The sequence below is a fragment of the Streptococcus sp. CP1998 genome (assembly GCF_041026655.1).
Taxonomy (GTDB): domain Bacteria; phylum Bacillota; class Bacilli; order Lactobacillales; family Streptococcaceae; genus Streptococcus; species Streptococcus dentalis.
Map to the genome: position 1 here is coordinate 1,499,459 of NZ_CP163380.1, position 57,079 is coordinate 1,556,537.

Genomic DNA, 57,079 nt, shown 5'->3' on the forward strand with positions numbered 1-57,079 from the left:
CCAAATCATCTGCTAGGTTGGAGATACGGTTGACCCGTACACCCACAGCTGGCTTGACTTCATACTTGGTAACAGAAGGACCGATTTCCGCCCGTTCCACTGTCGCCTTGATGTTAAAGCTTGCAAAGGTCTCTTCCAAAATGCGGATGTTCTGGCGAACGATGTTTTTCTCTTTGGATTGGTTTTTGGGCTTGTCAGGTGCGAAAAGATCAATGGTTGGAAGCTTGTACTGAAGCAATTCCTTAGGTGTGAAATCCACTTGAACTTCTTCCCCATCATCCTCGAATTCTTCGGCTACTGGAAGCTCTTCGTATGCTTCAGGCTCTTCAGGCCACTCTTCATCTGGCAGGTAGATCTCTGGTGTTGTTGGTGCGACAATTTCGGCTTCTGGGAAGGGCTCTGTGAACGGCTCCTCCGCCAACACTTCTCCTGTTTCAGGATCTACAGGATGCCCTTCCATTGAAAGGGGAGTTGGAAGAACTGCACTTGCTTCTTCTTGCTCTCTTTCAGTCGCAGACTTCCTCAGCAACTCTCGCTTCCTTTTCAAGGAACTTCTGCTCGCGACGTTCTTTGCGTTTTTCCATAGAAGCGTGGAAGGCTTCCGATCCCTTTTCAAACAAATCATAGATGGAGTAAGGACTCATCAAGAGGATCCCCAATCCGATAAAGAGAAGGCCAATAAAATAAGAACCAATATTTGAAAACAGGAAGGAAATCGGAGCATAAAGTAGAGCACCGATCATACCACCACCAGCAAAACTCTCCACCCGCAGATGAATCAAGTCTGCCATGATTCTTGAAAAAGTGACCTTGATTCCATTATTATCTAAATGAAGGGAGGATACAAAGAAGGCCTGAAACATCAAGAGAAGCCCAGCAAAAAAGCTTAGGAATCCTGAAATCACCCCTTCGTGTTTGTCCAGCCATTTAAAGGCATAGAGGTAGAAAAAGGTCGCTAAAATAGCCAAATAGGCTAAACTTCCAACAAAGAGTCGGATCAAGTTGTAGGCCAAGACCCCTACTGCTCCCAATTTCAAGGACGCAAAGACTAAAACCAGACTAATCAGAATGGTCACAATCATGCGGTGAATCGCTTTTTTTCTTTCTAATTCTGCTTTGGACAGTCGTCTCGTCGACCGTGTTTTTTTCGATTGATTATTGTTTGCCATAACCTTTATTATATCACATTTCCAAGCTAGTTCTCTAGTAAAATCATTTCCAAACACGTGCAGAGTAAAACTGAAAAAAATAAAGCTAGAAACCGGTCCTAGCCCCATTTTGATCGGTAGGTATTGTAAGCGAAGATCGGGAAAGTTTTTAATGAAGCAAATAGACCCAGAATGATTTCCAAAAGATAAACATCCCTAGCTGTTTGAAAAACGCTTATGGTAAGTCTACGAACGTCTTTTAAACCGAATGACGAGCAAGAAAATAAAGACTATCGTGAGGAAGCTCTGCCAATTCCCCAGTATCTGATTGATCTATAAAAACTTTACTTTGTTTAGCTGATGATTCATTCTTCCGATGGAACTTTATCCACGCTACAAACTCGTCATAAGAATAAATTTGTGTTTTATCCCCTCTTGTTTCGTCTGTAACATAAAGTTCCATATTTTCTTGACCTTTCAGCGCAAACTAATGAGTGATTTTATCACACCATTTGCGTTCATTGTATTGTTTGGACGGAAACAAATTTGATTTAAATAGTTTATATCTTTTCTACTTCAGGATATAATTTAGCAACCTTAGAATCAGAAATATTTATTTGAAACGGCTTCTAATTCATTAGAACAATTAAATTTTCGCTTCTTGAAAGATTATGCTTTTATTCATATCTGGTTCATCATCCTTGATTCTTGCTGATTGATAAAGTGTCAACCTTCTCCCCTTTAACAAGTAAAACTAAATCTTTCCCACTCTTTAATTCATATGAAGTCAGCACATCTTAAGTACAAATCTGGTCCTTATCTACGCAATTGTTTTGTTAGCTCTTTAAAGATCTTCATCTGAGATAGAATATGGGATTGACCTAAGCAGAGATAGACTCCATAGAACATCATCAGACTCATACCATAGCTTCCTGGAAGATTGGTCATGATGTAATGAACTGCATGAAAGATGCTGGCATACAGAAAGACCAGTCCAATCCACAGTTTACGATAAAGCTTTGATTTCATTCTTAAAAGAAACTCCGCTCGCTTGTCCAGCGTCTCAATATGAAACTCTTCAAAATTTGGATCTTGCTCCATGGTCATCATACGTCTAATCAGTGTAGCAACCAACAACCAGCCCACTCCAAGCAAGATAGTTTTGTAAACTACAGAAATGGAATGGACCCAATGGGGAACTAGAATGAAAAAGCCAATGATAGCTCCTAGACCAAAAGTCCACCGATCAAATCGGAAAGGCTTTTTTTGATGGTTCACACAAAGTCTCATTCTTATCTTATCTAGGTAATACTCTTTACCAGCAAAACGCATCATATAGATCAAACTCTTATTTCTATCCATTTTATACCTCTCTTAATGTTCATCTGGGGCTCCCCATTCATGATACGGTTTTTGAGGGAATTCATTCATTTTCCAACAAATTAACATATCTCCCATCATACCGAATTTTCCATCTATACGCAACTTCCTTCTTAATTAGTGATTTAATCCAAAAAGAAAACACCCTCGTGGTTGTTAGCTTTGATAGACTGAACCGCTTTAAAGTTCTACTCTTCTACCACTATCTATTCTGAAGAAGTCATCAGACTATTTCCTACTATACCGACGATCACAATGAAGACCCCTAAAAATCCGAGTGGGGTTGGGATCTGATCTCCTAGAAAAAGACAGCCTCCAAATAGGGTGAAGAGAACCTCACCGGCCTGGGTAGCTTCAACAACAGCTAACTGCTGATGATTGTGTTTCACTAAGTTGGTTGCTTCAAAGAAGAGCATGGTCGCGATAACTCCTGAAAATACTGCTACGATCAAGGATTGGAGCATTTGCCCACCTGATGGCAAGCCTGCATCAAGTCCTGCAAAGACGGATAAGAGCAACCAAAAAGGAACACTCATTAAGGTCATCCCAAAGACCCGTTGGGTCGTTGACAATTGCTCTTCTTTACAATGAACCAGCATCTTACGATTTCCCAATGGATAGGAAAAAGCAGCGATCAAAATTAAGATACTAGCTCTCACCACACCTTCTCTCAGACCTCGTCCAAAATATGGAATTTGTATCAATACGATCCCTAACAAAATCAGCAAAGTCATTCCTAACTGTTTTCCTGGAATCTTTTGGCCAAAAAGTGGTGTCAAGAGGAGACCTGCTAAAATCGTGATCTGCCAGGTCGCAGCCACAAACCATGATTCTCCATAGATAGAAGCCATCGATAAGGGTGCATAAAAGAGACCAAAGCCAACCGTACTCCAGAGCAACCACGTCCACGGGGCTCGTGCAATTGCTGATAAGACACCCTTCAACTCACCTTTCTGCCAGACTAAAACAGCCATCATAGGCAAACTAAAAAGGTAACGCAAACTAGCACTCCACATCCAGGAACCACCTGCCAGGTTCATGCTTCGATTAAAAATAAAGGTAAATGCAAAAAAGAGAGCACCTAGGATACCAAACCAAAGGGCTCTCGCAAAATGTAATGATTTCATTTTTTGATGATCGTTCTCCTGTAGTCATCCTATTATACAGGAATTCAGAAATACTTTCATCTGTTTTCTGCAAATTTTCAAAACAGTGTTTTCGCCTTAAATTTTATCAAGATTTGAAAGTATCGCAAAATTAAGGTACAATAGAGAAAGACAACTATGTTGGAAAGGAAGAATATGAAAAAATTAATCGCACTACTATTATTTTCCGGCTTGGCTTTGACAGCTTGTTCGTCCAATCAGAAAGACTCTAGCTCTTCAAGCGCAAGCAAAGAAAAGACAGAGCAGACAGCAACTTCTAGCTCTAGTGAAAAAGATCAAAAGAAAATTGAAGAAGAACAAAAGAAATTAGAACAACTGCGCAAAGATTTTAACGACGCCATGACCAATGAAAATGCCGTCTTCCCACAACTCTCAAATGAAGTGGCTGAAGATGAAGCAGAGGTTAAAATCACGACAACTGAAGGCGACATCACTGTGAAGCTCTTCTCTAAATATGCCCCACTTGCAGTTGAAAACTTCTTGACCCACGCAAAAGAAGGCTATTACAATGGCTTGCTTTTCCACCGTGTTATTAACAACTTTATGATCCAAACTGGGGATCCTAAAGGAGACGGTACGGGTGGCGAATCCATCTGGAAGGGCAAAGACAAATCCAAAGATTCAGGTACTGGTTTTGAGAATGAGTATTCTCCATACCTTTACAACCTTCGTGGAGCCCTTGCCATGGCCAATTCTGGTCCAAATACCAATGGTAGTCAATTCTATATTAACCAAAATAAGGAAGATATTTCTAGCAAGCTCCCAACTGACCGCTTCCCAGCTAAGATCATCGATGCTTATAAAAATGGTGGAAATCCAACCCTCGATGGTGGTAACTACACTGTCTTTGGCCAAGTGATCGATGGCATGGATGTGGTCGATAAAATCGCCTCTGCCGAAACCAATGATAAGGACAAACCAAAAACAGACATCAAGATTGAAAAAATCGAGATTTTAAAAGACTATAATTTCAAGAAATAATGAAAAGAGAACCAAACGGTTCTCTTTTTAAGATATTGATAAACATTTTACATAAAATTAGCTAATAAATTCATTGGTAAAAAAAATGAATTCTAATTATTTAAGTCATTCATCTACTGAAACTTTTTGCCATGAGAAAAGTGCCTGAAACAGATTTATTTCAGGCACACGGAATTATTGAGACCTTAGGCTCAATAATTAGTCATGGAACTTCCTGGATTGCTGAAATCATCCACTGGATAATTTCACCTAACGTCCGTACTCACCTAAGGAAAGTTTCTAAGAAGAATCTGAAAAGAGAACCATGCGGTTCTCTTTTTGTCTTTACGTCAATTCATTAAAGTCCCAGATTTGGTCCATCCAGCCTTCATAGAAGTCTGGCTCGTGGCAAACCATGAGAATCGATCCCTTGTACTCTTTCAGAGCCCGTTTCAATTCTTCTTTGGCATCCACATCCAAGTGGTTGGTCGGCTCGTCTAGTACCAAGACATTGTTTTCGCGGTTCATCAAGAGACAGAAGCGTACCTTGGCTTGCTCCCCACCGGATAGCACCTGAATTTGGCTCTCAATATGCTTGGTGGTCAAACCACAGCGGGCAAGAGCGGCACGGACTTCTGCTTGGTTGAGAGCTGGAAAGGTATTCCAGACTGCCTCAAGCGGTGTCTGACGATTGCCCCCTTCGACCTCTTGCTCAAAGTAGCCAAGTTCGAGGTAATCTCCCCGCTCGACTTCTCCAGCAATCGGTGGGATGATTCCTAGCAAGCTCTTCAAGAGAGTGGTTTTCCCGATCCCGTTAGCTCCGATGATGGCTACCTTTTGATTGCGTTCAAACGTTAGGTTCAAAGGCTTAGTCAAAGGACGATCATACCCGATTTGAAGATCCTTGGCCTGGAAGATAAAGCGGCCAGGAGTACGGGCATTTTTAAATTCAAAGGATGGCTTTGGTTTCTCACTTTGCAACTCAATGAGTTCCATCTTGTCCAGCTTCTTCTGACGAGACATGGCCATATTCCGTGTAGCCACACGCGCCTTATTGCGGGCTACGAAATCTTTCAAATCAGCAATCTCTTTTTGCTGGCGCTCATAAGCCGCTTCCAATTGCGATTTCTTCATTTCATAGACTTCAAGGAATTGGTAGTAGTCTCCTGAATAGCGGGTTAACTGCTGATTTTCCACATGGTAGACGATATTGATCACATCATTCAAGAAAGGAATGTCGTGGGAAATGAGGACAAAGGCATTTTCATAATTCTGCAAATAGCGTTTGAGCCAATCGATGTGCTCTGCATCCAAGTAGTTGGTCGGCTCGTCCAAGAGAAGGATATCTGGTTTTTCAAGGAGCAATTTAGCCAAAAGGACCTTGGTCCGCTGCCCACCTGACAAGGAGGTCACATCCGTGTCCATGCCAAAGTCCATGACACCAAGAGCACGCGCCACTTCATCGATCTTGGCATCCAAGGTATAAAAATCACGACTTTCTAGACGCTCTTGGAGTTCTCCTACTTCTTCCATCAGAGCATCGACATCGGCTCCCTCTTCCGCCATGGCCATATAGAGGTCATTGATGCGAGCTTCAGCTGTGAACAACTCATCAAAAGCGGTCCGTAAGACATCGCGAACTGTTTGTCCTTCTTCTAAGACCGAATGCTGATCCAGGTAACCTGCCGTCACATACTTAGACCACTCCACCTTTCCTTCATCAGGTTGCATTTTACCTGTCACGATACTCATGAAGGTCGATTTCCCTTCACCATTGGCCCCGACAAGACCGATATGCTCTCCCTTTAACAAACGGAAAGACACATCCTCAAAAATCGCACGGTCCCCAAAACCGTGGCTTAAATTTTTCACTTCTAAAATACTCATGCTTGACTCTCTTTCATTGAATTCACTCGTATGATTATATCATCTTCACTGCAAAATGAAAAGGGAGCCCAACTCCCTTTTCTTTTACAAACCTAAGTCTGCGTACGGTTTCCGGTAGCCCACTTGAACAACTTTTCCGTCTTTGACAAGCAGAGGCCGCTTGATCAGCATACCGTCTGAAGCAAGGAGATCTGCCGCTTCTTTCACTGTCAGTTGATCCACCTTATCTTTCAAACCGAGTTCCCGGTATTTCATCCCGCTAGTATTAAAGAAAGACTTGATCGGTAGGCCAGACGCTGCCATCCAGTCTTGCAATTCTTGGCTAGTCGGTGTTTCTGTGACAATATTTTGGCTTTGGAACTCACATTGGAGACCATCCAATTCTGATTTAGCCTTTCGACAAGTCGAACATTTTGGGTATTCAATAAAGGTATACATCGATTTTATTTCTCCTTCCAGGTAATTCCTTCATGGTGTAAGAGCCAGCGTTTGCGATCAAGTCCAGACGCATAGCCCGTCAGTTGTCCATCTTTTCCCATCACACGGTGGCAAGGGACTAAGATCGTCAAGGGATTGCGTCCAACAGCCTGTCCTACGGCTTGGGCTGAACCACAAGAAAGATCCTGGGACAGCTGGCCATAGGTCTTGGTCTCACCATATGGGATCTCTTGCAATAACTGCCACACCCGCTCTTGAAAGGCTGTCCCTTGCGGTGCTAGTGGAAAGCTGATAGCGATTGGCTCCCCAGCAAAATAGTGATCCAACCACTCCTTCACCTTCTCATGGTAGGGATGGACCTGCTCCAGCGCCCCATAGGAATCAGGCGCCTCCTCTTTCGGATCATAAAAATCAAGTTCTACAAGGCCTTCCTCACTGACAATGATCGAAAGAAGCCCCATAGGGCTTTCATAAAATTGTTTAAGATAGAGAGTCATTGTAGGCCGCTTCTGCTCTTTGATCCCAGCGATCTTCTTCTGAGACCACTTGGAATAAACTGGTTTCTGCTTTTCGCTTGATCTTTTGATAAGCCAGGCGGACGCCATCAATAGGGACCTTTCCACAATAATGGTAGCCCAATTTTTCAAGCAGATGTTGCATGACTAGATTATCCGGGTGCGTATCGCAACGGAAATCCGGTCCTTTTTCCCCTTCGATTAAACCTTGAAGGAAGGTCTGAGCCACCCCTTTGCCAGCAGCTTCTTTGGCTACAGCGACACGGTGAAAAGTGACATACATATAGTTGTCATGCTCCCACTTGCCATCGTAAATCTCATTATAGGCCGCTTCATTTCCCTTGTGGACGGCTGCATAGGCGACAACTTCCTGATCTTCAACGGCCACATAGCCACGACTTTCTAGAATATCCTCAAAAATGATCTCTTCATTTGGATAACCATCCTGCCACTGGTCGACCTGTCTTTGAGCCAGGCTTTCCTTGGCATCTTGGATGATTTCCATAATTCGCTTGATCTCATTGGGATAAGCCATTCTAATTTCCATCCTGCTTCCAACCTTTCCTAGTCTTGATGGTAACGAGCATAGAGCTCACTCTTTTGCAGGCCGTATTGTTTGGCGACCTGTTTAATTGCTTGATTTTTCTTCATACCCTCTTGGACCAAGGTGTCGATCTCTTGGATCAAGTCGACCTCTTCTAGGTCTAGCTCTTCTTCCTTGGCTCCTTCGACAATCAAGAGGCATTCCCCTTTGAGAGGATTTTCTTCAAGAAATGCGACTAACTCAGAAATACTGCCACGAGTATATTCCTCGTAGATCTTGGTCAATTCACGAACCAGGACGACAGGACGATCCCCATAGACAGCCAACATATTCTCTAAGGTTGCCTTCACTCGATGGGGCGATTCATAAAAGATCTGGGTCTCAGGATAGGCCACTTTTTCTTGGAAAAAGGCCTTCTGTTGCCCCTCTTTGCGAGGCAGAAATCCATAAAAAATATGAGGTTGAGGGGCTAGGCCACTGGCAATCAAACCCGTTATACCCGCACTAGGACCAGGCACAGCTACGACAGGAATCTCGCGTTCAATCGCTGCCTTGACCAAATCATGACCGGGGTCAGAGATACTAGGAAGTCCTGCATCTGAGACTTGCGCCACATCCTTTCCAGATTCTAAATGGGCGATCAGATCAGGAATTTTCTCCATGGCATTGTGCTCATGAAAGCTAGTCTGGGGAGTGGTAATCTCAAAATGCTTGAGCAAGAGGCCTGTATTTCTAGTATCCTCAGCTGCGATCAAGTCCACATCCTTTAAGGTCTGGACCATGCGGTAACTCATATCCTCCCGATTGCCGATCGGTGTTGGGACCAGGTAAAGCACCCCTGTTTTCTTTTCCCCTTTAAAACTTCGTTGGATCTGCATGCTTACTCCCTAAATAACAACTCGTCACAAAACATACACTCTTCATCATTCTCACGGCGTTGACCATAGGAATAAGTGCAAATATGAAAACCGTCGTTATAAATGCGTTGCAAATTTTCACGGCCATGGTGTTGGGACTTTGCGGATGAAGTCTTCTCCACTTCCCCCAAACGTTCTCTCAATTTATCATTTTCTAAGCGAAGAGCTGTATTTTCTTCGATGACTTGTTTCAAATTTTTCTTAATGGCTTCGACTTCAGCCAAGGTGACCAACAAATTCTGAGAAAAGCCGTCTAAAGCATCAAATAATTCTTTTTTATTCATTCTGACTCCTTAACTTTCTAAGCTCAAAACCATATATTCTAGAGCATTTTGAAAAGAAACATTGGCCTTCCACATGGTGCGAGCAAGACTCAATTTCTCAAGCAACTGCTGGGATCTACTCAAGCGCAACTGCTCTTCTAAAGCCAACTCCATCAAACGAAAGGCCTGGCTTTGTTTTTCCTTATCATCTGCTAGGCTCACTAAACGGGTCACTTCCAAATAAGCACGATTCAAATTGGATTGACAACGTTCGATGAACTGATCACAAACTTTTGCCAGTTCAAAAAACGTTGCATTCTTTTTTTGTTGCTCTGCCTCTTCGAGACTAAAACTAAATCGAGCTACTAAATTTGCCTGAGATTTGATCAAGCCTTCTTTTTCTAACAGTTCGGTTAGGTAGGCTTGCTTTTTAGGAAAATGGACCTGCTGGGCCCGACTCTTGATGGTCGGTAAGATCAAGTTTTCATCGGAAGTCAACAAGAAGAGATAGATCTCACTCTGGGGCTCTTCCATGACTTTTAAGAGAGAGTTGGCCGCATTGGTATGCATCTTATCCGCATCTTGGACGATAAAGACCTGCCGACTTCCTTCAAACCCTGATTGAGAAAAGTCTTGAACGAGCGAGCGAATGCGGTCAGTCTTAATGATCTGGTTGACTGGACGCACGATTTTCACGTCTGAGAATTCTTCTTCTTCAATCAAGCGGCAGGAACGGCATTTGCCACAAGGCCAGACTCCCTGCAAATCTTCGCAAAATTGACTTTGAGCTAGCAAGAGGGCCATCTCAAAACTGGCAAAAGAACCCGTAAAGAGATAAGCATGACTGAGCTGTTTGTGTTCTAAGATCTGGGTGAAACGCTCCACCAATTCTGGCTGGAGCTGTTGGATCTCTTCTAGCTTCATTTCAATATCCCCAAGCGATTTTCTAAAACAGCCAAGACATCCGCAAAGACTGCTTCAAAGGATTGACTGGCATCGATTTTCACGATGCGCTCTGGCTCCTTTTCATACAAGGCCAAATAACCTTGTCTGACTTTTTGGTGAAGCTCCAAACCTTCCAAATCCAAACGATTGACTTCCCGCTCTTGGTTTTTCGCAATTCGAGCGAGCCCTTCTTCGACATCCAGATCAAAGTAAAGGGTGAGATCTGGTTTAAGACCATCTGTCGCGAATTGATTGAGCCATTCGATATCTTCCACACTCAGACCGCGACCATACCCTTGATAAGCCACCGAGCTATCAATAAAGCGGTCCATCAAGACGATTTTCCCAGCTGCAAGGGCCGGCAAGACGCGTTCCACCAAATGCTGCCGGCGACTGGCAATATAAAGTAACAACTCGGTCTTAGCATCCATACGAGTATGGTCTGGATCTAAAATGACTTGGCGGATCTTTTCTGCGATGTCTACACCGCCTGGTTCACGGGTTGTAATAAAAGGAATTCCTTTTTCTTCAAGTAGAGGCAAAACGGCTTCTAGGACCGATGATTTCCCCGCTCCTTCTGGACCTTCAAATGAAATTAATGTACCGTTTACCATAGTATCCTCTTTCTGTTTTTCTTCTTTTTATTTTACCAAAAATAAGGGTAAAAATCTTGTATTTTAGGAGAGAAAATTTTTCAAAGTCATTTTCATTTTTTCACTTTTTTGTTACAATGTTCTTATAAAGTTTTAGGAGACAACCTATCATGTTTAAATTTAAAGATATTCTGGCTATCATCTTGGGGGCCGGCATTTTTTCGTTTGGGATCTATTTTTTAGTCATTCCCTTTCACTTCTATGAAGGAGGAGCGACAGGGATTACCTTGATCACCTTTTACCTCTTCAAAATCCCCGTATCCATCATGAACTTGCTGATCAATATCCCTCTCTTCGTTCTGGCTTGGAAACTGCTGGGCAAGAAATCTCTTTATCTGAGCTTACTGGGGACTTTCTCGGTTTCGGCATGGATGGCGATTTTTGAAGCCATGCCTCTAAGCCACCACTACCATCACTTTATTTTTACAGCCTTTAAAGGAGATATTCTGCTTGCCTGTATCGCCTCAGGGGTTGTCCTTGGTTTAGGTCTAGGGATCATCTTCAATGCCGGTGGAACTACTGGAGGAACTGATATCCTCGCTCGCATCTTTAATAAATACACTTCCCTCAGCATGGGAAAGCTCATGTTGATTGTAGATGCCATTGTTCTGACAACTGTGGTCATTGTCTTCCAAGATGTCCGTACAGCGATGTACACCCTCTTCTTTATCCTGATTGACACCCTTGTGATCGACTTGATTGGAGAAGGTGGTTTTGCTGGAAAAGGCTTCCTTATCGTTACATCTAAACCAGAAGAAATTGCCCAAAAAGTATCTGACGATCTGGGTCGCGGGATTACCTTTATCCGCGGGATGGGCTATTACAGCCGTAAGGACCTGGATATCGTCTACTGTGTCGTTTCACGGAATGAGATGAAACAAATGAAAGACATCATCAATCAGATCGATCCATTCGCCTTCATCACCATTTCTGAAGCCCATGAAATTCTCGGCGAAGGCTTTACTTTAGATAAAGAAAAACAACCCATTAACCGTTAATAGAAATAAGGCTAGATTTTCATCTAGCTTTTTTTCTATTTACTATTTTCCTTAGGTGAGTACGGACGTCAGCGAACTTTCACAAAGTTCCATGACTAATTTTTGAGCCTAATGTCTCAAAAATTCCGAGAGCATGAAACAAGTATGTTTCATGCTCTTTTCTCACGGCGGAAAGTCTTAGAATACACGTCATGATTAATAAAATCATAATTATTTTTATAGAATTTATTAGGTTACCTTATACAAAAATCAGACTGGATTGTCATCCAGCCTGATTTTTTATTAAATTGCTTTTGCGGTTGTTCGAGTGATCTCGTCGACTTTCAAACCGTTGGCTTCAAATTTACTACGGATTCCTTCTAGATCTGTCACCCCATCAATTTGGACTTCGATAACCACACGGTCGTCTTTGGTTGGAATATTGACTGTATTGGCGATGTTATACCCTTCTTCTACAATCAAGTGAATGATTTGTTCTAGAACACCAACCTTATCTTCTGTAACAAAGCGAACACGAACTCCTTCTTCTCCATAACCGGATACTTCAAGGAAGGCACGGAAAATATCACGGTCTGTGATGACACCAGATACCTGCTCATTGTCCACGACTGGAAGAATTCCCACCTTGTTCTTATACATGAGGTAGGTCGCATCTTCTAAGCTAGCAAATTTAGAGACAGTGATGACATCGCGAAGCATGACATCTTTAACCTTGGTCTTGTTCAACAGATAGTTCATCTCGAAAATAGACAAGCTTGTTGCTTTAGATGGACTTGCTTCTGCAATCGTACCTTCTGTCACCAAACCAACCAATTTATCATTTTCAATGACTGGCAAACGGTGCAAACCTTGTTCGCGCATCAAATCTGCCGCATGGGCAATTGTAGTATCTGGACTAATGTAAACCACTTTACGTGTCATAAAATCTTTAACAGCCATAACAAGTTCTCCTATGCTTTTATTAGTTTTATTATACTTGATTTTAAGAATGATTTCAAACGCTTTCAGCAGTTTTCTCTTGTTTTCAAAATTTAGAAAAATCAAACAAGAGGGATGAAAAAAGAAAGGTCTTCAGGACCTTTCTTTTTAATATTCTAGTGAACTTTAGAAATCTTATCCACCAAGGTAGGCCTTGCGGACTTCTTCTGAGGCTAAGAGTTCTTTTCCTGTTCCGGTAAGAACGACTTTCCCTGTTTCCAAAACATAACCGCGGTCTGCGATAGCAAGGGCCTTATTGGCATTTTGCTCGATCAAGAGAACAGTTGTTCCTTGTTTTTGGATATCTTGGATGATATCAAAGATTTCTTGGATAAAGATTGGAGCCAATCCCATAGAAGGTTCATCCAGAAGCAAGAGTTTTGGCGTTGACATAAGTGCACGACCCATTGCTAGCATTTGTTGTTCCCCACCAGATAGGGTTGCTGCATCTTGGTTCTTCCGTTCTTCCAAACGTGGGAAACGGGAGAAGACTTTCTTCAAGTTAGCTTGATTTTCTTCTCGATCTTTCTTCAAGAAAGCTCCCATCTCCAAGTTTTCCATAACAGTTAAGCCTGGAAAGACGTGGCGGCCTTCTGGAACTTGAGAGAGTCCGGCTGCTACAATCTTTTGAGCAGGAACCTTTTGAATCTCCTGTCCCAAAAACTCGATTTTCCCAGCACTTGGACGCACCAAACCTGAAATGGTACGAAGAATAGATGTTTTCCCAGCACCGTTAGCACCGATAAGAGAAACAACTTCCCCTTCGTTTACCTCGAAACTGACATCACGGACAGCCTGGATCATGCCATAGTGTACAGAAAGATTTTCAACTTTTAACATAGACATTAGGCTTCACCTCCTAGATAGGCTTCGATTACGCGTTTGTTGGTCTTGATTTCATCTGGCGTCCCATGGGCAATCAAGCGACCATATTCCAATACATAAATCCGTTCTGTTACTTCCATAACCAAGCTCATATCGTGCTCGATCAGCATGATCGTAATATTAAATTCTTTTTGAATGCGACGGATCAATTGGGTCAATTCTGCTGTTTCTTGAGGGTTCATCCCTGCAGCAGGCTCATCCAAGAAGAGGATTTTTGGCTCTGTAGCAAGGGCACGAACGATCTCCAAGTGACGTTGTTGTCCGTAAGCTAAGTTTTTGGCCAAGGTATCTGCTTCTTTTTCCAAACCAAAAATCGCTAACAATTCAAGGGCTTTCGCTTTCAAAGCTTCTTCATTCTTGTAATAGCTTGGCAAGCGGAAAAGACTCGCAAAGACATGTGGTTTGTGGTGATTGGCAAAGGCAATCAAGACATTATCCAAAACGCTCAAATCTTTAAAGAGACGAATATTTTGGAAAGTCCGTCCCAGACCACCTGCAGCGATTTTATAAGGTGCTTTACCATTTAGGAGCTGACCATCTAAGGTAATGGTCCCTTCACTTGGTTCATATACCCCTGTTAGGAGGTTGAAGAGGGTTGTTTTACCGGCACCGTTGGGTCCGATCAACCCAACCAATTCCCCTTCATTGAGTTCCATGGTCACATCCCCAACGGCTGTCAAACCACCAAAGTTTTTTGTTAAATTTTTTACTTCAAGAAGTGCCATTAGTTAGCCTCCTTTTTTGAGAGTAGTTTTTTCAAGCTGAATTCCCTTGTTCCAAGAAGACCACCTGGACGGAAGATCATCACGAGAATCAAAGCCAATGAGTAAATGATCATACGGACACTTGAGAAGTCTTGAAGCACCATGTTCAAGATACCCAAGACGATGGCTGCTACAACTGTTCCTGACATTGATCCTAAACCACCAAACACGACAATGATCAAGACATTAATGGTATTGGTGAAAGAGTAATCTTTAGGAACAACAGAGCCAATAAAGCCGGCTTGGAGAGATCCAGCAATCGCCGCTGTGATCGCACCAAATACAAAGGCGATGACTTTGACCTTGGTCGTATTGATCCCAACAGATTCTGCCGCGATTTCATCTTCACGAACAGAAAGGGTAGAGCGTCCAATTGGACTGCGTAAGAAGTTAATCGTAAAGATCGTTGTAATTACAACAAAGAGGTAAACCAATTGCCAAGTTGTAAAGGCCGGCAAACCAAGGATCCCAGCGGCACCATTTGTTAGAGTACCACCATTGACGATCAAGATCCGGATGATTTCAGAAACCCCAAGTGTCGCAATCGCGAGGTAGTCCCCTTTCAAACGAAGGGTTGGAACCCCAACGATCAAGGCAACGACACCAGCAATCAAAGCACCTAAAACCATCGCACCAAAGAAGGCCCCGTAGGTTGGTGATTTGGAACCGAGAATGGCTGCAGAATAGGCACCAATCGCCATAAATCCGGCATGCCCAAGTGAGAATTGACCTGAGAAACCAACGATGAGGTTCAAGCCAACTGCAAGGATAATATTAATTCCGATTTGTTCTAAAATTTGGATATAGAAGAGATTGAGCACACCCGCTGCAACCAAGACTTGGATCAAGGCAAAACCTGCGACCAAAAGACCAAGCCAGACTAAATTCACTTTTAAATTTTGTTTCATGGCTTACACCTTCTCTTTCACATTTTTACCGAGGATACCTGCTGGACGGATGAGCAAGATCACAATCAAGATGGCATACACAATGGCATCACGGAAGTCTGAAAGACCGATCGCTGTAGCGAAGGTTTCCAACAAACCGATGACAAATCCACCTAGGGCAAGACCTGGAATGATTCCGATCCCTCCAAGAACGGTCGCGACAAAGGCTTTGATCCCTGGTGTCATCCCCATCAAAGGCTCGATCGAGTTGTAATACAAACCGATCAAAACACCACCAGCACCTGCCAAGGCTGATCCCAAAGCAAAGGTAAAGCTGATCGTACGGTTTACGTTAATCCCCATCAATTGAGCGGCATCACTATCGACAGATACAGCCCGCATGGCTTTCCCCATCTTTGTCTTTTGAATAATAAATTGAAGAGCGACCATCAAGAAAACAGACACTCCCAAGATCATCAACTGAATATTGGAGATTGAAATCGGACCGAAGTTGTAACGAACCGTTTTAATCACTTGCGGGAAGGACCGGGTATTGGCACCTACGAAGAAGACCATCCCATATTCGAGTAAGAAAGAAACCCCAATCGCTGTGATCAAGGCTGCAATCCGAGTCGAATGACGAAGCGGACGATAAGCCAGGTATTCAATTACAACCCCTAAAATAGCTGTTCCAACCATGGCTAGAAGCAAAGCTACAAAGAAGTTCACTTTCCATGAGTTCAATAAGAAATATCCCATAAAGGCACCTACCATGTAGATATCCCCATGGGCAAAGTTGATCAATTTGATAATTCCATACACCATGGTATAACCGAGGGCCAAGAGTGCATAGACGCTTCCCAAGATTAGACCGTTCACTAATTGCTGGAGCATTTGAACCATCCTTTCTAACAATAAAGAGCGAGGCCAGGAATTTTCATTCTCCCAGCCTCTTGTACAAACAACAAATGATAATTATGGTTTAACAGACTCTACAGATTTGACTTTACCTTCTTTCAAGCCAATCATAAGAGCTGATTTAACCGGGTTGTGGTTCTTGTCGATTGACATTGTACCAGTCACACCTTCCAAGTCTTTCAACTTCGCAAGGTTATCTTTCAATTCGACAGAGTTCTTAGCACCTTTAGATGCTTCAGCAACCATGTAAACTGAATCATACGCCAAAGCTGCGAACATTGAAGGTTCTTCGTTGTATTTCGCTTTGTATGCTTCTACGAATTTCTTAGCTTTATCAGTCATTTCACCTTCAGTAGAGAATCCAGCTACGTAGTAGATATCAGTAGCTGCAGCAGGTGTTGCTTGTTCAACGAATTTAGCATCGCTAAATCCATCCCCACCAATGATTGGTTGTTTGATTCCCATACCACGCGCTTGGTTTACGATCTTACCAGTTTCAGTGTAGTAACCTGGAAGAACAATCGCATCGAAGTCTTTATCTTTGATTTTTGTAAGAGCAGCTTGGAAGTCTGTATCCTTAGATTGGAATGTTTCTGTTGCTACGATTTCACCTTTGTAAGATTTCTTGAAGGCTTCAGCAATCCCTTTCGCATAGTCAGATGAGTTATCGTAGTAAAGAACGACTTTCTTCGCTTTCAAGTTATCCGTTGTATATTTAGCAATGATTTTTCCTTGGAAACTATCGATGAAGGTTGCACGGAAGAGGTAATCTTGACCTTTTGTCAAATCATCTTGAGTTGCAGATGGTGTAACCAATGGAACACCTGCTTTACCAGCATTGGCAACGGCTGCTGCAGTAGCACCTGAAGTTGCAGGTCCTACAAGAGCGTTCACTTTTGATTGAGTGACAAGGTTTGTAGTGACTGTAGCTGCTTCAGCTGTTTCAGATTTGTTATCTTTATCTGTGACAACAATCTTCTTACCGTCAGCTCCACCCTTAGCGTTAATTTCATCAACGGCCAATTGAGCACCTTTTTGTTCAGCACTACCGTAGGCTGCTACTTCACCAGTTTTTTCAAAGTTAAAACCGACTTTTAGTTCCTTGCCGATTTCGTTACCAGTTGTGTTTGAACCTGAAGTAGAAACTTCACCACAAGCAGCAAGAAGAGCGACACTTGCAATGGTTAAAAATGAAAGAGCAAATTTTTTCTTCATTAGTAATGATCTCCTTAAATGAATCTTAAAATAAATACATTAAGAATATACCGAATTATCTGACAATTGTCAATAAAAAAAGCGCAATCCATCAAATGATTGCGTTTTCTAACCTTCTGTGACCAAAGATGGGATCTCCAATCGTTGCAAACTCCCCACAAAATCTGTATCTAAATCTTTAAGATGGCAAGGCAAGACCTTTTTGACATAACGTTCTTTCTTTAAGTCTTCCATGACTTGATCGGCCTTGTCACTGTCCACATACAATTGGACATAACGGCATTTCTTAGAATGGTACAAAACATCTCCGACAGATTGTAATTTTTTCCCGTCTCGATTGTAATACAATTTAACAATTAAGCCTGTTCTTTCTTGTTTCTCAAACATAGTCAATCCCTTTCTCGTTCTGTTACTAGTATATCAAATTTCAAGAAAAAGAACTACTCTTTTATGAGAGCAAAAAAGAGAGTGGGACAGAAATCGGTAATTCGTTAGAATTCGATTTCGTCGTCCCACCTCCGCACAGTTGAGTAGGGCTGTAAAAGCTGATGAAATCAGCGTAGTAGAGCCCACTCAACCACTGCGTTTTGCTCGACAATCCAAAAATAATTGAGAGGCTAGGACTTTTGTCCCAGCCTCTTGACGGACCTTCCCACAGGATGGTTTAGCCCAATTTATTATTGGCCATGATTTCATCAATAAAGCCATATTCAAGTGTTTCTTGTGCGCTCATCCAATTGTCACGCTCCGCATCAGCATGCACTTTTTTAATAGATTGACCTGAATTTTCCGCAAGGATTTTTTCCAAGTTATTCCGTGTTTTGAGCAAGTGTTCTGCTGCAATCGCCATATCGGTTTGTTGGGTACCACCACCAGTACCACCCATTGGTTGGTGAATCATATACTCGGCGTTTGGCAACATGAAGCGTTTGCCCTTCGCACCGCTTGAAGCGATAATAGTTCCCATAGAAGCAGCCATCCCCATAACAATGGTTTGGACATCTGACTTGATAAAGTTCATAGTATCTACAATGGCAAGACCTGCTGAGACAGAGCCCCCTGGGGTATTGATATACATATAGATATCTTTTGTATTATCTTGGGCATCCAAGAAGAGCAATTGAGCGATAATGGAGTTAGCCATTTGGTCCTCAACTGGTCCTGTTACCATGATAATTCGATCTTTCAACAGACGGGAATAAATATCGTAAGAACGTTCTCCACGACTGGTTTGTTCAATAACTACTGGAATCATCTATTCTTCTCCTTTAGTATCCATTCATTCTCACAATTCGTGAGGTTCAAAGTATATGTGCTATTATAAACCAATGGTCAAAAAAGGTCAAATCTTAAGCACCTTTCGGACGAATCATGAATGGTTTCTTATTTGGTACCGAATAAACGGTCACCTGCATCCCCAAGACCAGGAACAATATAGCCATGTTCATTCAAATGATCATCGAGGGCTGCTGTAAAGATATCAACATCTGGGTGAGCTTCTTGAAGAGCTTTCACCCCTTCTGGCGCTGATACCAAGCAGACAAATTTGATATGGCTAGCACCACGTTTTTTCAAGGAATCAATCGCCAGAATAGCGGATCCACCCGTAGCAAGCATAGGGTCTACTACAAAGATACGACGTTGATCAATATCTTCTGGCAATTTCACCAAGTATTCAACTGGTTTCAAGGTTTCTTCATCACGGTACATCCCGATATGGCCAACCTTAGCAGCTGGTACCAAACTCAAGAGACCATCAACCATCCCAATCCCTGCACGAAGAATTGGGACAATAGCCAATTTCTTACCCGCGATTTGTTTTTGAACGGTTTTGGTAATAGGAGTTTCAATTTCAACATCCTCAAGAGGCAATTCACGCAACACTTCGTAGCCCATCAACATAGCAATCTCATCTACCAATTCACGAAAGGCCTTCGTAGAGGTATCTGTACGACGAAGAATAGATAATTTGTGTTGAATCAGTGGATGTGTAATAACTTCTAGTTTTCCCATTTTTGAGATCCTTCTTTCTAAGCTGTTATTATTCAAAAAAGAGCTATGATAAAAGTGGAGTCAAGCTCTACTCTTTCTTTCAGTCCCTCTTTAATACTCACAGCACATGGAAATCTTCATTTCCAACTTTACATTCGTCTTATTATACCAAATTTTACAAAAAAAAGAGAGCCCTTACACTTAATTTTTTAAGTTCGGACTCACTCTTTCTATCAATCAATTATAACCATTCTTTGTATTTCTTAATATAGATACGTTTGACAACCGTCACACTCAGCATATAGAGGACGATAATCGCAAACAATAGAACAAAGTACAATCCATTTAGTTGGCTCAACTTCAAGATAGAAGCCAAAGGACTATATGGAAGGGAGGTTACAAAGAAGGCCGCTGCTAGAGTCGTCACCACGACTGAGAAGGCTGGACGACTTTGGATAAATGGCAGTTTTGGTGAACGCAACATATGGATAACCATGGTTTGAGACCACATAGATTCGATAAACCATCCAGTTTGGAACACCATGATAAAGGCTGCTGCATCTGCTGCTCCATGGTTGTAGCCATGACCTAAAATCATAGGAACAACAAGGAAGTAAAGAAGCATGTAGGTAATAATATCAAATACTGATGAAATTGGACCGATCCAGGCCATAAAACGCATGATAGAGTTTGCTTCCCAGATACGAGGTTTCTTGAGGAATTCCTTGTCGACATTGTCAAAAGGAAGGGCGATACAAGAAAGATCATAGATAAGATTGAGCACAATTAAATGAACAGGAGCCATCGGAAGGAAAGGCAAAAAGATGCTGGCAAAGAGAAGAGAAAAGATGTTCCCGAAGTTAGAAGAGACCGTCATCTTGATGTACTTGGTCATATTGGCATAGACCTTGCGGCCTTCAACCAAACCTTTTTCAAGGACCATCAAGTCCTTATCTAGAAGGATGACATCTGCCGTTTCTTTGGCAATATCAACAGCTGTATCCACGGAGATCCCAACGTCTGAGACCTTCATAGATGGAGCATCGTTAATCCCATCTCCCATGTAACCAACCTTGTGGCCATTGTTCTTGAGGCTGAGGATGATCCGCGCTTTTTGATCTGGTGATAATTTGGCAAAGACCGTTGTTGTTTCCACAACTTGTGCTAACTCTTGGTCAGTCATCGTATCGATTTCGCTTCCCAAAAGAATCCGCTCGACATCTAGTCCTACTTTTTCACAGACAGCTTGGGTGACCTTTTCATTGTCCCCAGTTAAGATCTTGGTGGTTACGCCATATTCTGCAAGAGCTTTGATAGCGGGAGCTGCAGAAGGTTTTGGTGGATCAAGAAAGGCAAGGTAACCGGTTAGGATCATGTCTCGTTCATCTTCAACACTAAAGATGTCATTTTCGTCCAAGTCAGTTTTGTAGCTGACTCCCAAAACACGAAGACCTTGTTCATTTAATTGAGCAACTTCAGCGAGGACCTCTTGACGGACTTCATCTGTCAGTCGTTTAATCTCTCCCTTGTACTCAACATAAGTCGATACAGAAAGCATTTCTTCCAAGGCACCCTTGGTCACCATGCTGACCACACCGTCTTCGTCTTTGACAATGACACTCATGCGACGACGTTCAAAATCAAAGGGCAATTCATCAATCTTATGGAAGGTTTGATCCAGATCGCGAACAATCTCATGTTTCTTGGCTTCTTTCTGGGTTCGATTGATAATCGCCCGGTCCATCAAATTTTTTAGCCCGGTTTGGAAATAGGAATTCAAGTAAGCCCGACGAAGAACTGATAGATCCAATTCGCCATGGATATCAAGCGGATACTCCAAAACGATTTCATCTTGGGTCAAGGTACCTGTCTTATCTGTACACAAAATATCAATAGCCCCAAGGTCTTGGATGGCATTGAGTTTTTTGATAACGACTTTTTCCTTGGCCATGATGATGGAGCCCTTAGCTAGACTCGCGGTAATAATCATCGGCAACATTTCAGGAGTCAAACCAACCCCAACGCTGAGGGCAAAGACACCCGCTTCTAACCAGTCACCATCTGTGAGGCCATTGATCACAAAGACAACGGGCACCATCACTAACATGAGCCGAATCAAGAGCCAAGAGATGGTATTCATTTCTCTCTCAAATGAGGTTGGTTCGTCATAGGTGTTGATGGTTTGCTCAATAGCTCCCATCATGGTTTCATCCCCCACGACCAAGACCAAAGCTGTCGCCCGTCCGGAGATGACATTGGTTCCCATAAAGGCCAAGCTCTCACTCTCCAAGAGACTCTCTAGATTTTGACTGTCGGCTTTTCTGAGACAAACCTTTTCAACAGCATCACTTTCCCCTGTGAGACCAGATTGTTGGACAAAGAAGTCACGGGAATCGATCAAGACCACATCAGCTGGAATCATATCGCCGGCACTCAGTTTGATCACATCTCCTGCGACGATTTCATCGATCGGAATTTCTTGTTCTGATCCATCACGAAGAACGGTCGCTGTATTGACAATCATACGTGATAAGTTGCTAGCTGCTTTGTCGCTCCGCAATTCTTGAATGAAGCGGATACCACCAGAGATCAAGACCAAGGTCACAATGATGATGGAGGTCGTTGGATCCTGTTCACCTGGTTTTGCTAGCCAGACATTAGTGATGAAGGAAACCAGCGCAATGACCAACAAAATCACCGTAAAAGGATTGATAATCGATTCATAGATCTTTTTGATCATGGAATCTTCTTGACCTTTTGTGATGACATTTTCGCCATAAATATCGCGGTTTTCTTCTACTTGATCGTCAACTAGACCAAGGGCACTGGTTTTGTAGGTGGCAAAGGTGCTTTCAAGTGGTTCTTGAAGAGCAGCAATGAGTCTTTCTTTATTTGTTTGCATTGGTATCTCCTTTTTCAATCAGGAGCCAATCACTTTTGGAGTCCCTATGACACAAATCAGCGATTGGCTGGTTCGGTGCGGTTCGGGATGATCGTCGATTTGTATCATAGCTCTCTCCTTTCTCTCTTCTTGGTAAGGCATAAAAAAGAGTCCTACCCTCGATCGGTAGGACTCATGAAACTCGTCATTTATTTTTCAATCAAAACTCTCAAAAAACTGACCGTCCAAGCTTTAGCTCCACAAGGCAATGAAATGAGCTTAGTCTTGACCTTTGCGATCAGGACTGTTGACCAACGAGTAGTGTCTCCACTGCTTTGCGGTAGTCATCCGTATCCTTGTGGTAGCCTCACCTACCGTATTTCGAGTTTATTGTACTCCTTCACTTACAGAAAGTCAACACTTATTTGTGAAAAGTTTCCACCAAGCGTTTGGTGATTTCTTCAATGAGGGTGAAGGGAGCTGCCACATTGAGGCGGGCATGCAAGTTTCCTTCTTTTCCAAAATCTGTTCCACGGTTCAAAATCAATTTGGCTTGGTCATGAATTTTAGCATGCAGCTCATCATCGGTATAAGGATAGGCTGAAAAGTCCAACCAAAGAAGATAGGTGCCTTGGGGTTTCATGACACGAATTTTGGTCTTTTCATGCAATTCATCTACCACATAGTCGATGTGTTTTTCAAAGACTTGCTTGAGATCTGTCAACCAAGGTTTACCATGGCGATAAGCCGCTTCTGTTGCAATATAGCCCAAGCCTGAGATTTCATGTTGGTTATTGGCCAATTGCCGTTGTTTAAAAGCCGTACGAAGCTTTGGATTTTCAATGACCACATAGGAATTTTTTGTTCCTGCAATATTGAAAGTCTTAGTTGCACTGGTTAAGATCAAGCTGAAATCTTTAAAGCTTGGATCAACCGTATTAAAGCTGGTATGACGGTGGCCAAACAAGGCCAAATCTTGGTGGATCTCATCTGAAACGAGAAGGACACCATGTTTTTGACAGAGGCGGCCGATTTTTTCCAAGACTTCACGATCCCATACACGGCCTCCAGGATTGTGCGGATTACACAAAACATAGAGTTTCACCTTTTGCTCCACAATGTCTTTTTCCAGCTGATCAAAATCAATTTGGAAAAGACCATCCTTTTCAACTAATGAATTTTCGATCAATTTTCGACGATTGAGTTTGACACTTCTGGCAAATGGAGGATAGACCGGTGTATTGATTAAGACAGCATCCCCTTCCTTAGTAAAGGCTTGAATAGCTGTTGAAATAGCCGGAACAACGCCTTCGATAAAGACGACAGCTTCCTTGTCAAAGGAATAGCCATGTTCTTCTTTTTCCCAATCAAGGATAGACTGGTAGAGGCTATCCGATGCATAGGTGTAGCCGTAGACCATTTGGTCTGCATAGCCGATCACCGCTTCTCGTACTTCTGGAATGACATTAAAATCCATGTCCGCGATCCAAGCTGGAATGATTTCTGGATCTGTCTCTGTTTCTTTCCACTTGTAGGTATGGTGGGGCAAGCGATTCGGTAAAGTCGTGAAATCATATTTGGTCATCTTAAGCCTCCAATGCTTGTTTCAAATCTTCAATCAAATCATCTGCATCTTCGATTCCGATGGACAAACGAAGAAGATCATCTGTCAAACCGTATGAATGGCGAACTTCTGCAGGAATGTCCGCATGAGTCTGAGTGGTAGGATAAGTGATCAAGCTTTCAACTCCGCCAAGGCTTTCTGCAAAGGTAAAGACTTGAAGGGAATTCAACAAGTTAGGAATTTTTTTCTCATCTTGAATTTTAAAGGAGACCATTCCACCTTTTCCAGTGTAGAGGACTTCTTTGACCTGAGGGGAGGTTTTCAAAAACTCTACCACCTTGCGAGCATTCTCTGTGGAGCGCTCCATCCGAATAGAAAGCGTCTTGAGACCACGGATCAAGAGATAGCTGTCAAATGGTGAAAGAACAGCACCTGTCGTGTTCAAATTGTAAAAGAGTTTGTCATACAAGTCTGCATCATTTGTCACGACAACACCAGCCAAGACATCGTTGTGACCAGCTAGGTACTTGGTTGCTGAATGAAGAACAATATCCGCTCCCTCTTCAATCGGACGTTGATAGATCGGGCTATAGAAGGTATTGTCCACCACGACTTTGGCACCTTTTGCATGGGCCAATTTGGCTAAACGAGCAATATCAAATTCCAACATCAATGGATTGGTTGGTGTTTCAATATAGAGGACATCCACCGGATCATGATCTAGATGGTGGATCAGTTCTTCTTCTGTATTGGCATAGGTGAAAGAGAAACGACCTTCTTGCTCTTGTTGGTTAAACCAGCGGAAAGAACCGCCATAAAGGTCACGAACGGCTAAGACTTTTGAACCAACTGGGAAAATGCTAAAAGCAAGCACAATAGCTGACATTCCAGAGCTTGTCGCCAAAGCATAGTCTGCACTTTCGATAGCTGCCAAAGTCTTCTCAGCTGTTGCGCGTGTTGGATTTTTCGTACGGGTATAGTCAAAACCTGTAGACTGACCAAATTCTGGGTGTTGGTAAGTCGTAGAGAAATGCAAAGGAGTCGTCAAAGCTCCTGTTGCTTTATCCGACTTGATTCCTGCCTGTGCCAAAATCGTATTGATATTGCGTTTTTTACTCATATTGCCCTCCGATAAACATTCAATCTAACTGATTACTATTTTATCACTATTATGAGGAGAGCGGTTTTCCCATTTTCAAGACCTAGCTATAGTTTCAAACTATAAGAAAAGGCTGGGCACTTTTTACCCAGCCTTTGATTTATTTAATCCGGAATTTTTGTCTGAGACGTGCAGCTTGACCTCCGATAAAGCGGTCAAAATACCGTAGCCATAATCCTAAGGCTCCATAAATAGCAACTCCTAATCCGCCAATGACGATGATATAAATCATGCTCGATACACGGCCATTTGGTGGGAAAATCCAGCCCAAAATCAAACCGGCGATCAAGACTCCAAGTAGCATCACCACAGTCAGGATAGAACCAAGTAAGGTCCGCTTGAAGACGATGGTTCGATTAAACTGAGTGATAGTTTGGATCTCCCGATACATGAGGACGATTGGCACCATTAATGCAATGGTCGTTGACAAAAGTGGCCCGTAAGAACGAAAGACCAAAATAAATGGAATTTGTAGGACCAATTTCACCACTACACCATAAAGGAAGTAGCGAATGGCCTTGCGATTTTGAAAGAGGGCTTGAATCATCGGAGACAAAACTGTGTAAAGACCGAGAATTACGGTCTGCAACATCGCTACGGTGAAGAGTCCTAAGGCCAAGCCATCTGGTTGCCCATAGAAAACCGTATAAAGTGGTTTTGCGACTGCTACTGCACCAAAGGTGGCTGGAAGCAAGAAAGCTAGCAACATGGTCAAGTTATCCTGTACGAGCTTCCCAGCTGCTTTTAGGTCCCCCTTCACATAATTCTCTGTCAACAGAGGAATCCCAACTCCCCCAATCGAAGTCGCTACCGCAATCAAGATCATGGTGATTTTGTTTGGATTAGCAGAGAAATAACTAAACATGACCAAGAGCTGCTTTTGACTATAGTCTGTGAACCAAGACATGACATTGATAAAGGTCATCTGGTCAACAATTTGGAAGAGCTGAATGGCGGAACCAGTGATAATAAAAGGAATGGCCTCACGAATCGTATCGATCAAGAGAGCCCGAGTATCAATCCCTTCACTTCCCTCTTGCTTTCTAAAAATAGAAGAGAGCAAGCCTGTCTTTGCAAGGTAATAAAAGAGCACCAACAGGCTCGCTCCCATACCGATAAAGGCCGCAAAGGTCGACTGCGTCACAGCCTGCACATAGTCTCCTGAGCCAATCTTCATAATGAAGAAGGTCGTGAGCAACATCCAGATGACCCGGATCACTTGTTCAGCGATCTGGCTAATGGCGTAAGGCTTCATGTTGTTAAAACCTTGGAAAAATCCCCGAATGACACTCATCGAAGGAAAGATCAAGACAGCCCAAGAAAGGCTCTGCATGATCGGAATCAACTCTTTTCCCCCACCTGAAAGACTCGCAAAAACAGGAGACAAAAGATACATGAGGATGGCAAATCCTAGGCCTAAAATTCCCATGAATTTTAAGAAGCCCCGAATCAAAGCAAAGCTATGGTCGGCTTGGTCCCGGGTATTGTATTTGGCTACTTGCTTGGCAACAGCTACGGGTACCCCGGCTGTCGAAATCAAGAGAAACCAAGCATAGATATTGTAACCCATTGTAAAAAGACCATTGGCTTGTGGCCCATATTTTCCCATCCAAATATACCAAGGAATAATATACGCAGCCCCTAGCAAACGGCTGATAAAATTGCTGGCTGTCATCCAGGCAGTCCCGCGTAGCATCTGGGCTTGCTGGTCATTTTGTTCGTGACTCATTGGTGTCCTCTTTCGTTTCTTCTTCTCTTCATTATAAACTTTTCCATGACACTTGTAAAATAGGGACTTTAGGTTTACAATAGTTTTATGATTACAATTGAACAAACCCTCAACATTTTAAAACATGACCAAAATTTCCGAGAAGTTCTAGTAAATGGTGAATACTACTACCATCTAGAAGGAACAAGTTTTGATGCCATTAGCTATGATAGCCGTAAGGTTTCTGCTAGTACCCTCTTTTTTGTTAAAGGGGCGAGTTTCAAAAAAGAATACCTGGAACAGGCTATTTCTAATGGACTCGGCTTTTATGTCTCTGAAAAAGATTATGAAGTTGGTATTCCTGCCATTCTCGTCAATGATATCAAGCAGGCCATGAGCTTAATTGCTATGGAGTTTTATGGGCACCCTGAGAAACAATTAAAACTATTGGCCTTCACAGGGACTAAGGGAAAGACAACAGCGGCCTATTTTGCTTACCATATTTTGGAACAAAGTCATCGACCAGCTATGCTGTCGACCATGAATACTACACTGGATGGTAAAAACTTCTTTAAATCGACCCTGACAACGCCAGAGAGCTTGGATCTTTTTGCCATGATGGCTGAGGCAGTAGCCAATGATCGGACCCACCTTATTATGGAAGTTTCCAGTCAAGCTTATCTAGTGAAACGGGTTTACGGTCTGACCTTTGACGTTGGTGTTTTTCTCAACATCAGTCCTGACCATATTGGACCGATTGAACACCCAACTTTTGAGGATTATTTCTACCACAAACGTCTCCTCATGAAGAATAGCCAAGCCGTTGTCATCAATAGCGATATGGATCATTTCCAAGTTTTAGCGGATCAAGTCGCGAATCAAGACCACGATTTTTATGGTAGCCAGTCTGAGAATCAAATTGAAAACTCTAAGGCCTTCAGCTTCTCAGCCACTGGTAAATTAGCTGGAAACTATGATATCCAACTGATTGGTCACTTCAACCAAGAAAACGCTGTAGCAGCAGGTCTTGCCTGTCTTCTTCTAGGTGCGAGCCTCGAGGATATCCAAAAAGGGATTGCTAAGACGCGCGTTCCTGGCCGAATGGAAGTCTTGACTCAGAAAAATGGAGCCAAGGTTTTCATCGACTACGCCCATAATGGAGATAGCTTGAAAAAACTGCTCTCAGTTGTCGAAACCCATCAAACGGGGACCATTTCACTGGTCCTTGGATCAACTGGGAATAAAGGAGAGAGCCGTCGCAAAGACTTTGGCTTACTCTTAGAAGACCATCCTGAAATCCAAGTCTTCCTCACAGCGGATGATCCCAACTATGAAGATCCCTTGGCTATCGCTGAAGAGATTAGCAGCTTCATCACGCGATCTGTCGAAAAAATCGCAGATCGCGAACAAGCTATTCAGCTGGCTATGGCAACAACCAGCAAGCCTGAAGATGCCGTCATTATCGCCGGAAAAGGAGCTGACTGCTACCAAATCGTCAATGGCGTAAAAGAAGAATATCCAGGTGATGCCGCCATCGCTGAACGTTACCTATAATCAAACGAAAGAAGGCTAGAAAAATTCCTAGCCTTTATTTTTTTATAAAAATGAATCGTTCTTTATCAAATTCGACAGCTAACTCATACTTTCCATCTTCATTTTGAATGATGTAGCCCAATAAAACTAAACTATCGACAAAGATGTCCTTGCGCTTTTGCTGGACTACTTCTTTTTTGAGGAACTTGAGCAAAAAGCTAGTCATATACTTAAGAGCATACTCGGGATTGACATCTCCCAAGATGGCATAGAGCTTTTCTTGCTCCTCTGTCAAAGGGTATTGGTGTTTCACCTTGTAGAAGTAATTGGAAAGGGTCTGTGCATTTCGCTCGAAGTCCGTCTCCTCTATGAGAATCGCTTCGTTGGTAGTATTGCGGAGTTCTGTTTGGAAGACCTTTGCTTTTAATTCTTGATAAAATGCACTGTCCTCTCGGACAAAGACCTCTTGATCCAGGTCCACTCGATCAGCTGACTCCAAGAAGGGCAGGTTGAGGGTGTAGCGTTTATTTTCTCGAAGGATGAAGCCCGCTTTGATATACTCCTCCATCAGCTTATCCACTGGTTGATCTGGAAATTGGGCCTTGATTTGCCGCAGGATCACATCGTCGTGCTGATCCAAAAAGTTGATCAAGTCCTTGAAAAATGGCTGACGTGTCAAACGTGTGGGATTAATGATTGTAATCATCCAAATACCTTTCTTTAAACTGTAGCTGTGATGATTGGGCTAACTGACTCGGGTTGGTCCCGGGATGATCTAAAGGAACAGCTAGACCAAGCTCCTTGTAGTAATCAAGCCAGAACGGACTAATCTCCTCTTCCTCATCTCCAAACTTCATGGGAATGGTTTCAAAAATAGGAAGTAGTTCAGCGATGAACTGGGAACAATAGAAACCATCCCCATCTGGGTAAAAGGAAGCATTGTAGGGAGCCCCTAAAAGACTCTCTGCTCGCTTTTTGATCTCTGTACAATCAATCTCGGCATAGCGATAAAGGTCATAGACTTTCCCGTGTTCAAAGAATTCCTCAGGAGACTGAGCAAGGATACCACCTTCTACCGTGGCATGATAGATCTGTCCGTCCAAAAGGATGCCCACATGGCTATAGTGACCAGTAGATTCCTGGACGGCCTGTCCTATATCCGAATCATCTTTTACAAAAATCAAATCGCCATTTTCTAACATACTTCTCTCCTAGCAAAAAAGGAGCCGAAACTCCTTTTTAACGATGGGCTTTCCCATCTATGATTATGCATTAAAGCTTTCAGTCAATTGTGGTACCACTTGTTTCTTACGTGAAACAGCACCTGGAAGGAAGGCATGGTTGTTTTCAAGTTTGAAGTTGAAAGCTGCTTCTACCTTATCCATATTAGCACCAAGCGCAAGAATTTCTGAGTTTGAGTTGACAATATCAGTAATCATCAAAACGAAGTCAGAGTAGCCGTTAGTCGCATTGGCGACTTGGATAGTCGCTTCGATTTCAGCTTGGCGTTCCAAGACTTCAGCAATATCAACTGTATTCACTTGAGCCACACGGACGTTGTTTCCGTTCAATTCAAAAGTCTTAGCATCGATGTCAATCAACTCTTCTGCTGATTTGCTTGCCAAGTTGGTACCAGCTTTGAGCATGGCAAGACCGTATTCTTCCAAATTAACACCAGCTAATTCAGCCAATTCAGGTGCAATCACCTTATCAGATGGGTGGGTTGTTGGAGATTTCAAAAGAAGGGTATCTGAAATCAAACCTGAAAGCATCAAACCTGCGATTTCTTTTGGCACTGCTACACCATGTTCTTTGAACATGCGGTAAACGATAGAAGATGCTGATCCAACTGGTTCCAAACGCATGTAAAGTGGGCTGGCAGTTTCAAAGTTAGCCACACGGTGGTGATCCACTACACCATATACTTCTACTTCAGCGATATCTGAGACAGATTGTTGGAATTCATTGTGGTCCGTCAAGATGACTTGTTCTGCACCTTCTGCTTTAGCTGATGTGATAACGCGTGGTGCTTCCACACCAAAATAGTCCAACACGAAAGCTGTTTCTTCATTTGGAGTTCCAAGAGCCACTGCTTCTGTATCCAAACCATAAGCTTCTTTTGCAAGATAAGCAAAAGCTACAGATGAGCCAATAGCATCTGAGTCAGGATTTTGGTGACCAAAAACGAGAATTTTTGACATGTTTCTACCTCTTTATTTCATTTATAGATTCACTCTATTTTAGCACGTTTTGCCATTTAAAGAAAGGGAATAGTTGTGCATTTCAATAGAAAAGACAGCTGGAAGGCCCAACTGTCTATACTTTTTATCCTTTGACCCGTTTCAGGTAATCTTGGTAACTTTCTGTTTCCATCAAATCTTTTGCATTTTGGACCCGTTCTTTTGTCGGTGGTTTCACACCCTCCAATTTGTACGGAATTCCCAATTCACGCCATTTGAATTCCCCCATAGTATGGTAGGGCAGAATTTCAAATTTATCAACATTTTTAAGGGTTTTAACAAATTTTCCAAGTTCGATCAAATCATCATCTCGGTCTGTAAGCCCAGGCACCAAAACGTGACGAATCCAAACTGGTTTTCCAATATCAGATAGGTACTTGGCACAAGCTAAAATCGTTTTATTGGTATGGCTGGTCACAATTTTGTGTCGTTCATCATTGATTTCCTTGATATCCAGAAGCACCAAGTCTGTCACCGCCATCAAGCGGTCGAATTTTTCCAAATAACGAGGTGTATTCCGGAAAGGAAGGGCACAGGTATCCAAGGTACAATGAATGCCCAACTCTTGAGCCTTGGTGAAGAGGGCAATCAAAAAGTCAATCTGCAAGAGGGCTTCTCCTCCACTGACAGTGATTCCCCCTTTTTCGCCCCAAAATCCACGATAACGGAGGGCTTCTTCTAGGACATCATCCACGGTCCGTTCACGGGACTTGTTGGTTTCCATTGCCCAAGTATCTGGATTGTGGCAGTATTGGCACCGCATTTGACAGCCTTGAAGGAAGACAATAAAGCGGATCCCAGGCCCGTCTACTGCCCCAAAACTTTCTGTTGAGTGTACCATTCCTGTTACTTTTCCATAGTCAACTGTTTCATTTTCCATTGAGGAACCTCTTCTCTTGAAAACGTTTTATGATTTTATTATAACACGATTCCATCTATTTTAAAGAGTTTAAGCTTCTTTTTGAAAAGAATCTGTTTTTTTCAGTAGTTTTCATTGTCCTAGTACAGTTTCCAATATGGGACTATCTGTCCTGTATTATGGAAAAAAATTTACGGCCTTGATGTCATTAAGGGGCTTATCCAGATAAGATTTCTTGCTCCATGAGAACACTCTATCGTTTAGCTGATATTAGTGTTTTCGACAAGATGGACCTTCCTTGGAGAAGAAAACGAAGGCCAAATAGGCAGAAAGAAACGCGTGTAAAACAAGCTTTTCATAGAGAGTTACGTGAGAAAGCAGATATTTATCCCGATTTTTAGAAAGAATTCGGTCATCTAGAAGGGGTTACAATTGCAGGAGAAAAAGACAAAAGTCTAGTCATTTCTTACTAGAATGCTTTTCAAATGCCATCATCACACAGAAAACCAATGGACGGAAAGCAAATGATTTTGAGGCCTCCACTGATCATTGGTTGTCTAAAGTTCCTAGACACCTCTTTAAGTCGATCACTTTTGATTATGGGAAAAAATTTTCTAATTGGAAGTCTATTTCGAATGCACATGACATTGATATTTCTTTGTGGGTCCAGGATGTCTTGGTCAAAGAGGTCTCCATGAACATTTTAATAGCTTATGGAGACGGAATTACTGAAACAAAGGGAGTTTAGCGAAAACTCCTTTTATTTTATCCTAATACCAATTCATCACTAACCAGGGTTTCACCACTGTTTTGTTGGAAGAGGCGCATTAAATCTTCAACCGTTAGGTTTTTCTTTTCTTCTCCTTTGACGTCGACAACGATCTTGCCTTGGTAGAGCATGATCAAGCGGTTGCCGTATTCAATCGCATGGTTCATATCATGCGTAATCATCAAGGTTGTCAAATCATGGCTTTCCACGATCTTTTGTGTCAATTCCATGACCATTTCACTAGTCTTAGGATCGAGCGCTGCGGTATGTTCATCCAGAAGCAAGAGTTTCGGTTTGACCAAGGCTGCCATGACCAAGGTCAAGGCTTGACGTTGCCCACCAGACAAATATTGGGTATCCACCTTGAGACGGTTTTCTAAACCGATATTCAGTTCCTTCAAGGCTTCACGGAATAATTCGCGATCTTTCTCCCGAACTCCCCAGCTCAAACCACGAGATTTCCCCCGACGTTGGGCAATGGCCATATTTTCTTCAATGGTCAAACGTGAAGCTGTCCCCATTTTAGGATCTTGGAAGACACGCGCAATATCTTTCGCACGCTTACGAACACTCGTATTTTTGATAGAGTTACCTTCTAGCAAGATATCTCCTTCATCTACGACCAGATTTCCTGCCAAGATGTTCATCAAGGTTGATTTCCCAGCTCCATTTCCACCGATGACCGAAATGAAGTCCCCTTCTTCTACTTGGAGATCCAAGCCTTTTAAGACATGGTTTTCATTGACTGTTCCTGCTTCAAATGTCTTATGAATACCTTCAATTGATAATAATGTTGCCATACTTTTCTCCTACTTATTTCCTAACTTCAATCCACGAACACGAAGACGTTTTTGCGCCTCAGGAGCGAACAAGACAATCGCGAGCAAGATCGCATTGAAGAGACGAACCATATTTTGATCGAGATTTGGGATCTCGTAAATATTTAAGATAATCAAACGGTAAACAATGGCTCCAACCCCGATGGAAAGCAAGCGCCAACCAATGGTCAATTCGTGGATCAAAACTTCAGCGATAATCACAGCACTCAAACCAACTACGATCGTCCCTGTACCAGAAGTCACATCTGAGAAACCATCATTTTGTGCAAACATGGCTCCACAAAGGGCAATCAAACCATTGGAAATCATGTAGCCCAACATCTTCATGTTATCTACATTGACCCCATTGGCCTCACTCATTGGAATGTTATCACCAGTCGAGCGCAAAACCAAGCCAAGTTGCGTCTTCATTAAGAGGGTCAATAAGATACAGACGATGATCAAGCAAGAAATACTAATCAAAAAGACAGCTTCTTCATTGGACAAGCCCAATTTCATGACACTTTTGAAAATGGTACTGGCATCGCCAATAGAGAGATTGGGTACTCCCCCCATGATTTTAATATTGATAGAGTAGAGACCGGTCAAAGTGACAATCCCTGTCAAAAGGGCTGGAATTTTCATTTTTGTATGGAGAATCCCAGAAACCAATCCTGCTATCATCCCTGCCAGGAAGCCCAACAAGGTTGCAAGCCAAGGGTTTCTTCCTGCTTGAATTTGGGAGGCTACAACTGCTGCACCAAGTGGAAAGGCTCCTTCTGCCGTCATGTCGGCAATATCTAAAATTCGAAATGTTAAGTAAACACCGATCGCCATGATCGACCACAATAAACCTTCTGATAAACTTGATAAAACGAAATTCATCTCAAACCTCCTATTTTTCTACCTTCAACGAGCTAATATCAATTCCAAGCTCTTTAGCCATCTCTTTATTGGTATGCAATTCTAATTTTTCAGGTGTTTCAACTGCAACTTTGCCAGGTTTATCACCCTTCATGATGCGAATGGCCATCCGAGCAGCTTGTCTTCCCAATTCCTCATAATCGGTACCAAAGTTGTACAAGCCACCAGTAGCCACCATCCCAGCAGACCCACCAAAAACTGGCACCTTATGGCTGAGGGAAACCTGTTTTACAGTGTCCATTGTAGAAGAAATGATGTTATCCGTCGGAACAAAGACGATATCTGCTTCTGACATGATACTGTCTGCTGCAGCCTTCACATTGTTACTATCGAGGATGGTTTTTTCAACCACTTGATAGCCTTTAGCTTCAAGGATCTTCTTCGCATTGACTTTTTGGACGACTGAGTTAGGCTCACTTTGCGTATAGAGGATCCCAACTGTTTTCGCCGTTGGAAGCACTTGCTTAATCATGTCTACCTGGGTAGAGATCGCATCGTCTGACTGGTCACTTGTCCCTGTGATATTGCCACCAGGCTCTTTCAAGTTTTTCACCAATTTCGCTGCCAATGGGTCGGTCACAGCCGAGAAGACAACCGGCGTTGTTTTCGTCGTATTAGCCAAGCTTTGAGCAGAAGGGGTTGCAATCGCAAAGACTAGATCACTTTCTTCCGCCAATTGTTTGGAAATGTTTTTCAGATTTCGTTGCTCCCCTTGAGCATTTTGGAAATCAATCTGGATATTTTTCCCATCCACATAGCCCTCTTTCTTCAACTCTTCGATAAAGCCTTTTCGTGTTGCATCGAGCGACTTATGGGTGATGTACTGGGAAATCCCAATCCGAAAGACATTGTCCTTTTTAGCATCCTTCAGATGGTGTAAGGTCACCAATGAGGTTAACAGAAGTCCTACAACCAGGACAGGTGCTAGTAATTTCTTCACTACTTTCATTTTTTGACTCCTTTTCTGCAAATAAATAAAAAATCCGCTTAGATCATTCTCTAAACGGATGCTTGAAATTCTCCAACAAGATACAAAAACCTCGGTCCATTTAGATACTAGCTCTATGGACCATCATCAAAAATCTTAGCCACATAGATACAAACAAATTGCTTGAGTTGTTTGCATCCATGAGATCATGTCTACAAACACTATCTAAAGTAGCTAAAGTAAAATTTTTGAGTTGAAATGGCTTGTTGCTTCATGTTTATTTTCTGCTTTCTTTATTTATGGGTATTATCTTACCTTAATTTTTTTTGGCTGTCAAGACTATTTCAGAAATTTTTAAAATTTTTTGAAAATTCAACTAGCCCTGACAAGAAAAAAAAGAGGCTGGAACACGTCCAAACCTCTATTTTCTAATCTTCTTTTGATTTGCTTTCTTCATCTTCTTCGACGATTTCAGAAATTTCAACTTTTACCTTGGTCACACGACCATTTTTCACCTTGTCATTAGTCAAGATCAAGTGTTTCTTTTGACTATCGACTTCACAGCTGAGTCGCTCTTTCAAGGTTGGAATTCGCCCAACCTCTGTCAGGTAATAGCCTGCAATGGTATCCACATCATCGCTTTCCAACTCAACGTCAAAATATTCGTTAAAGTCATTTAGAGACATGGCTCCTTGTACGACATAGGTATTGTCCGCAATTTCAAAGACATCAATTTCCGCTTTGTCAGTCTCATCGTCAATTTCACCGACGATTTCTTCCAACAAGTCTTCAAGAGTAACCAAGCCAGACATCCCACCGTATTCATCGAGTAGAATGGCCATTTGATTTTGCGTATTGCGCAATTCCTTCAAAAGATCATCCACAAAAATGGTTTCTGGAACAAACAAAGGTTCTTGTAAAATCTTTCTTAAGACAATATTATCAAAGCCATTGATAAATCCTTCGTTCAAGAGACGTTTGGTATGGATGAGCCCGATGACATTGTCCTTGTCATCATCATAGACAGGAATCCGTGAAAAGTTTTGCTTGAGGATACTTTCAATAATTTCTTTGGTATCATCATTGATATCAACCATGAAGGCATCTGTCCGAGGCACCATGACTTCACGCGCTACCATTTCATCTAATGAAAAGATCCCTTGGAGCATCTCAATCTCGTCAGCATCAAGTGTTGCTTCACTATTGGTCAGCATATACTCGATTTCATCCCGCGTCATCTTTTCATCCGCATCATCGAATTCCATTGGCGTGATACGGCTCAAAAGATTGGTCGACGCTGAAAGCAACCAAACAAAGGGACTGACAATTTTTCCTAATAGAATGACAATCGGAGCTGTTCGAACCGCTAATTCATCTTTTAAGTTCATAGCAATTCGTTTCGGATAGAGTTCGCCAAACACGATCGAAATATAAGTCAAAAATGCTAGAGATAAAAAGCTTCCAGCTGCAAGAGCTGTTTTAGTGTTGCCCATCCATCTAGCAATGACATGACCAAGGCTATCTGCAAGACTCGCCCCAGATAAAATAGTAATCAAGGTGATCCCCACCTGAATGGTAGATAAGAAATGGTTGGGTTGTTCCAATACGCTAAGAAGACGAATGTATTTTTTATCTCCTTCTTCAGCTTTTTGCTCAACACGAGAGCGATTCAACGATACCATTGACATTTCAGTTGCCGAGAAAAAGGCATTCAACAATGTCAAAACAATCAATAAAATAAATTCCAGTAAAATTTCCTGACTGCCAGGGTCTTCCATGGATAATTTCCTCCAGTATATAATATTGTATATTATACCACAAAATATGAGAGCCTGCATTCTTATATATCAATTTCTTTTTTTCCCATCAAAAAATCAGGAACAGGTCCTGATTTTAGTGTTCTGCACTGGTAAAATCATAAAAGAATGCGTTGAGTTTTTCGACTAGCCCAAGTAATGAGAGACTACTTGTACAGATAAAGGTTTTTCTCTTTAATTTCGGTATCATAAAGTTAGCTACCACAACATCTGCGTCCGAATTCTCGATATCATCCACTGTTAGATTATACTTGATCATCTGCGTAAATTCAAAGTTATCCGTACAGTAAAAATTAAGAAAATCGATCATGGATTTGGCATGGTGATCATCAAAACGACTAATAATTAAGACCTTAATGGATTTCCGACGGCGCAATAACTGCGGTAAGAGACGCTCCCAGTGAGTGTAAACCGTATATATCATGTGCTTGAGAATCTCTTCATTTAGATCATGCTTCATGGTCTTCATATAGATGATTAAATAGTTTCTCAAATCATCATAAAAGGCTGGGAAGATGCTCTTGAAATCTTCGTTGGTATTGGTCTTGATATCAAATAAGAGGAACTCGGAGAATAATTCTTTCCGACCGAGATGTGACGTATTATGGACATGCATCAACATCTCATCTAGATTTTCAATATCTAAATCATAGGTATAACATAGCTCCCTGAACATGTCTTTAATGAGAGTTGTCGATTTTTTTGCATAAGAGTCTGTTGCTGCAGCTTCAATCAGGCTTTCAGGGCTGAAATAGAAATTCTCTTGAATAAAGATAATGAAGAACTGCTCCAGCACTTTTCCATTCAACTCGACACCCAGCTGCAAGCTAAAGTAGCGCAACATCTCCTCGACATTGGTCACCCCTTGATACTGGTCCTTATACACATCATAGTTCGTTGGCATGTCAATAAAATAGCCCTGCTTAATACGTGATAAGTAGACTGTCAAAAGAACTTTATAAGACCTGAGGACAGAGAAAGTCAATGGATAGCCATAGAGTTTGAAGAAGAAGGTGATCAAGTCGGTCACAGCCTCTTCCTTAAATTCTGGGAAAGGCCATTCCATATAGTAATAACGCTCTGCAAAATATTGGGCATAAAAGAAACGAACGTCAATCTCATCTCCGACAAGGTTCAAGGGTTTCAAATCAATCTTTATATTGTATTTGGTTTGAAGCTTCTGATTAATCGTCCGAATCAAGCGGTAGAAAGATTGGTGACTCAGATCAAACTTCCTGCAAATATATTCATTGGAAACATCCTTGTGGAAAAAGAGATATTCAATCAATGCGAATGCTTGTGATTCTTTAAAAAAGTGATGGTAAATTACCTCAAGCCCAACCGAATCCTCATAACTAAGTTTGATTCCATTGGTAGATGATTCAATTATAAAGTCATCAAAAGTGCTACGAAGATTAGACAAATCTTCTTTTAACGAACGTTCTGTACAATCCAAACGCTTGGCCAACTCTTTCAAGTGGAACCATCTTTTTTCCTTAATCAAGATTTCTAATAATTGCAATTGGCGTCTCTGTTTTTTGGATAAGAGCAGTCTCATCTTTTCCTACCTAATTTCATATTTTAATTCAAAATCTCTTATATTTTAACATATTTTATTGAGCTTGTTGACTATTTTTCAAAAAATATACAAAAAAGACTCCAAGGCCCTTATAGGCACTAGAGTCTAGGATTTATTAATGATTCCAAATTCTTCTTTTTTCTTCTGTTCCTTAGCAACACGGTGGTTATCATAAAGATTCACCAAGAATTTTACAATTTCTTTTCCAATCGAATAGACTGGAATCGCGACAACCATCCCGATAATTCCATAGATATTACTTGAGAGCAATAAGAGAACCATAATGGTAATCGGGTGAACCTTCATCACGCCTCCAACGATACGCGGATAAAGAATATTCCCATCGATCTGCTGGATAATCAACATGTAAATGACTGCTTTGATCATCATATCCACATCTGTGAAGGCATAGGTGATGATCATCGGAATCAAACCAATGGTTGGTCCTACATATGGAATGAGATTGGCCAATCCAGAAAAAATGGCAAAGACCAAAGCGTACTTCAATCCAATAAAACTATAGCCAATGTAGGCTAGGGTCCCAATGATCAAGGCATCGATCGAAATCCCACTAATATAGCGCGAGACGGTTTCATTCAAACTAACCAAGAGGCTTGAGATGTGGAGTTTGTCATTGCGTAAAATGGTCCGCTCCAACATCGGCAATAACTTCTTCCCATCAATCAAGAAATAAACCAAGAAGATCGGTGTCATGATCAAGATAAAGACCGTATTGACAATGGTGTTAACCACACTGCCTAAACTGTTAGTCACACTATTCAAGAGATTTTGAAGGATATCCATATAAGAAAGATTCAACTGCTGAATCGTCGATTGGATATTCACATTCTGGAACAAAGGATTGGTTGAGAGTTTTCGAACCAAACTCTGAACTTCCCAGTAAAGTCCTTGAGTCGAATTGATCAAGCTGGTTAACTGATTGATTAAGATAGGAAGCAGATAAAAGATCCCTAAGCCAATGAGCCCAAATAACAGTACTAAGGTGATCAAAATCCCAAACACACGCTTGATTTTTAAGTGTTTTTCCAACAATTCAACAATCGGATTGGTAATGTAATATAAAAAACCTGCAATTAAAAATGGTAAGAGGATGGTATTCAGAACAGATACAAATGGAGAAATTAAAGTCCCCATTGATTTCCAAATATAGAAAATCACCGTCAATAATAAGATCTCACATGTCCAGAATAACAATTTACTATTTCGAAACATTCCTTACCTCCTGTTTTCTATTCTACCATATTTTATGATAGAATAAAGGGGATTTTAATCAAAAGGATGAAGATATGAATAATTTGATTGAACTACAAGACGTCAATTTGATCCGCAATGGAAAAGCCCTTTTAAAAGAGATTAACTGGCAAGTAAAAGAAAATGAATGTTGGGCGATTTTAGGCTTAAATGGAGCAGGAAAATCGACCCTCCTCAAACTGCTCATGTCTGAATACTGGGCTAGTTCTGGCCAGGTAACGGTCCTTGGAACTCGCTTTGGAGAAGGAGGAATTCCTGAGTTGCGGAAGCGTATTGGAATCGTAAGCTCTTTTATTTCAGAAAGACTGCCAGAGCATCTTTTGGCAGAACAAATTGTCCTAACCGGTCACTACAAGAGTAGTATTTTATATGCTGCATACGGAGAGGAAGAACTAAATTGGGCACGGGATATGCTGACTTCAATTGGGGCTAGCTCTTTGATCGGCCGCAAATACCGAGAGCTCTCCCAGGGAGAAAAGCAGACCGTTCTCATTGCACGAAGCCTCATGGACCAGCCAGATCTGATCATTTTTGACGAAGCCTCTAGTGGATTGGATCTCTTTGCCAGAGAAAAACTCCTCCGTCAGATCCATCATATCAAACAACTGGATCACGCGCCTACCATGATTTACGTCACCCACCATGCCGAGGAAATTACAACAGACATGACCCATGTCCTCTTACTCAAACATGGCCAAGTGGTCGAGCAAGGACCAAAGGAAAACATCCTAACTCCCCATGTCCTTAGCCAATTTTATGAAGCACCAGTATCCCTTATTGATCTTGGTGACGAGCGACTCTTTGTCAAACCAGAAATCGCACACTGAAAAGAAAGTGAATAAAGCAAAAAGTGCTAAGATGAGAATCTTAGCACTTCGAGAGTATAGACTAACAGTTCTTCTTTACAAATCTAATAAATTCTATAAAAATAAAAAAATTTATTCGTTAGAATTATTCAATCATCTACTGAAACTTTCCGCCGTGAGAAAAGTACCTGAAACTTAATAGTTTCAGGCGCTCGGAATTATTGAGACCTTAGGCTCAATAATTAGTCATGGAACTTCGTAGAAGTTCGCTGATGTCCGTACTCACTTAAGGAAAGTTTTTAAGATAACTTTGTCCTCAATCTGAAAAGTGTTAAGATATCCATCTTAGCACTTTTACTTTTATCGATTTCGTGCATACTCGATCAAATCGTATGGAAGCGTATTGGCACTTTCTCTTAGGGAATAGCTTTCTAATTCATTGACATTTTGTCGCATACGGCGTGCTTGCTTGGCGGTAATCAGGTGTTGCGCTTCATATTCAAAAATAATCTTACGCTCCAAATAATAACCTCTCAACATTTCATCGATATTATTTGGTTTCACGCGATTAATAACCCGCTCCACAAAGGCCCCACTGGTAATAATAGCTGTCTCTCTCAGACGAGATTCTTGTAGGAAAGAAATCAAACTGCTCCGATAAATCCCCTTGAGGTCTTCCAAACTTTCAATGATGATTTCTGTATTGGCCAAATAGAGGGCCGCAATCTGGTCATAATCAATGGCCTCTAACTTGCTGTCCTCTCGGGTCCACCAGTTTCGCAAGCCAGACCCAAAAGTTAAGATCTCATGAACTAATAAACGCAAAAGGCGGAAAGACACCAAGAGGTAATAGGTTAGACGAGACGAAAGATTGCGATTGACACGTTGCTCCATATTGCGAAGATAGCGTTGGTAGACGCGGTAGCCCCGCTCTCGAATCTTCCCTTCTTCATAAGCCTGTTCCAAGCCGTCACTTTCAATACTCAAAATCAGGAGCTTCAACTGTTCCCAGTCCTTTTGAATGAGCCTGTTTTCTTGGCCCAGAATCAAGTTTTCTATGCGACCATGGTAGTTATCAATCGCCGCATACAAGGGTCCCTTGTGCTTGCTATTCTTTAGGTCTGCTTCTAATTCCATGACGACATCATTTAAAATCGCAATCTGCATCAGGTAGTCATTGGTTTCTTCCTTGTCTTCTGATAATTTTGGAAGTACCACTAAGCCAGCAATAAAGCTGACAAGGGTAACTCCTGCCACTAAAAAGAGTAGGATAGGGTATTCTTTTTCGATCTTGGTTGGAATCAAAAGAATCGTCGCAATCGAAACCGTTCCCTTCACACCCGAAAAGGTCAGCAATAAGGCATCTTTTAGATAATTTCTCAACGATTTTTTTAATCGAACAGTTCGGTACCAATAAAAGAGGTAAACCATGACAAAACGAATCAAAAAGAGCAAGGCTGTCAACAAAAAGACAGAAAGAACTAAAAGCAGATTATTGTAAATGGGACTACTTAAGATGGGCTTGGAAATCATTTCCAATTCCATTCCTAAGATGACAAAGACCGACCCATTTAAGATAAAGTTGACCGTATTCCAGACAGTATGACTCACAGTATCTACCCGCGCTTCAAGGAGGGTAATGTGCTTAAAGCGACTGGCTTTTAGGATTCCTGACACAACTACTGCAATGATACCAGAGACATGGAGTTCTTCTGCTAAGAAGAAGGTCAACAAAGGGAGACTCAGTTCTAATAACAATTCACTAGCAATATCACTGGCGCGAACACTCAAGAGCAAGGTTTGCAGCCACCGGTTCACAAAGGCCGTCAAGATCCCCACCGCAAATCCTCCAATAATGGAGATTCCTAAGGAAATCCCTGCCTCTCCAAGAGAGAAACTCCCGGTCGCAAGAGCTGCCAAGGCCACTCGAAAGGCGACTAGACCAGAGGCATCATTTAGTAATCCTTCGCCTTTTAAGATATTCGAAACCCGCTTTGGAAAGCTAAAGCGCTCAGACAGGGAAGCAAAGGCTACTAAGTCGGTAGGCCCAAGGGTCGCCCCAACTGCCATACAGGTCGCTAATGGAAGGCTCAGCCACAAGGAGTGAGATGCCCAGCCCAAACTAATGGTGGAGATAAAAATCACTGGGAAAATCAAATAGAGGATGACCCGCCAGTGCTTTAAGACGGAAGTAATATCTGCTTCTTCTGCTTCTCGAAATAAGAGAGGACCAATGACCAAGGCCAGAAAAAGCTCGGTATCCAGATGAAAATTTTCTTCTGGCACAAAGAGGGCCCAACCAATCCCTAGTAAAATTTGAATCAAGGGCAGAGGAAGGCTCGGCACAAGTTTATTCGTGGCATTTGAGATGATCAAAATCATCGAAAAGATCACTGCATAAAGGAGTAGTTCCATATCACTCCCTCCTTACCGTTCTTGGCAACAGGTCTCAAATTGCTGTTTTAACTCCGCAATCTTTTGGTCTGTCTTGGTTACATCCTTGTGCTCAATCTTCTTTTGGCACCGTTCCATCTCAAGCGAAACCAATTTCTTTTTTATTTTGAGCATCTTTTTGGTCATATGGGCTTCATCATAAAAACCTATTGCACGCTCGTGGATGGTTGATTCGACAAAATGATGTCTCAATCCTTCGATTTTATTCTTTAAATATTCTTTATCCATGACGGTAGCTTTCTAATTTTTCGATCATGACCAAAAACGGTGGCTGATTCACTTGATTCAGTGTCCGGTAGATGGTCGCTGTATAGTCTTTTTGAGGAAGCTGACTGGCAAAATCCAGCACTGCATCACGCTCGATGTCTCCTCCCTCATGACCATAATAGATCATAATAGCCATTCGCCCACCTTTTTCTAGGCGAGCACAGATTTTCTCCATCGCTTCAATCGTGGTAGCTGGAAGAGTAATGACCGATTTATCTGCAGATGGCAGATACCCCAGATTAAAAATAGCTGCTTTGAGGGTCTCCACATATTGGTCCACATGCTGGTGGCCATCCAAAATCAACCGGACCTGTTGAAGACCCAACTTTTCCAATCTTTCTTGGGTATTTACAAGGGCTTGCTCTTGAATATCAAAGGCATAGACCTGGCCTGCAAGTTGGGCTAAAAAGGCCGTATCATGTCCATTTCCCATGGTCGCATCCACCACCACATCTTCTTTGGTGATGACTTCTGCTAAAAATTGATGGGCCATTTCAAGTGGTCGAAGCATCGGCAGTCTCCTTTTCTTCTAGCTTACATCCTTGGGTACTTCCACGCCGACGCATTTCAGTTTCAATAGCGTTTAGGACTTCCCATTTGTTGAGGCTCCACATAGGGCCGATCAACATATCCCGTGGCGCGTCCCCTGTAATCCGGTGGATGACAATGTGTTTGGGGATAATTTCCAACTGGTCACAGATGACCTTGACATACTCCTCCTGGCTCATGAGTTGAAGTCTTCCTTCATGATAGTCTCGTTGCATCCGTGTATTGGTCATCAAATGCAAGAGGTGCAACTTGATTCCATCAATTTCATTATCGGTCACACAACGGCGAACATTTTCCACCATCATCTCATGCGTCTCCCCAGGAAGGCCATTGATCAAATGGGAGACGATCTCTGCCTTGGGCACCTGTTTGCGAATACGCTTGACTGTTTCAACGTAGAGGTCATAACTATGGGCCCGATTGATCAATTCAGAAGTCGCTTCATAAGTCGTCTGAAGACCCAACTCAATCGTCACATGCATGCGCTCTGTCAGCTCTGCTAGGTAGGCCAAGGTCTCATCTGGTAAACAGTCCGGGCGCGTACCAATGTTGATTCCTACCACTCCTGGTTCATTGATGGCCTGTTCATACCGCTCTCGAATGACTTCCACTTTATCGTGGGTATTGGTGAAATTTTGAAAATAGACCAGATACTTCTTCACATCTGGCCATTTCCGATGCATAAAGTCAATCTCTTTGTAAAACTGTTCTCGAATCGGAGCTTCTGGGGCCACAATGGCATCTCCTGAACCCGAGACCGTACAAAAAGTACAGCCACCGTGGGCGACTGTTCCGTCTCGATTAGGACAATCAAAGCCTGCATCAATTGGGACTTTAAAGGTCTTTTCTCCAAATAAGGTTCGATAATAATCATTCAAGGTATTGTAGGATTTCATACCCTTCATTATAGCAAAAAAAAGAGTCGAACTCAAAACGCGAGTTCAACTCCTAGTTGTTAGATGCTTATTTTTGCTTGCCCGTAAAGCGCCATTGAAATCGCAAGCGATCATACAAGGGATACTCAAACTGTAAGACAGCAAGGCCCAAAATCATACTGCCTAAAACGTCTGATGGATAGTGGACCCCAACATAAATGCGGGAAACCACAATGGTCACAATTCCCAGAAGCAGCATGCCTTGAAGGCAATAGCGGGCTGTTTTATTTTTTACATGTTGGCCGATTATGATGATCAAACTTCCCAAAACAAGAGTAGACGCCAGTGAATGACCACTCGGGAAAGAAAAGCCTTTTTCCTCTACTAGATGAAGAATACTTGGTCTCGGTCTCTGGTAGATATTCTTTAGAAGAAGAACCAAAAGACCAGTCAATACCAGATTGCTCCCTAGAAAAAGAGCTTCACTGTACCATTTCTTATAGACAAAGACCACTAGCAGAAGGCCCACCCAGATGACAATGATCTTGGTATCCATGACATGGGTCACCTTGGTAAAGAAGGCCGTCAGTGTTGCAGGCAGATCGCCTCGAATAGCAGATTGAATTGTGCTATCAAAGCCTGTTAATTGTTGCGGGTAAAAGCGAATCACATACCCAAGAATGACAAAAATGAGAAGGGCGAAGCTTGCCTTCGCCCAATGTTGTTGTTTATTTTTCATATTTTTTCAAAATCGGTTGCAATAAGGTATAGATCAACCCAAATGCGATGGCCCAAATCACCCCTTCGATCAGGTTAAACGGTGCAACCATTGCGGCTAAATAGTGGACAAGCCCTAGTGTTTTCGAAATATCATAGTTCATAAAACGAGCATACAAAGGGATTGCATAGACATAGTTCACCAATACCATCGTGATACTCAAGCTGATCGTTCCAACAATCGTTGCCAGGACAAATCGACCATGGGTCCGTTCCTTGTTCCAAATCCATGCAAAAGCAAGAACAAAAACAAGAACTCCAATGATATTGATTGGTAATCCGATCAAGGTTTCAAGTCCCTTATTATTAAGGGCTAACTTAAGGACAGATCGAATTAAGGTCACCCAAACGGCACTTTTAAAATCCAATAGGACCAAGGCCAATAAAATGGCGATGATACTCAAATCAATTTTGAAGAAATCTATCAAGAAAGAAAATTGATAGAACATCAAAATAAAAGATAAAGCGGATAAAACAGCCACTAGGGTCAGTTTACGTGTATTTGTCATAACAGGTTCCTCCAATTTTTAAAAAATTAGAGAAGCTGGAAAGACGTCTACTCCATCATTCTACTCTAAACTATTTAAACAAAGCTTAAACTAGAAAACCTTCTAGTTACTTTAGCTGGTCTCCATCAAAACATGCCGTTAGTCATTCTTAGACTCCAACGTACTATTCCCATGAACCAGCTCTAAACAGATCAGAATAGCTGTCAGTCTATTCGTCTCTCGTCTTCTCCCATCCAGACTATACTGTCGGTTGTGGAGTCACACCACATCAGCTTGCGCTCGCGGACTTCTTTTAGAGTATGGAAAAGAACATTTCCTAATAAAAGTCACCGCCGGTCGGGAATTACACCCTGCCCTGAAGACCCTTTTATGATAACAAAAAAAACTTGCCTAGGCAAGTTTTTGTAACGTCATGGATTACATGGTTCGGATTTTAATTTTCGTTCTTATTTGAGCTTGTCGTGCTCATAACGATGGCTCAACTCCAGCCCCTTAAAACCTTGCTGGCGAAGTGCCTCATAGACAATCATGCAGACGGTATTGGAGACATTTAAACTACGGACGTGCTCATCATTCATCGGAATGCGAATAGCCTTCTCTTCATGCTGGCGCATAAAATCTTCCGGCAAACCTTTATCCTCGCGTCCAAACAAGAAATAATGGGACTTCCCATCCTGATAAGAAACGTCCGAATAGGTCTGATTTGCAAACTTGGACACTAGGTGTACCTGACCGTCACCTGCTGCTTCCATAAACTCTTCCAGGCTATCATAAAAACGGACATCCAGCTTGTCCCAATAATCGAGTCCTGCTCGCTTCATTTTGCGATCATCGATCGGAAAAGCCATAGGGCGAATGATATGCAGGGGGGAATTGGTTGCCGCACAAGTCCGTGCAATATTTCCCGTATTTTGTGGAATCTGAGGTTGGAACAAGACGATGTGGTTTTGAGCTGCTGACTCTTGGTAGTCCAGTTCTTCAATATTCATACTCGATCTCTTTCTGATAAAAAAATAGCCACACTGCCCGGAGTCAAGCTCAGCAAACAGCGTGGTTACAGCTTCATTAACTTAACTCACAACAGGTTTGAGGTAAATCAACGAAGGTACTTTCTAAGTATAACACTTTTGAAGCTCCTGTCAATAGTTTTTTTAGATTTTTTTAAGAAACTTTATCAAAGTTTTCGATCCCTCCTCGTTCTACTCTTTTGACGATTTCTCCTACTTGTTCTTAGCTTCTCAAAATTCCACCAGAAAATCCTTAAAAAAGATGAATTTTTCTTGAAAATAGAGTATGATAGAAGCATACTCTGGAGGTATTCTATGAAAATTATTGTTGTTGGTGGAGGAAAGGTTGGAACGGCCCTTTGTCGTTCTCTCGTTGCTGAAAACCACGATGTTATTTTGATCGAAAAAGACGAATCCGTTCTTAACCATATTACCAAACGGTTTGATATCATTGGAATTTTAGGGAATGGGGCGAACTTCAAGATCTTGGAGCAAGCGGATGTTGAAAACTGTGATATCTTCATTACTATGACCGAGTACGATGAAGTGAACATGGTCTCCGCTGTTTTGGCTAAAAAAATGGGAGCCAAAGAGACCATCGTTCGAGTGCGGAATCCGGAATATTCCAATTCCTACTTCAAGGAAAAAAATATCTTGGGCTTCTCCCTGGTTGTCAATCCGGAATTGCTGACAGCTCGTTATATTGCCAATATCATTGACTTCCCAAATGCCCTTTCTGTAGAGCATTTTGCCAATGGTCGGGTAGCCTTGATGGAATTTAAGATCAAGCCAGATAGCAATCTCTGCAATATGAGCCTCTCCCAATTCCGAAAGAAATACGGAAATGTCATTGTTTGTGCAATCGAGCGTGGCAACGAACTCACCATTCCAAACGGAGATTTTGTCTTGCAACCTCAAGACAAGATTTTTGTAACGGGTAATCGGATCGAGGTCGTTCTCTTCCACAACAATGTTCGCCCTCAGGTCATTAAGAGCATGATGATCATTGGTGCTGGGAAAATTGCCTACTACCTACTCAATATTCTTCAAGATGTGCGTCGCAAGATCGATCTCAAGGTCTTAGAGGTCAATCGCGAACGGGCGGAATTCTTTAGCCAAGAATTTCCTGACCTCTATGTCGTCCATGGAGACGGAACCGCTAAAGACATTCTTTTAGAAGAGAGTGCCAACAACTTCGATGCTGTGGCCACTTTGACAGGAGTCGATGAAGAAAATATCATCACCTCCATGTTCTTGAATTCCGTCGGAGTCAAAAAGAACATTACCAAGGTCAACCGAACCAGTCTGTTGGAGATCATTGGCGATCAGGATATGACCAGTATCGTCACACCAAAGCGCATCGCCGTGGATACCATTATGCACTTTATTCGCGGGCGCTACAATGCACAGTTCTCAAACCTAGAAGCCTTGCACCATGTCGCAAACGGCCGAATTGAAACCTTGCAGTTCCAAATTAAGGAAGACAATAAACTAACCCAATATCCCCTCTCTGAATTGAAATTGAAAAAAGGCGTCTTGATCGCCGCCATTATTCGAGATGGTAAGGCTATTTTCCCTAATGGAGATGACCGTTTAATGGTAGGAGATCGGATTGTCGTGACCACTTTGATTCAAAATGTCACTAAAATCTACGATCTACTTGAGAGGTAAGCCTGATGAATAGAAGCATGATTCGTTACCTCTTGTCCAAACTCCTCTTAATCGAAGCTGGTCTTCTGATCGTTCCTTTAGTGGTCGCTGCAATCTATCGGGAACCTGCCAAGGTCTTTGTCTCTATTGGAGCAACCATGGCCATCCTACTTGCGTTTGGCCTCCTTGGTAGTTTTCACAAACCTAAGGATTTTCACATCTATGCTAAAGAAGGAGTCCTGATTGTAGCCCTCTGTTGGATCCTCTGGTCCTTCTTTGGCGCCCTTCCCTTTGTCTTTTCGGGGCAAATCCCCAACATTATCGACGCCTTCTTTGAAGTCAGCTCTGGCTTTACAACAACAGGGGCAACGATTTTAGATGATGTAGGTGTCCTCAGCCATTCTCTCCTCTTTTGGCGCAGTTTCACCCACTTAATTGGAGGGATGGGAGTATTGGTCTTCGCCCTTGCAATTATGGACAATAACAAGAACAGCCACCTTGAAGTCATGAAGGCGGAAGTTCCTGGTCCAGTTTTTGGGAAGGTCGTTTCCAAATTAAAAAACACAGCTCAAATCCTCTACTTCTTGTACTTGGGCTTGTTCTTCCTCTTTGTGGTTCTTTATTTCCTTGCTGGTATGCCCCTTTATGATAGTTTTGTCATCGCCATGGGAACGGCTGGGACCGGGGGCTTTACCGTTTTTAACGACGGAATTGCCCACTACAATAGTAGTTTGATCACCTATTTAGTCAGTATCGGGGTTTTAGTCTTCGGGGTTAACTTTAACCTCTACTACTTCCTCATGATCCGAAAATTCAAGGCCTTCTTTAAAGATGAGGAATTGCGGACCTATATCACCATCGTCCTCGTGTCCAGTGTATTGATCGCTTACAATGTCCTTCATCTCTATGCCAATGTCGCTAAGAGTTTTGAGATTTCCTTCTTCCAAGTTTCCAATATCATCACCACTACCGGTTTTGGTTATGGAACGACAGAAAAATGGCCTCTCTTTTCTCAGTTCATCCTCTTGATGCTGATGGTCATCGGTGGTTCTGCTGGATCGACCGCTGGGGGGCTAAAAGTCATTCGGTGCTTGACCTTATGGCGAATCGCAAAAAATCAGGTTCTTTCGACCTTGTCTCCGAATCGCGTTCTGACCTTGCATGTCAATGATACGATATTGGATAAGGATACACAGCATCAGATCCTCAAGTACTTTACAATATACAGTTTTATCACGATCGGCCTACTCTTTGTAGTGAGTCTAGACAATAATAACTTCATGACGGTTGTCAGCGCTGTCTTTAGTTGTTTCAACAACATTGGACCTATGATTGGAACAGGTCAAACCTTCTCCATCTTTAGTCCGATTTCAAAACTGTTACTTTCCTTAGCCATGATTGCCGGACGGCTTGAAATCTATCCAATGATTCTTCTCTTTCTCCCTAAAACATGGTCTAAACGCTGATAGACAACTCTAGTACAAAATCAACACCCTTAGAAAAATAATTTCTAAGGGTGTTTCTGTTTATTTCCGATCGTCCAATTTTGATTCTTCATTTCGCTTCAGACTAAAATGGTCTGGCAAGGGGTCTGGTCCTGCTTTGGTTCCCGGATGGCAACGTAGAATCCTTGCAATCCCCATCAAGACACCTTTCACACCAAAACGTTCAATCGCTTGGATCATATAATTGGAACAGGTCGGTTGAAAACGACAAGAAGGCGGAAATAGGGGAGAGATCCATTTTTGATAGCCTCTGACCAGCGCAATCAGGATTGTTTTCATGCTTTTTTAGATTTAGTTACTGCTAGATTGTGCAGCTGGCTGATTTCTTTTTTGTTCAAACGACGGTATTCACCCGGACGTAGTCCTGAGACGTCCAAATTCCCAAACTGGGTCCGGGAGAGTTTGTCCACTAAAAGTCCCACAGCTTCAAACATCTTTTTAACCTGGTGGTTACGCCCTTCATGAATGGTCAACTGAACCACTGAACGGTTCTTTTCGACATCCACTTTTAAAATCTCGTAAGTCGCTGGCTTGGTTTTCTTTCCATCAATGGTCACCCCTCGCGTCAAGGGACGTAAGTTTTCCTTATTGGCAATCCCTTTGACACACGCCACATAGACCTTATCAATTTCATTTCGCGGGTGGATCATCTCATCTGTAAAATCACCATCATTGGTCAAAATCAAGACACCAGATGTATCCCAGTCCAAACGTCCCACTGGGTAGATGCGCTCTGGTACTTGAGATAAAAGGTCAACGACTGTTGTCCGACCTTTATCATCCGATACACTAGAAATGACGCCACGTGGCTTATTTAAAAGATAGTAGACCTTTTCTTCATTATAGATTGGAGTCCCTTCTACTTCTACCTGATCACCGGTTTTAATGATGGTCGCTAATTCACGCACGACTTGGCCATTGACCGTCACCAAGCCTTGCTTGACCAGTTCTTCGGCCTTGCGACGACTAGCCACGCCTGCATGGGCGATATATTTGTTAATTCTCATCTAATTCCTCTGTTCTCTCTGAAAATAATTGACCTTCCTCTGGATTGAGGTCCACTTCCTCAACCTTTGGCAATTCCTCCAAATGATTGATCCCCATGTAATCCAAAAAATACTCCGTCGTGACATACAAATTAGGACGCCCGAGGACTTCTTTTTTCCCATCTTCACGGATCAGATCAAATGACAGTAGTTTGGTAATGGCCCCACTGGAATTGACACCCCGAATATCATCGACCTCCACACGGGTGATCGGTTGCTTATAAGCAATAATTGACAAGGTTTCAAGGGTAGCCCGAGACAAACTTTGGTTCATAGGCGTTCTAGAATAGTCTCGTAAAACCGAAGCGTAGTCTGCCTTTGTCACCAATTTATAACGGGAAGCTGTCTCCATCAAACACAGACTGGTATCTGTATCCTCCTGGTATTTTTGGGCCAATTTTTCTAAACTTTGCACCACACCTGTAGAGGGTAAAGAGAGAAGATCTGCGATTTGTCTGGCAGTAATTCCTTCTTCACCCGCTACAAATAGGAGTGCTTCTATTTCAGCTAATTTGCTCATGTTCAATCCTATTTAAGTAAATTTCTCCAAAAGCCATATCCTGTATCACTGTTACCTCTTGAATCTTGATTAATTCAAGGGTTGCAAGAAATAGGGTAATGACCTCTTGGAGATCCGCTGCTTCTAGAAACAAGTCCTGCAAGAGAACTTGTGAACGATCGTGGAATCGGTGACGCAGCTGGTCCATCAGATCCTCAATCTTGTATTCATCCTTGACAATGGTTGTATGGTTCTGGCGGAATTCTTCTTTTTTCTTGGTCAATAGTTTTGAGAAAGCCAAGAAAAGATCCACCGTGGTGCGATCATGAAGTAATTCGGTATCGTCATAGACCAATTCCATCTTCGGTTTCGAATAATAGAGGGCGCGCTCCTCGTGCTGCGAGGCCATCAACTCTCCCAATTGCTTGTAAGTACGGTACTCTTCCAATTGAGAAAGGAGGTCCTGCTCTAGATCCTCTGCTTCATCCATCTCCTCTGCGACCTTAGGAAGAAGTCTTCGACTCTTGATCAGGGTAAGTTGACTAGCCATCAGCATGTATTCCCCTGCCACCTCTAGTTTCATTGCCTGGAGAGTCGCCAGATAAGCCAGATACTGTTCAATCACCTCAATCAAGGGGACCTCATAGATATCCATCTGGTATTTAGAGACCAAGTGGAGCAAGAGATCCAGAGGCCCTTCAAAATCTTTAAATTTAATATCCATTATTTATATTTTTCTAATGTCACCATAGTTTTTAGGCCCAATTCACGCGCAATACTAAAGAGATCCACACCGAGTTCACGTTGTTTCAAAATATACTGCTCACGAATCGATTGCGCCGAAAGGTCTTGGTTGCCTTTTTCAATCAAGAAGGCTTCTAATTGCCGGAATCCCCACTGACGGGAGTATGATTTTCCCTTATTATCAAAGAGATAGACACCATCGAGGAAGAGCTGCAACTCATCCAGTAAAGGCTCTGGAACTTTTAAAACTCGTTTTTGGCCATCTTTGCCCACTCGAATCACATGAAAGTCCAGCTGAATATCTTCGGCCTTGACTTGGAGGATCTCACTTGGCAATAAGCCCATCTCCAGAATCAATAAGGCCATCAAGCGTCCCTGTGGATTGGTTGATTCTTCCCAAAAATGGGTCAGATCCAACAATTCACGATCATGGGTTTTGGCCGGTTGAATTTTAGGCAAGACCAAACGATGATATTCAGAAATAAAGCGTTCTTGATACAAATAATATAAAAATTGGTTAACGGCGGATAATTTTCGTTTTTGAACCGCCGGTTTAAAATCTTTAATCGAAGCTTGGTAAATTCTCAAATTCGTCGGTGTTACTTTTCCATGAATTGATTCAATAAATTGGTCCAAATCATAGAAATAGGCTGACTGAGAATTTTCACTTAGTTCTTTTTGATCAATAAAACTTGCAATAAATTCTTTCATTTTGGAATCATCTCGTATTCATTTGAAAAATTATGCATTAGCGAATTGATGGCTTTGAGGATCGATTTCCGCGTAATAATCCCTTGGAAATAACCTTCTTCATCCACCACTGATAAGAAGGAGTCATCCACCAACTTGTGAAGGACTTCTGTCAAATTGAAGTCTAAGCCGATGACCCCGACCTCCTTCTTTGCAACGTCTACGATATCCATCGAAGCAAAAGTCTCCTCAGGAATCTCGTGTTTCAATTGATAAGATAGAATATCCGTTAGGGAGATCGTCCCCACAAACTTGCGTTCATCCGTCACTACCGGGATGCGACTATAGCTAATCTGGCTCAACAGCAGGACCGCATGATCTACATTGTGGGTATCAATCAAGACCGCTAAATTTTTGGCAGGAGTTAAGAACGTCTCTTCCTGCGCCAGCAAGAAACGTTCAAATTCCTTTGCTATCATCTGCTAAACTCCTTTGTCAATTCAGGATACAATTCATGATCTCGCGTATAATACTCTACCCTAAAGTTCGAATCCGTAATCTCTATCTTGGCATACAAACACTCCCGAATCAGACCACGAGGTTGGCTAACGGATCCAGGATTCACAAAGAGGGTTCTTCCTTCCTTCCAAGCATCTGGGATATGAAGGTGACCGTATAAACAGATATCTGCTTCCTCCTCTTGGGCCCATAAATCCAATTTTTGAAAACTAAAATTGATCTGGAAGAGATGCCCATGGGTCTGGATGATCCGTGTTGGCCCTAGTTGGATCACCAAGCGTTCCGGATAGCCATCATAAAAATCCATATTTCCTTGAACAACATGGATCCCTTCCCAGACAGGATCATCACTTTTCAGTTCAGAATCCCCATTGTGAAAGATCCCATCGACCTGGCCTAGGTATTTTTCTTTAATAGCTTCAACAATGGAGCGGTCTCCATGCGAATCACTCATAACGATGATTGTTTGCTTTGCCATGATGGAAATACCTCCAATAACTTTTTAACAGCTAAAGCACGATGTGATTGTGTATTTTTTTCTTCTAGCGTTAATTCAGCAGCAGCACGGCCCGTTTCCCCAACTAAGAAGAGAGGGTCATAGCCAAAGCCGTGTTCCCCTTTGGGCTCAAAATTAATATACCCTGGCCAATCTGCTTCCACCACTAGGCTTTCCTTGCCTGGTCTTGCAACCACCAAGGTGGTATGGAACTGAGCTGAACGATCTTTCAAGTCAAAGACCATGGCCAATTCGTGCAACAATTTCGCATTGTTTTCCGCATCTGTCGCACCAACTCCCGCAAAGCGAGCTGACCAAACCCCTGGTAAGCCTCCCAAGATATCCACCTTCAAACCTGAGTCATCCGCTAAGACTGTTTTCCCAGTTAGCTCTGCAATGGTTTCAGCTTTTAGGCGGGCATTCTCTTCAAAGGTCAGACCTGTCTCTTCGACTTCTGGAAGCTCTGGGTATTGATTGAGATTTTCCACTTCAAAGCCCAGTTTTTCAAACATATTACGGAATTCTTTAGTTTTTCCCTCATTTCGAGTCGCAATAAGAATCGTATCTTTGACCTTGTCTTGACCCAAAAAGGCTTCCAAATCCACCCCATCACTTGGCAAATGCAAATAGAGCAATTTCCCTTTTTCAACCAAGAGCAAGGCTCCTTGACGCTGTACGATTTCAAAAGCTCTTCCCTTGACTTCATTCAAGATTTCGGTCAAAAAGGTCAGAAAACGAAAGGCTGAACCATAGCGCATCACCGATAGATTGAGAGGGAATCCTTCAGGATCCTTGGCAAAGAGAAGTTCCAGCTGATCTAAAAGTGTGGAAGCTTCCGCAGGCACTTGACTAAATTGGTTGTAGTCTGCATCTTCTCCCCATTGGGCAATATACCAATCTTGGGGATCTTTGTATTCAAATAGTTTGTCACTCATAAATTTACATGCTCCACATTCACTGAACGTTCTAGCCATTTTTCGGCAATCGCTGCAAAGCTATTGGCATTTGCAGTTGTATAAAAGCGGTGGGTCTGCTCTAAGAGTTCGCGACTCTTATTAAGCTCAAAATAGTTTAATAAGACGGAAATATCCCGAACACACTCTGCCCCACTATCAATCAATTTAACATCCGGTCCCATAACATTTTGAATGATCGGTTTTAAAAGGGGATAGTGGGTGCATCCCAAGACTAAGGTATCAACCTTTCCAACTAGTGGTTTTAGGGTTTCGTAAACCACCTTTTTGGTCACACTGGATGCCAACTCGTTTGATTCCACTAGAGGAACAAACTTGGGACAAGCTAAACTATTGACTTCCATGTCTGGTGCTAGACTTTGAATCTTCTCTTTATAAATTCCAGAAGAAACCGTCATCGGTGTCCCAATGACCCCAATTTTTTGATGGATCGTCGATTTAATGGCTGCAGAAGCTCCGGGCAAGATCACTCCCAAAACGGGAATATCAAGTTTCTCCTTGACTTCTTCCCAAACAACTGCCGTCGCTGTATTACAGGCTAAGACAATCATCTTGACATTTTTGGTCAGAAGGAAGTCCACCATCTGCCAAGTATACTCGCGAATTTGGTCTGCTGGTCTAGGACCATAAGGTGCACGCGCTGAATCTCCAATATAGACGACATCTTCGTGAGGAAGCTGACGGAGCAATTCGCGGACAACAGTCAGGCCCCCTACTCCAGAATCTAAAAAACCAATCGGTCGGTTATCCATATCTCTTCCTTCCAAAAGGAGGGACTAAGAAATTCCTCCAAGCCCCTCTCATTTATTATCGTGAGATTGCCCCACTCTTATTTTTTCTTGTTTTTCGCCATTGTAGATTTTTGTTGGTTCACAATTTGGCGATAGACTTGTTGAACTTTTGCTTCGCTTGGACGTTGGCCACTGGCACCTAAAAGCGTACGGACTGCTTCAACATTCAAACGTGGGTTTGATGCAAATTCTTTTTCAAATTGACGACGAAGCAAGAACATTCCTGCAATCATCCCACCAAAGAAAGCTAAAATAATCAACAAAATTCCTAAAAAGAGATTCATACAATTTTCTCCGATCCATTATTTTTACATAACTATCATTATATCAGACAATCGCTTATTTTTCAATGTTAAAGCCGTAGAGTGTCGCAAGATAATCTTCTGATTTTTCTGCTCGACGAATCAAACGGGCCTGCCCATCTTCTTGAAGCAAAACTTCTGCAGAACGCAACTTGGCATTGTACTGATACCCCATTGAAAATCCATGGGCTCCGGTGTCATGGATCACGAGCAAATCTCCAATCTCCGTCACGGGTAGTTCTCGTTGTTTGGCAAATTTATCGTTATTTTCACAGAGACTTCCCACGACATCGACCACTTCAGTCGGTCCATCTGGACGATCCATATTGGTAATATGGTGATAAGCACCGTACATAGCCGGTCTAAGAAGATTCACAGCTGAAGAATCGACGCCCACATAGGTCCGGTAGGTTTTCTTTTTATGAGTGACTCTGGTTACTAAGAGGCCATGTGAAGCCAGCATAAAGCGACCAAGCTCGGTATAGATTTTCACATGGCCAAGTCCCGCCGGTTTGAGAATCGCATCAAAAACGCGATGCACGCCTTCCCCAATAATGGCAATATCATTTGGTTCTTGCTCCGGCTTGTAATTGACCCCAACCCCACCAGAGAGATTGATGAAGCCCAAGTGGACACCTGTTTTCTCGACGACTTCTACTGCCAATTCAAAAAGTTGACGCGCCAGCTCTGGATAGTAGTCGTTGGATACAGTATTAGAAGCTAATAAAGCGTGAATGCCAAACTCTTCCACACCTAGTTCTTTCAACTCGATAAAGGCTTGGATCAATTGCTCCTTGGTCATTCCAAACTTGGCTTCTTCAGGATTGTCCATAATATCGGTTCCCAGTTCAAAAACTCCACCAGGATTATAGCGGCAAGAAATAACCTTGGGGATGCTAGTCACAGACTTCAAGAAAGCAATATCTTCATAGGCATCCAGATTGATAGTTGCCCCTAATTCTCTAGCATAGACAAATTCATCAGCTGGCGTGTTGTTAGAAGAAAACATAATCTCTTTCCCGCTAAAGCCCAGCTTATCCGCCATTAATAATTCCACGTAGCTGGCAGTGTCGACACCACAGCCCTCTTCTTGCAAAATTTTTAGGATCGAAGGA

Annotated in this window: 58 protein-coding genes, 1 pseudogene and 2 riboswitches (2 of these 61 cut by a window edge); of the genes and pseudogenes, 6 read left to right on the forward strand and 53 right to left on the reverse strand. The window is 42.3% G+C overall.

All coding sequences use genetic code 11. The features are described 5' to 3' along the window. From AB4X21_RS07645 to AB4X21_RS07660, 4 genes and pseudogenes are all read right to left on the reverse strand, one after another. Positions 1 to 1,169: pseudogene (locus tag AB4X21_RS07645) on the reverse strand (DNA translocase FtsK) (it extends 1,187 nt beyond the left edge of the window). 238 nt (positions 1,170 to 1,407) lie between these two features. After that, positions 1,408 to 1,611, reverse strand: coding sequence for a hypothetical protein (locus AB4X21_RS07650; protein WP_320911260.1), 204 nt, complete (start codon positions 1,609 to 1,611; stop codon positions 1,408 to 1,410). A 353-nt stretch (positions 1,612 to 1,964) separates the two neighbouring features. Further along, positions 1,965 to 2,510 carry a hypothetical protein gene (locus tag AB4X21_RS07655; RefSeq protein ID WP_155126729.1) on the reverse strand — a complete coding sequence of 182 codons (546 nt, stop codon included), beginning with the start codon at positions 2,508 to 2,510 and terminating at the stop codon, positions 1,965 to 1,967. Positions 2,511 to 2,734: 224 nt separating this feature from the next. Next, positions 2,735 to 3,655: a multidrug resistance efflux transporter family protein gene (locus AB4X21_RS07660; RefSeq protein ID WP_369087758.1), complete on the reverse strand. Its 921-nt coding sequence runs from the start codon at positions 3,653 to 3,655 to the stop codon at positions 2,735 to 2,737. A 174-nt stretch (positions 3,656 to 3,829) separates the two neighbouring features. On the opposite strand from AB4X21_RS07660, the gene AB4X21_RS07665 reads away from it, so the two are divergent. Then, positions 3,830 to 4,675, forward strand: coding sequence for a peptidylprolyl isomerase (locus tag AB4X21_RS07665; protein ID WP_369087759.1), 846 nt, complete (start codon positions 3,830 to 3,832; stop codon positions 4,673 to 4,675). A 324-nt stretch (positions 4,676 to 4,999) separates the two neighbouring features. On the opposite strand, the gene AB4X21_RS07670 is transcribed toward AB4X21_RS07665, so the two are convergent. The 8 genes from AB4X21_RS07670 to tmk form a co-directional block, all read right to left on the reverse strand. Next, positions 5,000 to 6,541 (reverse strand): ABC-F family ATP-binding cassette domain-containing protein, encoded by a 1,542-nt coding sequence (locus tag AB4X21_RS07670; RefSeq protein ID WP_003013400.1) that lies wholly within the window; start codon positions 6,539 to 6,541, stop codon positions 5,000 to 5,002. A gap of 84 nt (positions 6,542 to 6,625) precedes the next feature. Continuing rightward, positions 6,626 to 6,979, reverse strand: a complete 354-nt coding sequence (locus AB4X21_RS07675) for an arsenate reductase family protein (RefSeq protein ID WP_003013024.1) — start codon at positions 6,977 to 6,979, stop codon at positions 6,626 to 6,628. A gap of 5 nt (positions 6,980 to 6,984) precedes the next feature. Beyond that, entirely contained in the window at positions 6,985 to 7,476 is a 492-nt protein-coding gene (locus AB4X21_RS07680; protein ID WP_369087760.1) for a methylated-DNA--[protein]-cysteine S-methyltransferase, read from the reverse strand. Further along, the gene (locus AB4X21_RS07685; RefSeq protein ID WP_003013419.1) at positions 7,460 to 8,041 is read right to left on the reverse strand and encodes a GNAT family N-acetyltransferase; all 582 of its coding nucleotides are present in this window, start codon (positions 8,039 to 8,041) and stop codon (positions 7,460 to 7,462) included. The genes AB4X21_RS07680 and AB4X21_RS07685 overlap by 17 nt, the downstream gene beginning before the upstream one ends. Positions 8,042 to 8,058: 17 nt before the next feature. Beyond that, on the reverse strand, positions 8,059 to 8,916 hold the full coding sequence (gene rsmI, locus AB4X21_RS07690; RefSeq protein ID WP_134974130.1) for a 16S rRNA (cytidine(1402)-2'-O)-methyltransferase: 858 nt from the start codon (positions 8,914 to 8,916) through the stop codon (positions 8,059 to 8,061). A 2-nt stretch (positions 8,917 to 8,918) separates the two neighbouring features. After that, positions 8,919 to 9,239, reverse strand: coding sequence for a DNA replication initiation control protein YabA (gene yabA / locus AB4X21_RS07695; RefSeq protein WP_003005416.1), 321 nt, complete (start codon positions 9,237 to 9,239; stop codon positions 8,919 to 8,921). A 9-nt stretch (positions 9,240 to 9,248) separates the two neighbouring features. Continuing rightward, positions 9,249 to 10,142, reverse strand: a complete 894-nt coding sequence (locus AB4X21_RS07700) for a DNA polymerase III subunit delta' (protein WP_320911255.1) — start codon at positions 10,140 to 10,142, stop codon at positions 9,249 to 9,251. After that, positions 10,139 to 10,777 carry a dTMP kinase gene (tmk, locus tag AB4X21_RS07705; protein ID WP_021153665.1) on the reverse strand — a complete coding sequence of 213 codons (639 nt, stop codon included), beginning with the start codon at positions 10,775 to 10,777 and terminating at the stop codon, positions 10,139 to 10,141. The genes AB4X21_RS07700 and tmk overlap by 4 nt, the downstream gene beginning before the upstream one ends. A 149-nt stretch (positions 10,778 to 10,926) precedes the next feature. On the opposite strand from tmk, the gene AB4X21_RS07710 reads away from it, so the two are divergent. Next, entirely contained in the window at positions 10,927 to 11,814 is an 888-nt protein-coding gene (locus tag AB4X21_RS07710; protein WP_320911254.1) for a YitT family protein, read from the forward strand. A gap of 282 nt (positions 11,815 to 12,096) precedes the next feature. Here the strand turns inward: AB4X21_RS07710 and AB4X21_RS07715 are convergent, their stop codons facing one another. The 13 genes from AB4X21_RS07715 to AB4X21_RS07775 form a co-directional block, all read right to left on the reverse strand. After that, positions 12,097 to 12,753, reverse strand: coding sequence for a CBS domain-containing protein (locus AB4X21_RS07715; protein WP_041818341.1), 657 nt, complete (start codon positions 12,751 to 12,753; stop codon positions 12,097 to 12,099). 174 nt (positions 12,754 to 12,927) lie between these two features. Then, on the reverse strand, positions 12,928 to 13,638 hold the full coding sequence (locus tag AB4X21_RS07720; RefSeq protein ID WP_003005434.1) for an ABC transporter ATP-binding protein: 711 nt from the start codon (positions 13,636 to 13,638) through the stop codon (positions 12,928 to 12,930). Further along, positions 13,638 to 14,402 (reverse strand): ABC transporter ATP-binding protein, encoded by a 765-nt coding sequence (locus tag AB4X21_RS07725; protein WP_003005595.1) that lies wholly within the window; start codon positions 14,400 to 14,402, stop codon positions 13,638 to 13,640. The genes AB4X21_RS07720 and AB4X21_RS07725 overlap by 1 nt, the downstream gene beginning before the upstream one ends. Further along, entirely contained in the window at positions 14,402 to 15,349 is a 948-nt protein-coding gene (locus AB4X21_RS07730) for a branched-chain amino acid ABC transporter permease (RefSeq protein WP_369087761.1), read from the reverse strand. Before AB4X21_RS07730 ends, AB4X21_RS07725 begins: the two co-directional genes overlap by 1 nt. 3 nt (positions 15,350 to 15,352) lie before the next feature. Then, the gene (locus AB4X21_RS07735; protein WP_369087762.1) at positions 15,353 to 16,222 is read right to left on the reverse strand and encodes a branched-chain amino acid ABC transporter permease; all 870 of its coding nucleotides are present in this window, start codon (positions 16,220 to 16,222) and stop codon (positions 15,353 to 15,355) included. Positions 16,223 to 16,303: 81 nt separating this feature from the next. Next, complete coding sequence (locus AB4X21_RS07740; RefSeq protein WP_342986367.1) at positions 16,304 to 17,461, reverse strand: ABC transporter substrate-binding protein; 1,158 nt, start codon at positions 17,459 to 17,461, stop codon at positions 16,304 to 16,306. Between the two features lie 108 nt (positions 17,462 to 17,569). Further along, positions 17,570 to 17,848 carry a DUF2129 domain-containing protein gene (locus AB4X21_RS07745; protein WP_151378658.1) on the reverse strand — a complete coding sequence of 93 codons (279 nt, stop codon included), beginning with the start codon at positions 17,846 to 17,848 and terminating at the stop codon, positions 17,570 to 17,572. A 277-nt stretch (positions 17,849 to 18,125) separates the two neighbouring features. Beyond that, positions 18,126 to 18,716 (reverse strand): ATP-dependent Clp protease proteolytic subunit, encoded by a 591-nt coding sequence (locus tag AB4X21_RS07750; RefSeq protein WP_155126695.1) that lies wholly within the window; start codon positions 18,714 to 18,716, stop codon positions 18,126 to 18,128. Positions 18,717 to 18,844: 128 nt separating this feature from the next. Next, positions 18,845 to 19,474 carry a uracil phosphoribosyltransferase gene (gene upp, locus AB4X21_RS07755; RefSeq protein WP_003005574.1) on the reverse strand — a complete coding sequence of 210 codons (630 nt, stop codon included), beginning with the start codon at positions 19,472 to 19,474 and terminating at the stop codon, positions 18,845 to 18,847. Between the two features lie 220 nt (positions 19,475 to 19,694). Then, complete coding sequence (gene mgtA / locus AB4X21_RS07760) at positions 19,695 to 22,355, reverse strand: magnesium-translocating P-type ATPase (protein WP_151378660.1); 2,661 nt, start codon at positions 22,353 to 22,355, stop codon at positions 19,695 to 19,697. Between the two features lie 207 nt (positions 22,356 to 22,562). Further along, positions 22,563 to 22,720: riboswitch (M-box (ykoK) riboswitch) on the reverse strand. A gap of 35 nt (positions 22,721 to 22,755) precedes the next feature. Next, complete coding sequence (locus AB4X21_RS07765; protein WP_369087763.1) at positions 22,756 to 23,919, reverse strand: MalY/PatB family protein; 1,164 nt, start codon at positions 23,917 to 23,919, stop codon at positions 22,756 to 22,758. A 1-nt stretch (position 23,920) separates the two neighbouring features. Further along, a complete protein-coding gene (locus tag AB4X21_RS07770) occupies positions 23,921 to 25,018 on the reverse strand; it encodes a cystathionine gamma-synthase (RefSeq protein WP_155126689.1) in 1,098 nt (365 codons plus the stop codon). 139 nt (positions 25,019 to 25,157) lie between these two features. Continuing rightward, a complete protein-coding gene (locus AB4X21_RS07775) occupies positions 25,158 to 26,786 on the reverse strand; it encodes a polysaccharide biosynthesis protein (RefSeq protein ID WP_320911250.1) in 1,629 nt (542 codons plus the stop codon). Between the two features lie 87 nt (positions 26,787 to 26,873). Between AB4X21_RS07775 and AB4X21_RS07780 the strand changes: the two genes are divergently transcribed. Further along, positions 26,874 to 28,319, forward strand: a complete 1,446-nt coding sequence (locus AB4X21_RS07780) for a UDP-N-acetylmuramoyl-L-alanyl-D-glutamate--L-lysine ligase (protein WP_369087764.1) — start codon at positions 26,874 to 26,876, stop codon at positions 28,317 to 28,319. 34 nt (positions 28,320 to 28,353) lie between these two features. On the opposite strand, the gene AB4X21_RS07785 is transcribed toward AB4X21_RS07780, so the two are convergent. The 10 genes from AB4X21_RS07785 to AB4X21_RS07830 form a co-directional block, all read right to left on the reverse strand. Further along, positions 28,354 to 29,004 (reverse strand): DUF1803 domain-containing protein, encoded by a 651-nt coding sequence (locus tag AB4X21_RS07785; protein WP_369087765.1) that lies wholly within the window; start codon positions 29,002 to 29,004, stop codon positions 28,354 to 28,356. Continuing rightward, positions 28,988 to 29,500, reverse strand: coding sequence for a YiiX/YebB-like N1pC/P60 family cysteine hydrolase (locus tag AB4X21_RS07790; RefSeq protein ID WP_369087766.1), 513 nt, complete (start codon positions 29,498 to 29,500; stop codon positions 28,988 to 28,990). The genes AB4X21_RS07785 and AB4X21_RS07790 overlap by 17 nt, the downstream gene beginning before the upstream one ends. A 63-nt stretch (positions 29,501 to 29,563) precedes the next feature. Next, entirely contained in the window at positions 29,564 to 30,499 is a 936-nt protein-coding gene (locus tag AB4X21_RS07795; protein ID WP_369087767.1) for a manganese-dependent inorganic pyrophosphatase, read from the reverse strand. 124 nt (positions 30,500 to 30,623) lie between these two features. Further along, positions 30,624 to 31,418 (reverse strand): pyruvate formate-lyase-activating protein, encoded by a 795-nt coding sequence (gene pflA, locus AB4X21_RS07800; protein WP_003005017.1) that lies wholly within the window; start codon positions 31,416 to 31,418, stop codon positions 30,624 to 30,626. Positions 31,419 to 32,162: 744 nt separating this feature from the next. Continuing rightward, the gene (locus AB4X21_RS07805) at positions 32,163 to 32,966 is read right to left on the reverse strand and encodes an ABC transporter ATP-binding protein (RefSeq protein WP_003005034.1); all 804 of its coding nucleotides are present in this window, start codon (positions 32,964 to 32,966) and stop codon (positions 32,163 to 32,165) included. A 9-nt stretch (positions 32,967 to 32,975) separates the two neighbouring features. Then, complete coding sequence (locus tag AB4X21_RS07810; RefSeq protein WP_003005682.1) at positions 32,976 to 33,869, reverse strand: ABC transporter permease; 894 nt, start codon at positions 33,867 to 33,869, stop codon at positions 32,976 to 32,978. A 10-nt stretch (positions 33,870 to 33,879) separates the two neighbouring features. Beyond that, a complete protein-coding gene (locus AB4X21_RS07815) occupies positions 33,880 to 34,857 on the reverse strand; it encodes an ABC transporter substrate-binding protein (RefSeq protein ID WP_369087768.1) in 978 nt (325 codons plus the stop codon). A gap of 407 nt (positions 34,858 to 35,264) precedes the next feature. Beyond that, positions 35,265 to 36,614, reverse strand: a complete 1,350-nt coding sequence (locus AB4X21_RS07820; RefSeq protein WP_369087769.1) for a hemolysin family protein — start codon at positions 36,612 to 36,614, stop codon at positions 35,265 to 35,267. 115 nt (positions 36,615 to 36,729) lie between these two features. Beyond that, positions 36,730 to 38,211: a M protein trans-acting positive regulator PRD domain-containing protein gene (locus tag AB4X21_RS07825; RefSeq protein WP_003005647.1), complete on the reverse strand. Its 1,482-nt coding sequence runs from the start codon at positions 38,209 to 38,211 to the stop codon at positions 36,730 to 36,732. Between the two features lie 126 nt (positions 38,212 to 38,337). Continuing rightward, positions 38,338 to 39,465 carry an AI-2E family transporter gene (locus AB4X21_RS07830; RefSeq protein ID WP_061454999.1) on the reverse strand — a complete coding sequence of 376 codons (1,128 nt, stop codon included), beginning with the start codon at positions 39,463 to 39,465 and terminating at the stop codon, positions 38,338 to 38,340. A gap of 74 nt (positions 39,466 to 39,539) precedes the next feature. On the opposite strand from AB4X21_RS07830, the gene AB4X21_RS07835 reads away from it, so the two are divergent. Then, positions 39,540 to 40,331: an ABC transporter ATP-binding protein gene (locus AB4X21_RS07835; protein WP_270299292.1), complete on the forward strand. Its 792-nt coding sequence runs from the start codon at positions 39,540 to 39,542 to the stop codon at positions 40,329 to 40,331. 339 nt (positions 40,332 to 40,670) lie between these two features. Here AB4X21_RS07835 and AB4X21_RS07840 read toward each other — a convergent pair whose 3' ends face one another. The 7 genes from AB4X21_RS07840 to AB4X21_RS07870 all read right to left on the reverse strand — a co-directional run bounded on the left by AB4X21_RS07840 (position 40,671) and on the right by AB4X21_RS07870 (position 46,730). Beyond that, positions 40,671 to 42,725, reverse strand: a complete 2,055-nt coding sequence (locus AB4X21_RS07840) for a cation:proton antiporter (protein WP_369087770.1) — start codon at positions 42,723 to 42,725, stop codon at positions 40,671 to 40,673. Positions 42,726 to 42,737: 12 nt separating this feature from the next. Next, a complete protein-coding gene (locus AB4X21_RS07845) occupies positions 42,738 to 42,992 on the reverse strand; it encodes a hypothetical protein (protein ID WP_023918874.1) in 255 nt (84 codons plus the stop codon). Next, complete coding sequence (locus AB4X21_RS07850; protein ID WP_155172385.1) at positions 42,985 to 43,542, reverse strand: class I SAM-dependent methyltransferase; 558 nt, start codon at positions 43,540 to 43,542, stop codon at positions 42,985 to 42,987. The genes AB4X21_RS07845 and AB4X21_RS07850 overlap by 8 nt, the downstream gene beginning before the upstream one ends. Continuing rightward, entirely contained in the window at positions 43,526 to 44,485 is a 960-nt protein-coding gene (locus tag AB4X21_RS07855) for a TIGR01212 family radical SAM protein (RefSeq protein WP_023918876.1), read from the reverse strand. Before AB4X21_RS07855 ends, AB4X21_RS07850 begins: the two co-directional genes overlap by 17 nt. A 58-nt stretch (positions 44,486 to 44,543) precedes the next feature. After that, positions 44,544 to 45,194: a phosphatase PAP2 family protein gene (locus tag AB4X21_RS07860; protein ID WP_369087771.1), complete on the reverse strand. Its 651-nt coding sequence runs from the start codon at positions 45,192 to 45,194 to the stop codon at positions 44,544 to 44,546. After that, positions 45,184 to 45,741, reverse strand: a complete 558-nt coding sequence (locus tag AB4X21_RS07865; protein WP_003005658.1) for an ECF transporter S component — start codon at positions 45,739 to 45,741, stop codon at positions 45,184 to 45,186. The genes AB4X21_RS07860 and AB4X21_RS07865 overlap by 11 nt, the downstream gene beginning before the upstream one ends. A 217-nt stretch (positions 45,742 to 45,958) precedes the next feature. Beyond that, a riboswitch (FMN riboswitch) is annotated at positions 45,959 to 46,108 on the reverse strand. Positions 46,109 to 46,187: 79 nt separating this feature from the next. Beyond that, positions 46,188 to 46,730, reverse strand: a complete 543-nt coding sequence (locus AB4X21_RS07870) for a tRNA (cytidine(34)-2'-O)-methyltransferase (RefSeq protein WP_369087772.1) — start codon at positions 46,728 to 46,730, stop codon at positions 46,188 to 46,190. Between the two features lie 333 nt (positions 46,731 to 47,063). Between AB4X21_RS07870 and trkA the strand changes: the two genes are divergently transcribed. Both trkA and AB4X21_RS07880 read left to right on the forward strand, forming a co-directional pair. Then, on the forward strand, positions 47,064 to 48,419 hold the full coding sequence (gene trkA, locus AB4X21_RS07875) for a Trk system potassium transporter TrkA (protein WP_369087773.1): 1,356 nt from the start codon (positions 47,064 to 47,066) through the stop codon (positions 48,417 to 48,419). Between the two features lie 5 nt (positions 48,420 to 48,424). Next, entirely contained in the window at positions 48,425 to 49,864 is a 1,440-nt protein-coding gene (locus AB4X21_RS07880) for a TrkH family potassium uptake protein (RefSeq protein ID WP_320911243.1), read from the forward strand. A 60-nt stretch (positions 49,865 to 49,924) separates the two neighbouring features. Here AB4X21_RS07880 and yidD read toward each other — a convergent pair whose 3' ends face one another. From yidD to AB4X21_RS07935, 11 genes are all read right to left on the reverse strand, one after another. Beyond that, complete coding sequence (yidD, locus tag AB4X21_RS07885; protein ID WP_003013303.1) at positions 49,925 to 50,182, reverse strand: membrane protein insertion efficiency factor YidD; 258 nt, start codon at positions 50,180 to 50,182, stop codon at positions 49,925 to 49,927. Continuing rightward, the gene (locus AB4X21_RS07890; protein WP_369087774.1) at positions 50,179 to 50,910 is read right to left on the reverse strand and encodes a pseudouridine synthase; all 732 of its coding nucleotides are present in this window, start codon (positions 50,908 to 50,910) and stop codon (positions 50,179 to 50,181) included. Before AB4X21_RS07890 ends, yidD begins: the two co-directional genes overlap by 4 nt. Beyond that, entirely contained in the window at positions 50,900 to 51,469 is a 570-nt protein-coding gene (gene scpB, locus AB4X21_RS07895; protein WP_369087775.1) for an SMC-Scp complex subunit ScpB, read from the reverse strand. Before scpB ends, AB4X21_RS07890 begins: the two co-directional genes overlap by 11 nt. After that, positions 51,453 to 52,172, reverse strand: coding sequence for a segregation/condensation protein A (locus tag AB4X21_RS07900; protein WP_369087776.1), 720 nt, complete (start codon positions 52,170 to 52,172; stop codon positions 51,453 to 51,455). Before AB4X21_RS07900 ends, scpB begins: the two co-directional genes overlap by 17 nt. Beyond that, complete coding sequence (gene xerD / locus AB4X21_RS07905; RefSeq protein WP_369087777.1) at positions 52,172 to 52,903, reverse strand: site-specific tyrosine recombinase XerD; 732 nt, start codon at positions 52,901 to 52,903, stop codon at positions 52,172 to 52,174. Before xerD ends, AB4X21_RS07900 begins: the two co-directional genes overlap by 1 nt. Continuing rightward, the gene (gene cbpB / locus AB4X21_RS07910; RefSeq protein WP_003008353.1) at positions 52,900 to 53,361 is read right to left on the reverse strand and encodes a cyclic-di-AMP-binding protein CbpB; all 462 of its coding nucleotides are present in this window, start codon (positions 53,359 to 53,361) and stop codon (positions 52,900 to 52,902) included. The genes xerD and cbpB overlap by 4 nt, the downstream gene beginning before the upstream one ends. Next, positions 53,358 to 53,879, reverse strand: a complete 522-nt coding sequence (locus tag AB4X21_RS07915; RefSeq protein ID WP_369087778.1) for a metallophosphoesterase — start codon at positions 53,877 to 53,879, stop codon at positions 53,358 to 53,360. The genes cbpB and AB4X21_RS07915 overlap by 4 nt, the downstream gene beginning before the upstream one ends. Then, entirely contained in the window at positions 53,852 to 54,832 is a 981-nt protein-coding gene (locus AB4X21_RS07920) for a nucleoside-triphosphate diphosphatase (RefSeq protein WP_003005496.1), read from the reverse strand. The genes AB4X21_RS07915 and AB4X21_RS07920 overlap by 28 nt, the downstream gene beginning before the upstream one ends. Then, the gene (gene racE, locus AB4X21_RS07925) at positions 54,829 to 55,623 is read right to left on the reverse strand and encodes a glutamate racemase (protein ID WP_369087779.1); all 795 of its coding nucleotides are present in this window, start codon (positions 55,621 to 55,623) and stop codon (positions 54,829 to 54,831) included. Before racE ends, AB4X21_RS07920 begins: the two co-directional genes overlap by 4 nt. Before the next feature lie 77 nt (positions 55,624 to 55,700). Next, the gene (locus AB4X21_RS07930) at positions 55,701 to 55,946 is read right to left on the reverse strand and encodes a YneF family protein (RefSeq protein WP_151378682.1); all 246 of its coding nucleotides are present in this window, start codon (positions 55,944 to 55,946) and stop codon (positions 55,701 to 55,703) included. A 55-nt stretch (positions 55,947 to 56,001) separates the two neighbouring features. Next, on the reverse strand, positions 56,002 to 57,079 hold the 3' portion of the coding sequence (locus tag AB4X21_RS07935) for a diaminopimelate decarboxylase (RefSeq protein ID WP_369087780.1). It continues 173 nt past the right edge of the window; only the last 1,078 of its 1,251 coding nucleotides appear in the window; the start codon falls outside the window, past its right edge; its stop codon occupies positions 56,002 to 56,004.

Bases quoted from the DNA above. Each gene is read 5' to 3' on its own strand.
- AB4X21_RS07650 (WP_320911260.1), bottom strand. From the start codon at position 1,611: ATGGAACTTTATGTTACAGACGAAACAAGAGGGGATAAAACACAAATT.
- AB4X21_RS07655 (WP_155126729.1), bottom strand. From the start codon at position 2,510: ATGGATAGAAATAAGAGTTTGATCTATATGATGCGTTTTGCTGGTAAA.
- AB4X21_RS07660 (WP_369087758.1), bottom strand. From the start codon at position 3,655: ATGAAATCATTACATTTTGCGAGAGCCCTTTGGTTTGGTATCCTAGGT.
- AB4X21_RS07665 (WP_369087759.1), top strand. From the start codon at position 3,830: ATGAAAAAATTAATCGCACTACTATTATTTTCCGGCTTGGCTTTGACA.
- AB4X21_RS07670 (WP_003013400.1), bottom strand. From the start codon at position 6,541: ATGAGTATTTTAGAAGTGAAAAATTTAAGCCACGGTTTTGGGGACCGT.
- AB4X21_RS07675 (WP_003013024.1), bottom strand. From the start codon at position 6,979: ATGTATACCTTTATTGAATACCCAAAATGTTCGACTTGTCGAAAGGCT.
- AB4X21_RS07680 (WP_369087760.1), bottom strand. From the start codon at position 7,476: ATGACTCTCTATCTTAAACAATTTTATGAAAGCCCTATGGGGCTTCTT.
- AB4X21_RS07685 (WP_003013419.1), bottom strand. From the start codon at position 8,041: ATGGAAATTAGAATGGCTTATCCCAATGAGATCAAGCGAATTATGGAA.
- rsmI (WP_134974130.1), bottom strand. From the start codon at position 8,916: ATGCAGATCCAACGAAGTTTTAAAGGGGAAAAGAAAACAGGGGTGCTT.
- yabA (WP_003005416.1), bottom strand. From the start codon at position 9,239: ATGAATAAAAAAGAATTATTTGATGCTTTAGACGGCTTTTCTCAGAAT.
- AB4X21_RS07700 (WP_320911255.1), bottom strand. From the start codon at position 10,142: ATGAAGCTAGAAGAGATCCAACAGCTCCAGCCAGAATTGGTGGAGCGT.
- tmk (WP_021153665.1), bottom strand. From the start codon at position 10,777: ATGGTAAACGGTACATTAATTTCATTTGAAGGTCCAGAAGGAGCGGGG.
- AB4X21_RS07710 (WP_320911254.1), top strand. From the start codon at position 10,927: ATGTTTAAATTTAAAGATATTCTGGCTATCATCTTGGGGGCCGGCATT.
- AB4X21_RS07715 (WP_041818341.1), bottom strand. From the start codon at position 12,753: ATGGCTGTTAAAGATTTTATGACACGTAAAGTGGTTTACATTAGTCCA.
- AB4X21_RS07720 (WP_003005434.1), bottom strand. From the start codon at position 13,638: ATGTCTATGTTAAAAGTTGAAAATCTTTCTGTACACTATGGCATGATC.
- AB4X21_RS07725 (WP_003005595.1), bottom strand. From the start codon at position 14,402: ATGGCACTTCTTGAAGTAAAAAATTTAACAAAAAACTTTGGTGGTTTG.
- AB4X21_RS07730 (WP_369087761.1), bottom strand. From the start codon at position 15,349: ATGAAACAAAATTTAAAAGTGAATTTAGTCTGGCTTGGTCTTTTGGTC.
- AB4X21_RS07735 (WP_369087762.1), bottom strand. From the start codon at position 16,222: ATGCTCCAGCAATTAGTGAACGGTCTAATCTTGGGAAGCGTCTATGCA.
- AB4X21_RS07740 (WP_342986367.1), bottom strand. From the start codon at position 17,461: ATGAAGAAAAAATTTGCTCTTTCATTTTTAACCATTGCAAGTGTCGCT.
- AB4X21_RS07745 (WP_151378658.1), bottom strand. From the start codon at position 17,848: ATGTTTGAGAAACAAGAAAGAACAGGCTTAATTGTTAAATTGTATTAC.
- AB4X21_RS07750 (WP_155126695.1), bottom strand. From the start codon at position 18,716: ATGATTCCAGTAGTTATTGAACAAACCAGTCGTGGAGAACGTTCTTAC.
- upp (WP_003005574.1), bottom strand. From the start codon at position 19,474: ATGGGAAAACTAGAAGTTATTACACATCCACTGATTCAACACAAATTA.
- mgtA (WP_151378660.1), bottom strand. From the start codon at position 22,355: ATGCAAACAAATAAAGAAAGACTCATTGCTGCTCTTCAAGAACCACTT.
- AB4X21_RS07765 (WP_369087763.1), bottom strand. From the start codon at position 23,919: ATGACCAAATATGATTTCACGACTTTACCGAATCGCTTGCCCCACCAT.
- AB4X21_RS07770 (WP_155126689.1), bottom strand. From the start codon at position 25,018: ATGAGTAAAAAACGCAATATCAATACGATTTTGGCACAGGCAGGAATC.
- AB4X21_RS07775 (WP_320911250.1), bottom strand. From the start codon at position 26,786: ATGAGTCACGAACAAAATGACCAGCAAGCCCAGATGCTACGCGGGACT.
- AB4X21_RS07780 (WP_369087764.1), top strand. From the start codon at position 26,874: ATGATTACAATTGAACAAACCCTCAACATTTTAAAACATGACCAAAAT.
- AB4X21_RS07785 (WP_369087765.1), bottom strand. From the start codon at position 29,004: ATGATTACAATCATTAATCCCACACGTTTGACACGTCAGCCATTTTTC.
- AB4X21_RS07790 (WP_369087766.1), bottom strand. From the start codon at position 29,500: ATGTTAGAAAATGGCGATTTGATTTTTGTAAAAGATGATTCGGATATA.
- AB4X21_RS07795 (WP_369087767.1), bottom strand. From the start codon at position 30,499: ATGTCAAAAATTCTCGTTTTTGGTCACCAAAATCCTGACTCAGATGCT.
- pflA (WP_003005017.1), bottom strand. From the start codon at position 31,418: ATGGAAAATGAAACAGTTGACTATGGAAAAGTAACAGGAATGGTACAC.
- AB4X21_RS07805 (WP_003005034.1), bottom strand. From the start codon at position 32,966: ATGGCAACATTATTATCAATTGAAGGTATTCATAAGACATTTGAAGCA.
- AB4X21_RS07810 (WP_003005682.1), bottom strand. From the start codon at position 33,869: ATGAATTTCGTTTTATCAAGTTTATCAGAAGGTTTATTGTGGTCGATC.
- AB4X21_RS07815 (WP_369087768.1), bottom strand. From the start codon at position 34,857: ATGAAAGTAGTGAAGAAATTACTAGCACCTGTCCTGGTTGTAGGACTT.
- AB4X21_RS07820 (WP_369087769.1), bottom strand. From the start codon at position 36,614: ATGGAAGACCCTGGCAGTCAGGAAATTTTACTGGAATTTATTTTATTG.
- AB4X21_RS07825 (WP_003005647.1), bottom strand. From the start codon at position 38,211: ATGAGACTGCTCTTATCCAAAAAACAGAGACGCCAATTGCAATTATTA.
- AB4X21_RS07830 (WP_061454999.1), bottom strand. From the start codon at position 39,465: ATGTTTCGAAATAGTAAATTGTTATTCTGGACATGTGAGATCTTATTA.
- AB4X21_RS07835 (WP_270299292.1), top strand. From the start codon at position 39,540: ATGAATAATTTGATTGAACTACAAGACGTCAATTTGATCCGCAATGGA.
- AB4X21_RS07840 (WP_369087770.1), bottom strand. From the start codon at position 42,725: ATGGAACTACTCCTTTATGCAGTGATCTTTTCGATGATTTTGATCATC.
- AB4X21_RS07845 (WP_023918874.1), bottom strand. From the start codon at position 42,992: ATGGATAAAGAATATTTAAAGAATAAAATCGAAGGATTGAGACATCAT.
- AB4X21_RS07850 (WP_155172385.1), bottom strand. From the start codon at position 43,542: ATGCTTCGACCACTTGAAATGGCCCATCAATTTTTAGCAGAAGTCATC.
- AB4X21_RS07855 (WP_023918876.1), bottom strand. From the start codon at position 44,485: ATGAAGGGTATGAAATCCTACAATACCTTGAATGATTATTATCGAACC.
- AB4X21_RS07860 (WP_369087771.1), bottom strand. From the start codon at position 45,194: ATGAAAAATAAACAACAACATTGGGCGAAGGCAAGCTTCGCCCTTCTC.
- AB4X21_RS07865 (WP_003005658.1), bottom strand. From the start codon at position 45,741: ATGACAAATACACGTAAACTGACCCTAGTGGCTGTTTTATCCGCTTTA.
- AB4X21_RS07870 (WP_369087772.1), bottom strand. From the start codon at position 46,730: ATGAATATTGAAGAACTGGACTACCAAGAGTCAGCAGCTCAAAACCAC.
- trkA (WP_369087773.1), top strand. From the start codon at position 47,064: ATGAAAATTATTGTTGTTGGTGGAGGAAAGGTTGGAACGGCCCTTTGT.
- AB4X21_RS07880 (WP_320911243.1), top strand. From the start codon at position 48,425: ATGAATAGAAGCATGATTCGTTACCTCTTGTCCAAACTCCTCTTAATC.
- yidD (WP_003013303.1), bottom strand. From the start codon at position 50,182: ATGAAAACAATCCTGATTGCGCTGGTCAGAGGCTATCAAAAATGGATC.
- AB4X21_RS07890 (WP_369087774.1), bottom strand. From the start codon at position 50,910: ATGAGAATTAACAAATATATCGCCCATGCAGGCGTGGCTAGTCGTCGC.
- scpB (WP_369087775.1), bottom strand. From the start codon at position 51,469: ATGAGCAAATTAGCTGAAATAGAAGCACTCCTATTTGTAGCGGGTGAA.
- AB4X21_RS07900 (WP_369087776.1), bottom strand. From the start codon at position 52,172: ATGGATATTAAATTTAAAGATTTTGAAGGGCCTCTGGATCTCTTGCTC.
- xerD (WP_369087777.1), bottom strand. From the start codon at position 52,903: ATGAAAGAATTTATTGCAAGTTTTATTGATCAAAAAGAACTAAGTGAA.
- cbpB (WP_003008353.1), bottom strand. From the start codon at position 53,361: ATGATAGCAAAGGAATTTGAACGTTTCTTGCTGGCGCAGGAAGAGACG.
- AB4X21_RS07915 (WP_369087778.1), bottom strand. From the start codon at position 53,879: ATGGCAAAGCAAACAATCATCGTTATGAGTGATTCGCATGGAGACCGC.
- AB4X21_RS07920 (WP_003005496.1), bottom strand. From the start codon at position 54,832: ATGAGTGACAAACTATTTGAATACAAAGATCCCCAAGATTGGTATATT.
- racE (WP_369087779.1), bottom strand. From the start codon at position 55,623: ATGGATAACCGACCGATTGGTTTTTTAGATTCTGGAGTAGGGGGCCTG.
- AB4X21_RS07930 (WP_151378682.1), bottom strand. From the start codon at position 55,946: ATGAATCTCTTTTTAGGAATTTTGTTGATTATTTTAGCTTTCTTTGGT.